This window comes from Rhodococcus sp. SJ-3 (assembly GCF_051918125.1).
Classification (GTDB): Bacteria; Actinomycetota; Actinomycetes; order Mycobacteriales; family Mycobacteriaceae; genus Rhodococcus.
The window spans coordinates 1-57,671 of record NZ_JBQBGR010000002.1; the positions used below are offsets into that span (position 1 = coordinate 1).

Below are 57,671 nucleotides of genomic sequence, written 5' to 3' on the forward strand. Positions count from 1 at the left end.
TCGGCCAACACGCAGGCGCCCACCGCCAACAGCAGTGGCCCGGACGCGGCCGCCTCCTGGAAACTCGCACCGATTCCTTGAGCAAGCATGATCATTGTTCGGCCGCCACTCGTTCGATGACCGGTTGCAGGTCTTCGGTCAGCAGCGCCCGTAGGAACACCGCTGCGACGCGATGCTGCCGGTCGAGAACGAGCGTGGACGGGATGACGCTGGTGGGAAACGTGCCGCCGAGGGCGGTCAAGGTCGCCATCGGCGGGTCGTAGATCGAGGGATAGGAGACGTTGTTGTCGATCACGAAGTCCTGGGCCTTGTCGCGTTGCGGGTCGCGGACGTTGATGCCGAGAAACTGCACCCCCAGATCCCGGGTGGCTTCATAGGCGCGTTCGAGATCGTCGGCTTCGCTGCGGCACGGGGCACACCACTGGCCCCACAGGTTGAGCACGACCACCTCTCCGGCATAGTCGGCCAGATCGACGGTCACGCCGTCGGTCATCAGGTCCGGGCCGGACAGTGAGCCGACAGCGCCGCGTTCTGCCGGTGGATCGTAGAAGATGTCGGTCTGTCCGCCAGGGGCGACGAAATCGAAGGTGCCACCCTGGGCGACGGCGTCGGATCCGGTGCCGCACGCGCTCACCCCCACCAGCACCATCACGGCAAGGACCATTCGACCCAGCAGGCGACACACCTGTCCGCCTGCCGGGGTCGCGCCGGTCATCGCAGCAGCCCGTTCACCGCGGCACGGACCTGCCCGGGGTCGGAGAACACTGCGGGAGAGGCGATCCGGACCACCGAACCGTCCCGCTGCAGAAGGAAGGTCAACGGCAGCACGGGTGGGCCGGCCAGTGCCTGCTGCACCCGGCCGTCAGTGTCGGCGAACGAGGGGTAACCGATGCCCAGGTCGGTCATCAGCGCCGCGGCGGAGGACCCGGTGTCCTGCACGTTGACACCGATCACCCGCACCGCGTCGGGCTCGCGGGCATAGGCGTCGAGCACCGGCATCTCCTCCCGGCACGGCCCGCACCACGACGCCCAGAGGTTGAGCAGAGCCGGTTCCCCGGCCAGAGCGCTCCCGAGATCGACGGATTGGTCCGAGCCCAGACACTGCACCGCGACGTCTGCCAGAGGTCCCTCGGCCTCGGCGGCCGTGCCGGTCGGACAGGGCGGTGTGGCGACCGGGCCGGGCGCGGCGCTGCGGGCCGGAGCGGGCAGCGCGGACACCGCCGTCGGATGTAGCCCGGAATCCGTTGGGGTCACGGCGTGGTCCTCCTGTCGGGGCCACAGCGCCACCATGAGCACGGCGATGGCGAATAGACATGCGATCGACCATGCAGTTCTGGCGGACATGGGCCCTCTTCCGTTGTCGTCCGACCGAAATACTACGTGAGATAGTATTTTGGTCGGACGCCGGTAGGCGGGCAGCGGGACGTGCCGCGCCGGGTTCTCGCGCGCCGAAAACGCAGGTAAAAGCTCGATTGTGCTGAGGCGCCCCTGCGTGCGCCTTCGTTTCGGGGTGGCGCGTCCGAACTGGCAAGGCGGACCCTGAATCGTCGCGGGCCCGTGGGGGCGTCAGCCGTGTGGCGCTACTCCGAGGCACAGCCCCGCGCCGCCTCCGCCCTACTCATATCGATGGAATCCGGTTATTATCGTCATATGACGATCAATGAAGTCGGTTGCCTCGCCGACGACGCAGTGAATCCGGCGGTAGCGTTGTTCCACAGCCTCTCCGACGGCACCCGCCTGGCCATCGTGCGCCGCCTCGCCGCCGGGGAATCCCGAGTAGCGGACCTGGTCGGCGAGCTGGGATTGGCGCAATCGACAGTGTCGGCGCACGTGGCATGCCTGCGGGACTGCGGCCTGGTGCAAGGCCGCCCGCAGGGCCGGCAGGTGTTCTACTCGCTGGCCCGACCGGAACTGCTCGACCTGCTGGCCTCGGCCGAAACCCTCTTGGCCGCCACGGGCAACGCCGTCGCGCTGTGCCCGAACTACGGCACCGACACCGACACGGGAGTGACGGCATGAGCGACGCATGTGGGTGCGGCCCCGACGAACCCCGCGTCGAGGGCGAAGACGACCAGGAGCCCGACAAGTGGTGGGAGGTCACCGAGATCCGGGCCGCTGCCGCCGCGGGTGTCCTGCTCATTGCGGCCCTGATCGTCCGCGTCACCGGTGGGCCCGACGCTCTCGGGACGGGCTTCGAGGCGGTGGCGCTGGTCGTCGCCGGCTACACCTTCGTCCCCTCGACCCTCAAGCGGCTGGCCCGCGGCAAGATCGGGGTCGGAACCCTGATGACGATCGCTGCCGTCGGCGCCGTGCTGCTCGGCGAGGTCGGCGAAGCCGCGATGCTCGCGTTCCTGTTCGCCATCAGTGAGGGCCTCGAAGAGTACGCGGTCACTCGCACCCGACGGGGCCTGCGTGCCCTGCTGAATCTGGTGCCGGACACTGCCACCGTCCTGCGCGGCGGCCGTGAACAGACCGTCGCCCCCGCGGAGTTGGGGCTCGGGGAGATCATGATCGTCAAACCCGGGGAGCGGCTCGCCACCGACGGCACCATCCGCACCGGGCGCACCGCCCTGGATACCTCCGCGATCACGGGGGAATCGGTGCCGGTCGAGGCCGGACCGGGCTCCGAGGTGTTCGCGGGGTCGATCAACGGCACCGGCGTGCTCGAGGTCGAGGTCACCGCCGGCGCGCAGGACAACTCGCTGGCCAAGATCGTGAAGATCGTCGAGGCCGAGCAGTCCCGCAAGGGCGAGGCCCAGCGCCTGGCCGACAAGATTGCCAAGCCCCTGGTGCCGGGGGTGATGGTCGCCGCGGCGTTGATCGCCGCGATCGGCAGCGTATTCGGTGATCCGCTGGTGTGGATCGAACGCGCACTGGTAGTGCTGGTCGCTGCGTCCCCGTGTGCGCTGGCGATTGCGATCCCGGTGACCGTGGTTGCCGCGATCGGCGCCGCCTCCAAGCTCGGTGTCCTGGTCAAGGGCGGTGCCGCCCTCGAAGCGTTGGGCCGGATCCGCACCGTCGCACTGGACAAGACGGGCACCCTGACCCGCAACCGCCCCGAGGTCATCGACGTCGCCACCACCGGCGGCGCCACCCGCGCCGACGTCCTCAATGTCGCCGCTGCGCTCGAGGCCCGCAGTGAACATCCCCTCGCTGCAGCGATCCTCGCCGCCGTCGACGACTACACCCCCGCCGAGGACGTCGACGCGGTCCCCGGTGCCGGACTGACCGGTCACCTCGGCGGCATTCCTGCCCGTCTGGGCCGGCCCGGGTGGATCGACCCGGGCCCTCTGGCTGCCGATATCGAGCGGATGCAGCACGCCGGAGCCACTGCGGTGCTCATCGAACGCGACGGTGCCCTGATCGGGGCGATCGCGGTGCGCGACGAACTGCGTCCCGAAGCCCGCGACGTCGTTGCGGGGCTGCGCCGCGACGGTTACACCGTGGCGATGCTCACCGGCGACAACGAGCGCACCGCACGAGCGTTGGCCGCCGATGTCGGTATCGACGAGGTGCACGCCGATCTGCGTCCGGAGGACAAGGCCCGCATCATCGACAGCCTCCGCGGTACACGGCCGACGGCGATGGTCGGCGACGGCGTCAACGACGCCCCGGCCCTGGCCACCGCCGATCTGGGGATCGCGATGGGCGCGATGGGCACCGACGTGGCGATCGAGACCGCCGACGTCGCGCTGATGGGTGAGGACCTGCGGCATCTACCCCAAGCCCTGCAGCATGCCCGACGATCACGAACGATCATGTTGCAGAACGTCGGCCTCTCGCTCGCGATCATCACCGTCCTGATGCCCCTGGCCCTGTTCGGGGTACTCGGCCTGGCGGCGGTCGTCCTGGTTCACGAGGTCGCCGAGATCGTCGTGATCGCCAACGGGGTCCGCGCCGGACGTGCCCGAACCCTCACCGCCGCCACACAATCGACAAAGATGCCGGAACCGGCCACCGGAGTCAGGTCATGACGTTGGATGACAGCTCTGCCACACCCTCGGGTGCCCCGGCCGGGCAGCGTCGCAGACGCGGCAGTCTCGTAATACTCGCCGGCGCGCTGGCTGCTCTTGCGCTGATCCTCGATCCGGTGGCACGCGACGCGCTAGCCGGTGGGCGGGCACTCGATCTCGGTCTGCTGCAACTGCGCCTGACCTACAACACCGGGGTCGCATTCAGCCTCGGCGATCAGCTCCCCACCGCCGTCGTTCTCACCGTCACCGCGGCCATCACCGCGGCGATCGCTGTGTACGCCTGGCGCACCGCACCCCACAGTCATCCGCTCCAGACCCTCGGTCTCGCCGCGATCGTCGCCGGCGCCACCGCCAACGTCATCGACCGCTTCCTCGACGGCAAAGTCACCGACTATTTCCACACTGGATGGTTTGCCACCTTCAACCTCGCCGACACCTACATCACCTGCGGTGTCGTCCTCGTTTTCGGCGCACTGCTCCTCGACTCCACCAGGAAGGACTCCACGCCATGAGCCGAATGCCCGACTCTCTACGCACGGTCTACATCGCGGAAATGACCGCCGCCCGCCACACCGACGACAACACCGCACGCTGGCACCACCTCGAACGCGCCCACATCCTGTCCCAGCCCTACCCCTGGCCGCACACGCGTAACCACCTCGCCATGCTCGGCCTCGCACTGCGCCAGCGCGATCGCCGCGAGGCCATGGGCCAGGTCATCAGGATCCTGGTCGCCGCCCCCGGCTCAGCGATAGGTCGCTACCCCGAAGGAAACACCGGACGTACTGCAGCGGGGTTGATGACCCCGATGCCGATCCCCGACGATCTGGCCTCACTGCTCACTCGGCCCGCCTGAAACCGACCCGCTCGCAGCGGCTGTGCCACATCGAAACGACGACATCTCCGGCTAGTTGACCGCCTCCAGCGCTTGTTCCTGCACCGTCCGCTTTGCCTCGGCTCGACAGCGCCGGTGCAGAGCGGCTGTGCACATGTGCTGGGCGCCATGGATAACCGCTCGGCGAAAGGAAATGACGCGGCATATCAGAGTCGCAGGGCTCGATCCTCCCTCTCACCGCCGAGTTGAGGCGAACGCGAATCCGGCTACCACCACGGCACGTCAACCAGCGGCGTTCGCTCCCTGATCGTCGGGGGTGACGTGGACATCGCCGGGGCGAAGCAGTTTCAGGATGGGACGGTCGAGGCCCAGTTTGGCCGCGGACTGCGTGATGGACTCACGGAGGTAGGGATAGACGGACATCACCCCGACGCGTTCGACGAATTCGGCGACGACGGTGTCGGGAGCTTCGATCGGCTCGTGCAAAGTGAACACGGCCGACGCGTCGGTCAGGTATTCGCCCCCGGCGCCGGCGACAGTAGCCCGGCAGCGGATCTCGAAGACGAATTCCTCACGGCGTAGCGCGATCTGGATGTCCAGGGGGTTGTCCTCGCCGTCCGGGGTGCGTCGCGCATAGGTTTCGTAGAAGACGATGTCGGTGAGTTCGGCGAGCTCGAGCAGCTCGCGGGCGTCGGTGACCGTGCGAGGTTGCGGGGTCGCGCTCATATGGCGAGGGCGTAGCTCGACTGGAAGCTCTCCCCAGCCCAGTGCTGGTGGGGTGCGCTGACGGAGGGGGCGTACAAGGCAGTGGCCCGTTCGCCGGACAGGGTCACATGCCCAGCGAACGTCGCCGAGCGCGTCGGAGTCTGCAGCAGGGCAGTGTCGATGCGGGCATGCTCGGCGATCGAAGGAAACTTCAGGTCCTCGATGTCATGTCCGTGTCGCCGGAGCCAAGCGACGACATCGCCCCACAACCAGACCCCGCCACCGACCAGGTTGACCGGGGTGGGGAAAGGGTCGGACTGCATACGTTCCCCGCGCACCCAGTTGCCGACCGCCTGGCGTGAGACATCGGCACGGTCAGCGATGTCCTGGCGGGTGACCATGTCCGGGTAGGACCGCACTGGCGAGAGCCCACACGCGGACAGTACAGCTGCCGCGGACAGGGCCGCGGTGACCGCGTCGGCGCCCTCCGCCGTGACGGTCGCGAGGGTGAGACCGCTGTGGGACTCGACCACAACGTCCAGATGCTCCTCGACCATCGCGACACGGTCGTCACCCGGGCCGGTGAGGTCCGGGGTCACGAAAATAAGCTCGAATTCGGTCGGGGACATGCTTCCAGCATGCGCATTTCCGCATCTGTTGTCAATTGGCAACAGGGTTGATCTCACTTCATCAGTTCGTGCCGATCCGGGCAGCGTGATGCGGAGCGCTTCACCCGCTTGGCGGCGTTTCCCGGGTTCCTCGACGTTCCTGGCAGCGTGATGAAGTTGGCCCGACCGTCGATACACGGGCAGTACACCGCGTACTTGTGACCCTGTGCCCGCAGGCGCCACCCTTTGTTCTTCACGAGGTCCTCGACCACGGCGTAGACCTCCTTGTCGAGTGAACCTCGTGCGTCCTTGAGGCTGACCTCGTTCCACGCCTCACCCACGCGTCGGCCTCACTGGTACGACAGGGCGGTGGAGTTCGTGGGTGCGCGTTCCAGGTCTCCAGCACTCACCGAGTTCGGGGTCGATCGGAATGCCACCCTTCATGTCGTCCGGCCGCCGCGGCCAGGGCCGCACGTTCCCGGTCGTCTTGCGCTGCGTGGACAGTGTAGGGTTCGGCGCCGTCATCGAGAGTGCGTCGGTCCGTCACCCATTCGGGGTGTTCTCTTTCTGGGTGCCGCCCAGCAGAGCGTGGACCGTTCGACCCGATGATCTGCGTGCGAGGCGCACCGCACCATGTGAACACCGATTGAAACTTTAGAAGCGTCAATGGATCACACGATTGGTGCGATGAGAACAACAACCCGTATCGCATCGTGGAGCTGTCCAGTGGGTGACCACGGTGAGCGCAAAAAACCATGGACATTGTCGACTCATTCACGACTGAAGGCTGCTCGAGCCCCGTCGACATAGGTTGGCGAAAAACGTCGCGGCGGGCCAAGGCCCGCCGCGACAACAGTCCTACGCGATACGCTGGTCGCCGTCGGGCGGCGTCCACTTCATGTCGACGAACTGCTTGAACTCAGCGATGAGATCGTTGTTGTTCTCATGAGCTCGACGAGTGACATCGAGGTTGGTGACTCGGCCGCGTCCCAGCCCCGGCACGGTCTTCAACTGATCTTTCGGCGTCTTGAGCAGCTTGCCTGTGCTCAGTGGTACCGCCCGCTCGAGCTGGGCGTAACCCAGCACCTTCGTCTCGTAATAGCGAGAGGCAGACATCAGCAGATTCTGACGTGCCCATCCCTGGGGAACGAGAAGAAGAGGTTTGCCAGCTGCAACGGGAAGCTCGAACGCTTTGACAACCCAGCCGCGAGTTGAAGAATCCCACGCTTGGCACCCGAACGTCTCTACTCGATGCTCACCGGCCGTGAACTCCGGGTATTGATCCACCATGTAGGACGTGAACTCGGCCAGCGCGTCGAAAATGATACGTGTCGTGATGTCCGATGTGATGTCCTTGTCGATGCCCTCTATGAAGAGCGGCAACTCCTCGATCTCTTTGAAAAGACCAAGCACGATGAAGGCCTTGAGGTCTTCATTGAGTGACCTCCAGATCCAGGATCCGACTTCGCTAGCGCCGCCATGGCCGCTGAACCCACTCTTTGCAAGACCCAACCGGGTTTCCCATGGCTCGGGAAACTGCTCAAGAAGCCACAGTCCGCGCCGGACGTCTCCTCGGGTGACGCAATCGAGGACTTCCTCGAAGAACGTCTCGGTGCACTCGTTCGCCTTGACCGCGAAGGGATCCGCTCGCTGGTGGAGTCGAATGGCCCGTGGATCAAGGAACCACTTGTTGTCGACAGTGACATCGACATCCAGGAACGGTACGGGACCAGTGATCCCGTACGCGCTGGTGATAGGAGCCATGAGGCCCTCCTCATCAGGTAGTTGGCCCGAGGATGAGGAGTAGAGACACGCGTCCCTAGGGACTCCGCTACGCTGGAGAAGACTTGCACAGTCATCAACCGCGTCCTCGGACCGGTTACTGGTCTGGCCCCGCGCCAACGGGACCAGGCCAGAAGTCTTTTAAGAGTCGTCGCCCTCCGAATGGTTATCCGTAGTGCGTTTCGAGCGGTTCCCCACGATTTCTATGCTCGGACCCTTGAGGTCTATGCAAAGCATTCCGTCTTGCTCGTATGGCTTGTATCGGCGGCTGATGGTCGTGTCAATGTCATAGAACTGCGTAAACGCAGTCGCCGACATGATGACCTGTCCTGTGTCTTTCCGCGCAGACTGAGGCCGAACCGTGTATGCGTGCGGTTGATCGGATTCACGCAACGCAATGACCTGGTTGTCCTTGTCGAACAGGAGCTCCACCGACGAGGGCTCTCCAATGAGCTTGTGTGCGGCCTTGTTGATGGAGAAGATTCCACGCTTCTGGATGGTCACACTGGGAGCTTTCGCCAGTGGGGCCATCCTCTTGTCGAACACTTCGAATCCCATTACTCCTCCTACCTTGAGTTGAGTGTACCAAACGAGGTGCACCAACTACGTTGTTGAACGACCTCTTGAAGTCGTGATGAATTTTTTCATCGCATTTTCAAAAGTTGCGGGACCGTAGGTTTGAGGTTTCAACGGTTAGTCGATTGGGGCGCGACTTCGTGTATCGGCGCCGTCTGTTCGGACGCACGACGGCCGCCGTCGACGGGATGTCCACGGAACGAATCCGGTAGGGCTTCTAAGTCGGCCAGGTCGCCGACCAGAGCATCGGACGCTCGATTCTGGACAGACTCGCATCGGGCCCAGCTCTCTTCCGCCTTCTGTTTGCATTTTCTGATCGCGTTCATGACAACGATTCCTGCGGCGAGAAGGTGTCCTGTAAGACGATCCTCCACCAGCACACCCGAAACGGCCCCGCCCCCGAACGCCATCACAGATCACGGCCTCGAAGGGTGTGCTGGTTAACCGTCCTGCATGTCGGTCCCGGATAGGCGGCCTATGACGGACTATCGTCGCCTGGTGACCGAAATCCTCATCGGGTACGCCCGATGCTCCACTCAAGGCCAAGATCTGCGAGCGCAGCGCACAGCGCTCAAACGCCTCGGCGTCGATCCGGACCGGATCTACACCGACAAGGGCTACACCGGCCGCAACCGCCTACGACCCGGTCTGCGCGAAGCACTGGCCGCGTGTCGCACCGGTGACACGTTGGTCGTGGCGAAACTCGACCGGTTGGGTCGTTCCGCCGTCGATCTGCGCGCCATCGCCGACGAACTCGAGGCGAAAGGCACCCGGTTGAGCATCGGTGGGTCCATCCATGACCCCACGGACCCGACCGGCAAGCTCTTCTTCGGCATGCTCGCATTGATGGCCGAGTTCGAGTCCGACTTGATCAGGGCCAGGACGAAGGAAGGAATGGCCGAGGCCAAGAAGGCCGGCCGACTCAAAGGCAAGCAGCCGAAACTCTCGGCTCTGCAACACAAGCGACTGCTCGACGACTACGAATCCGGTCAGTACAGCGCCGCGCAGCTTTGTGAGATCAGTGGGCTCTCGAGGTCGGCGATGTACGCGGCGCTACGACGCGCAAGAGTGGAAGCCACCGTCTGACGATTAACGCCAGGGCATGGACAAATACCACCCGATAGAAGAGCTGATCGAACCAGCACGATCAGATCCATGCCTGCGATGTACGTAACCCTGCGTACGAGTCAGAAGCGAGCCCTAGTCGCCATTACTCTCTATCTTCACTGTGCGGATTCGGGGTCCGCGATCGATTAGGAGGCTTGCGTTTGAATCAGCTGGATCGGCACCGACGACCTCAACGCACCTGGACAACAGTCCAACACACGTCGCCGTCGGCAATTTTCGGACTTGCTGCCGGAGCCTTCATCGTCGCTGTTTTGCTGGTTCTGCTGGTAGCCGAGTGGTCAACTCCGGATGGAGTTGCAGTGCTCAGTGCGGACCTTGCCGGCATCGGCCGAACCGTCGGATTGATCTGCGCCGCGGCGGTCGCTGTCCCTGGTGTGCTGCTTGCTTACCGTCGACAGAAGTCTCTTGACGACTCGAACAATCTCAAAGCCGAAGCGGACTACCGCGCTGCCGGTAAAGACTACGACGACCGGCGCGACGGCATCATCCGTGATCGCCGGGCGCGCTTCGATTCCATTGCAGAACAACTCGCTGCACCGGCCTTGATCATACGATTGACAGGGGTCTCGGCGATGGAGGCTCTTGCCGACGAGTGGCTTAACGACTTCGATATCGACGAAGATCAGCGACGGCGTGAAGCGCATGCATGCGTGAACGTGCTGTGTAGCTACGTACGTTCTCCCTTCGACTCTGCTGTCGGGATCGACCGGCCAGCGAGCCTTAAGAAAAAGGTGGAGAAGGACAGCAAGACCGGGTCGGAGGAACACCACGAGTACCTGATGAACGACCGTGAAGTGCGCGAGACCATCGTGCGGATACTCGCCTCCCACCTCCGGAATCTCCCGGTGGTGCCTTCGGTGCGACGATATCCCGGTCCGTGGAGCTACATGGACCTCGACCTCGCTGGTGCCTACCTTCATAACGCCGAATTCGCAGGATGCGTGTTCGGTGGGCATGTCACATTTACAGGCGCACGCTTTACCGGAGACTGGGCCTCATTCCGGCTCGCCGAGTTCTCTGGCCGAACGGTAACATTCGCAGACGCTGTCTTCGACTGCTCAAATACCTCATTTGAAGGGGTGCGATTCGCGGGCGGGGATGTATGGTTCTCGAACACTGTATTTAACAATTCAGGAGCTTGCTTCAACGATCTAGAGTCCACCGGCGGGATCGTGAGGTTCGTTCGTACCGGGTTCAACGGGGATACGGTTGAGTTCCGAAATGCCTTGTTTGCAGGCGATGGTGTCATTTTCGGATCAGCACGGTTCCTCGACTGCGTGAATATAGATTTCACCAAAGCGAGGTTCATCGGAAAGCTCGCTCAGCTCAGCCCACAGTTCCGAGATGCGGCTTTAGTTACTTTTAGGGAAGCTCTGTTCACAGCTGACCAAGTACGTTTTACCGGAGTAAGGTTTAAGGATGTAATTGTCGACTTTTGTGGGTGCGATTTTTCGTTGGCCCAAAACCTCCCCGTGGGAGAGCATACTTATGATGACAAGACGGTATTCCCGGCATGCGAAATAGTTCCACCGAAGGGCTGGGTGAAATTGGTGAACAAATAGGGACCGCAGACCAGTCAACCGCGGAACGGAGTCTCACTCGTCTCGACTCGAACATCAGAAAATGACCATTGGCGAAGCATCCTCGCCAACGACTCTGCGCGAAGCTTCTGGTCAGGGCTGGGGCCTACCCAAACCGACTCCACTAGCTTTCCCGAGTACAGGAAATCGTCAGTGGGATCATAGAGGTTGGTGTACGGAGTGCATCGCAGTTGCAGGTAAGGAATCAGCATCCCGTCCGCCGAGATGCGGAAATCACTCTTTGTGTAGTCGTGGCCGGCCGAGTAGATCAGGCGCCACTCGGTCTCCGCTTCGAACGCGGGGTGCTTGAACTGGGCAAGGCACTCTACGATTCGGCGGACAGCCCCGGCGTAATTGCTCGGATTGACGATCTCCTTGGCTGCTGTTTCGATGAAGCTGTGGTCGATCTTGTACCGAACTTTGAAGAGTTGTGAGCCATCAAGAAAGCCAACACCCATTGTCGGAACCTTAAACGACTTGAGGATCTCCGCGGGAAACTCGATGGAGTACCCGTTGCCGCCGTACCCGCGCCACTGACTGAGAAGATCTGGCTCCTCGCAGAAACTGGTTACGTAGGCCGTATGGGGTGAGTTATCGACATTCGGATCGACGAAGTCTCCCTTGCGGACACGATTCGCCAGTTCATGAATGCGCGTTGCGTGGGCTGCTTCGGCGTGATCGACCAACTCAGACATCGCCGTCGCAAGAATTTCGGCGGCGAAGGTCAACTCCTTTGCATCGTTGAGGTAGCGGGCGTCAGTGGCCCACAACGTCAACGAACGGGTCTCCGGAATCTCCCATCCCTCGAATCTACGGGGCGCAAAGATCCCCATCAGGCCCGTGGCCGTGGTGTAGTGATGCAACGTCTCCGGCATGTCGACCATGAATCGAATCCTAAGAGCTGCTTCCGACATCCTGAGATCGAGCCCAACCAGACTCGGCACGCATTCCGAGTCGATGGGAGACACGCTGCGTCACTGAAACCGATGGTTGAGTGCACGCCTCGGGTCTATGGAACTGCGCGGGAGTGGCCGGCGGCCGGGAGGTGGCGAGGGATGCAGCCGAGACGGTAACCACCCCCTCTAGCTGTGTCGACAACCTTCGCTTCGGAACGTCTCAATTTTCGGCCCCCAGAGTGATCATCTAGCGGGCAAGGGTCGAGATCAGTCAGCTCGGTGATCAGGTCCGGCTCCGGGTACCACTCCAGCGGGTCTTCCCGCTGGAGTGGGACCGGGACTACCGTAAAACTGTCTGTAAGGCAAGCAAGGCCGTCAAAAAGGCAATGCAATGACGAAGCTCGCCCTCATCCTCGCACCCGCAACCCTCGTCGCCCTCGTCGCCTGTGGTACCGACAGCACTGAACCTCAGGTGGAGCCGTTCCCACCGCCAGTCGGGACCACTACCTTGACCACCGCGCCGCTCCCACCCCGCGCCACCGACGTCGTAATCGGCCAGGCGAACACCCTGACGCTGGGCAACGGCATCGAGATCGGTGTCACCTTCGACGCACTCACCCCCATGCCCGGATCCCAGTGCACCGGGATCGTGTACGACGGTGGGCCCGACAAACAGTTCCTGAGGGTCGACTACACGGTCCGCTCCGGCGACACCGTGCCGGACGACTACACCAGTATCTTCGGCTCGTTCCTGTGGAAGGTGCGCGGTGACGACGGCATCGTGATCGACGAGGCCGGAATGGATGAGGATGCCGGCTACTGCATCGACAGCGACGAGAAGGGAGCCGACTTCTACACATGGGAGACCAACTCGATCTACACGGCCTCGATCGTCCTGCCCCGCCAGGGGGACAGCGGCACGGTCATCCTGGAACCCTCGGACTACACCACCGAGGACCGGTTCGAGCTGAGGTACGGGGGACCTGCTGCACCGGACGTGATCTACGGCCCGATCGACTGTGAGACGGCGTCGCAAGAGGTGTGGATGGAGCACTGCAGATAACCTCCCGATTGCAGGCGCTACGCTCCTCCGAAACCTTCTCGTCGTCTGGGGCCGAAATCCTCATCGGGTACGCCCGATGCCTTCACCCAAGGGCGAGAAGGAAGGAATGGCCGAGGTCAAGAAGGCCGGCCGACTCAAAGGTAAGCAGCCGAAACTCTCGGCTCTGCAACACAAGCGACTGCTCGACGACTACGAATCCGGTCAGTACAGCGCCGCGCAGCTCTGCGAGGTCAGCGGGCTCTCGAGGTCGGCGATGTACGCGGCCCTGCCGCCGTGCGCGAGAAGAAGCCGTCCTCGCCCGCACCTGACGCGTTCACATCCGCGGCCAGCAGGCGCGGCACCGGCTGCGGTGCGGGGGAGTCCGGCTCGCGAGCCGATGTCACCGATCTCCGTCGACCGTCGGATCTTCTCTCGCCGGGGCACTGAGGATCCGAACCGTTGTCTTGACCGCCCTCCCAAGCCCCGAGAAACCCGACCACGTACTGCACCACATAGATCAACATGCGCCGAAGCATGGACCGCAGGTTCTCCACCCATCCTCAGCGCGAGCATTTCAGAAGCTGGACACCGAGTCATGTCGGCAAGGAAATAACCGGGGGCGATCCGCCCCCCGGACCCCCTTCCGGTCGAGGGCGGCATCAACGCAGACCCCGGTCCGGGGTCTGCTGCACATTCGGATGTGGGCCTCCCTGGCCTCGGGGCCGGCAAACGTATGCTCCCGCGGCCGGCGGACGGTGCCCCCTCGCCCTTGGCCGGTAGCGTGCCCCGGCCCGTCTGCCGACAGCGGCGGTCCACTGATCCCAGGGGCTCCGCCCCCGGACCCCCGACCTCACTCCCAAGGTCCCCGGTTCCCGCGTGCCCCTCGCCCGGACGCCGCACACGGCCCTACCGGACCCGCCGACCACCACGCAAGGGAAAACCCGCCCTTGCCCGGCGGCCACCGCGCCCGGTCCACCAGGCCACGCCGACCGACCGAGGAACCCGCTCCCACCTCAACCCCACACCACCCCCGACACCACAAAATCCCAGGTCAAAGCCCTAAAACGCTGTGACCACCATCACCAAAAAACACCAAAAAAGCACCTATTTAACATCGAAAAAGCACCAAAACAGATGTAAACTTGAGGCATGAACAACGCAGAGAACAACCCCACCACCGTCAACCTCGCCCAGTTCATCGCCAGCGTGCCCGCCATGCTCGGCATGATCCCCAACAACTCACTGGTCATCGCCACACTGACCCTCACCGGACGAGTCGGCGCCATCGCCCGCGTCGACCACGACACCGCCGCCGCCATCCGCGCCGTCGACACGCTCAAGCAAACAGCCCAGGCCGACGCCGTGAGCGTCGCACTGATCAGCGCCCACCCCAACGGCGACACCGCCGAGGACACACTCCTCGCCGCCACCAAGCGCGCCCACGCACTCGGTCTCGAGGTCCCCATCGCGACCGTCCTCAGCGAGTACACCGCCGGAGAATTCTTCTTCGACTTCCCCAGCGGCACCGCCGCCCACCTCGCCGACCCCCACACGAGCGCAGTAGCCACCGCCCGCATCGTCGCCGGAAGCGCACCCATTGCAGAGAGCCGCGACGCTCTCGCCGACGAACTCACCCCCGCAGACGACACCGCTGAATTGCTCGCCCGCCAATTCGACGCCCGCCACACCCGCGCCGAGTCCCCCCAAGCCACCGACACCGAAAACCTCGACACCTACCGCGCCGCCGTCACTGACCACCGCGCACTCACCCCCACCGAGGCCATCGCCCTCGCCGTCACCCTCGCCGACAACCCCCGCGCCCGCGACGTCGCTCTCTACTTCTCCCAGCCCACCGGCGCCGACGCGATCCTCACCGCCGCCGCCCGCCACACCGCCGGATACGCACGATTCGCCGTGCTATCCATCCTCGCCACCGTCGCCTACGCGAACGGAAACGGCGCACGCGCCGCCGTCGCACTCGAAGCGATCGAGGCCGAAGTCGCCCACGAAACCCAAATCCCCAAACTCGCCCTACTCATGCGCGCCGCAGTCGACAACGTCGTGCACCCCGACAAAGTGCAAACAGTCCTCGAAGCAGGCCGCACCGTACTACCCGAATTCGGATTCACCGACGAGAACTAAACCCCCACAGAACACACGAGGCCCCGCACCGATCCGGTGCGGGGCCTCGCCCCATCAACACACCACCACGCCCGGCCACCCGCACGCATGCGCATCGCCGACCTCGGGGCATCGAGCCCCTCGGCCGGCCCCTCCCGTGACACCTGCGCAGAACAGTCCACCCGGTGCCAGGCCGTCGCAACAATGCGCGCCGGTCACTGTCTCCGCGTCACAAGGATCAGGAAAGCCGATCAGATGTCCCAACCCTCCTTGGACTGCGCCACATCGACACCCGAAGACCGCCGGACGTCGAGAATCGGGATGCCCGCCACCGCAGCCTCGAGTGCTACGTCCGACACCGGCATCGCATCGAGCACCGCATCGAGCAATGCCGACTCCACCGCACTTCGCTGCATTCGAACTCCTAACGTCTGCGACCGCAACCGCCGAAACAGGCGCGGTCGACTTTCATCATCTGCGTTCGTCGATCCGGACGACGAGCATCGGGCTCGGCACCCGCCTGCCGACAGCATCGCCGACTACCACAGGGTGCCTTGAGTTCCTTCGTACAACGCCGCTTCGATCGCTTGTTGGCTCCAACCGTGCTTGAGAACGGCCTCCGCACCGCCCTGGAACGTCGAGCACGTTCGGCGCGGTCGGCACCGAACCACCATCGACGTCCACCGCCGCGACCTTTGCGGCCCATGTCCGACATGTTCTCCGAGGAGGTCGCCAGCACCACGTGCGCGAGGAATGGATCGCCGGTTCCTGTGTTGACGCACAGCGGATTGTCGCAACGCCGGTGCATCGCCACCTCATTCTCTTCCAACGCCCGGTCCAGTTCGAGGGCGAGCGCGTACCGGTGCGGGCGAACGACGATCTGTTGCCCGCCGCGAGAAATCCAGAAGCGCCCGTACCCGTCATCGCCCAGAGCGCCTACCCATAGATGGCAAGAATCCGGAGCCGGTCCGTACACGACGCGACGGAAAAATCGGGTCCGCTCGATCACATCACCCGGCTCCCGCCGCACGCCGCTGCTGACCTCTATTCGCTCGCAGCCGTCGAGTCAGGGACTGGGTCCGACGACGCAGGCGCCGCACTCGAGCTCGCCTGAGTGGACGACTCCCGGTCGATACTCTGATCGGGGTCAGTCGTCTTGCCCCGGCTGACAGTCTGCGCCGTCGACGCTCCCGCGCCTTCGCCCAGCTTCACCAAACGCCGAACAGTCGCCGCATCGAGACCCGCCAGATCCGAGATCGAGGTCGACGTCTCACCCCGTTCGGCAACCTTCGCGAGCGACCTTCCTGCCGCCAGCTCCGCGGTGTGCTTGCGCTTCTCGAAATCCTCAGTGACTTTGGCGATCGCGGCATCCCGCCGCTCCTCCGCCTTGTCGATCTTCGCGAGCGCCGCCAGCGCGCGCTCGAGGTCAGTCTGATTGTCGCTGATGCGTTTGAGCATTTCGGCTCGACGCTCCGACAGCTTCGATCGCGCCCGACTCCGAGCCGAAACAACCTTCGATTCGGTGCTCATTGAATCCCCCGACCCACTCACGCGACCTACCTTCCGAAGACAACAATCTCTCAAGATCGTAACCGGGCAGGCCGACATCATCCGGTAGTGACATGCAGCGAGCGCAGCTCGCCGGATTCGCCGTATCGGAATCTCACCCCCGTATGCACTCATGCAGCACAGAAAGGGGACACACCTCTTGCTGTTTTACAGATATTCGGGAGAGTTGCCGCCGACCAGCGTGATTCTGACGCTACGATCTTGATCGTGATGACCCTCCACGTCCTGCATGCAGCGGACGGCTACGAGTACCTGACACGTCAGGTAGCGACAGCCGACCGCGAGCGTGAACGTGGCGGAGAGCTGACCGACTACTACACCGCCCACGGCACCCCGCCCGGAGAATGGTTCGGCTCCGGACTCGACGGATTGAACGACACTCTCGACGATCTGCACGCCGACAGTCTCGGACGAATTAGCGCCGGTGATGAGGTCACCGAAGCCCAAATGAAGGCGCTCTTCGGTGAAGGACTGCACCCCGATGCCGACACCATCATCGAGGAATTGCAGCGTCGCGGAGTGCCATCAGAGGATGCGATCCGCCTCGCCCGCCTGGGTCGCAAGTTCCCCACCTTCAAGAACAATGTCGAGCTCATCACCCGGCACGCTGCCGAACTTGCGGAGTTCGTCGAGGCACACAATCGCGCCGCAACCGCAGAAGAATCGTCCGCGATCCTCGACCGGATCGCCGGAGGAATGTTCCAGGACAAGCACGGCCGCCCGGTCGCCAACGAAGCCGAACTTCGCAACTGGATCGCCCACGAGAAGGGAAAAGTTCGACACCCCGTGGCCGGACAAGATCTTGTATTTACCCCACCGAAGAGCGTATCGAGCCTGTGGGCCATCGCCCCGAACGATCTGCGCGTCGAGATCGAACGCATCGTTGACCAGACCGTAAAAGACACGCTGCTCTGGCTCGAACAGAACGCATGCTTCACCAGAGTGGGGCTCCGTAGTGAGGAGCAGATCGACGCCAACGGTTTCGTGGCCACGCTGTACAAGCACTTCGACTCCCGCGCCGGCGACCCGAACCTGCACACCCACGCGGTCGTCTCCATCAAGACGCAGGCCACCGAGGATGGAAAGTGGCGCGCAGTCGACGGGTCCACGCTCTTTCGCTTCGCCGTCTCCGCCTCACAACGTTTCAACGCCGAAGTCATGCAGCGAATGAACACCGAACTCGGCCTCGACCTCGCCACTCGACAGGTCGAACAAGGCAAGCAACCCATCGTGGAACTGGCCGCCATCCCGGCGGAAGTACTGAACATGTTCAGCTCCCGCCGCACCGCAATCGAGGCTCGCCGCGACGAACTAGTCGCCGACTACCGCGCCAAATATCAGCGAATGCCCACCGCCAAGGTGATGTACCAGCTCTACCAACAGGCCACTCTGGACACCCGAGAAGGCAAGGCCGAGCCGAAATCCCTGGCCGAAATGCGCGCCGAATGGCGCACCCGAGCCGCCGACCTGCTCGGCGGACATGCAGCTCTCGATCAACTTGTTCACGACGCACTCTCCACCGATCACGCCGCACAGCCGGAAGGCCGCAGCCTCGACAACGATGCCCGTGCGGTACTGACCAAACTCGAGTCCAAGCGGTCCCGCTGGCAGCTCCCGCACGTACTTTCCGCCGCCCAAGCGCACCTGGCCGGACAGAAGTTCCCCAGCATCGACACGTACCGCACGGCCATCGACCAGCTCACCGCGCGAGTATTGGAGCTCTCGGTCACCACTCCCCGGACGGAACTTCCCGCCACACCGAGACGACTATGCCGCCGCGACGGCGACTTCGTCCTGTCCCACCACGGCAGCCACAAGCACAGCTCCCAGACCTTGCTCGACGCCGAATCCATGATGATCTCGGCGACCAGCGAGCCCACCGTCTTCACCGCCCGAACCACCACAATCACGTCCGTCTACGAGCAGATGCGCACCGACACTGGACGCGACCTCAACGCTGGACAACGCACCCTGACCGAACACTTCCTACAATCCGGGGCGCTACTTGCCACCGGAATCGGCCCCGCAGGCACCGGAAAAACCACCAGCATGAAGGCTGTTGTCGACGCGTGGAAGGCCGAAGGACACAACGTCATCGCCCTTGCCCCCTCGGCTGTTGCAGCGGACACTCTCGGCGAAGAAGTTGGTGTTCCTGGCCTGACCCTGGCCTCGCTGACCTTCCCCTGGCGCGGACTCATCGGCAATCGTCCCGGCACCATCACCAGCCGAGTCGACATTGCACCGGGCACCATGCTGCTCGTCGACGAAGCCTCCCTCGCCTCCACCCTCGACCTCGCTGCCGTCGTCGACATCGCCAAAGAACGTGGTGCCGTCGTGCGTCTTGTCGGCGATCCCGCGCAGCTCGACGCCGTGGAAACCGGCGGCCTGCTGCGCTACCTGGCCGAGCACACCGACGCACCCCAGCTGACCACCGTCGTCCGGTTCGGCGACGACATCGCCCAGGCCGAGAACTCACTGCTGCTGCGCTCCGGCGACAGCACCGGCCTGGATCTGCTCTACGAACGCGAGCTCGTGCGCGAGGGAACACGCGAAGAAATGATCGGCCACGCAGTGCAGAACTACCTGCACGACCTCGCCGACGGAAAAGACTCCCTCGTCATGCTGCCCACCCGCGAAGACGTGCGAGCAGCGAACCTACAAGTCCAAACCGCCCGCCAGCACGACCGAACCGCCGACACCACCGTGGTGATCGAGCTGTCCGACGAGCTTCGAGCCGGTCGCGGAGACATCGTGCTCACCCGCGAGAACCGCCACGATCTGGTCCCCTCCGGCGGCAAGAAAGCCGGGGCCTTCGTCCGCAACGGCGACTTGTGGGAGGTCGTCGACGTACTACCCGACCGCGGCGCGTTGACCGTGCGCCACCTCGAACACGGCGGCGTGATCACCCTGCCGGCCGACTACATCACCAGCCGGGTCGAGCTCGGCTACGCCTCCACCGTGCACCGCGCCCAGGGCGTCACCGTCGACACCGCACACACAGTCACCACCCCCGGCATGGACTGCTCCGGCCTCTACGTCGCCGTCACCCGAGCCCGCACCGACAACCATCTCTACGTCCCCGTCGACGTCGACGTCGACCAGGACACCGAGCGTCCACACCTGGCAGACAAGAACATCTCGACCGGCCGAATGATCCTCGAGACCATCGTGGCCACCGACAACAGCCACCGCACCGCCACCGAAGAACTCGCCGAACAAGCCGCCCACGCGGCCGACCCGGAACGCCTGCGCGAGGCATACCTCGCCGCACAGCGACGCCTGCGCGACGACGCACTCGACACAGAAATGCGCCGCACTCTGCCCGAGCCGATCGTGCGCATGGTCGACGGAACGGAAGGATGGGCGCGACTACGACAGGTGCTCGCCGACGCCCACGACCACGGATACAGTGCCCGCGCCGTGCTCGGCGAAACCGTCGCCATCGGCCCGCTGCGGGGTGCGAAGGACGTCGGCGCGGTCCTGGCCCACCGTGCCCGCACCATCGTTGGACAGTTCCACGACCATCCGGCGTTGCCGCCGCTGCCGATCCGCAGTCTCCTCGACACCGATACCGAGATGTACGAGTTCGCGGTCGAATGCGCCCGCCGCTACACCGAGGCCACCGACCACGCCGCCGCCGACGACACCGGAATCGGCGAGGTGATCCGCCGCTACCGCGACACCTCCGCGCTACTCGAAACGCAGCGAGTCCGCACCCTCGCCACTGCCGCATTCGGAGAAGAGACCGGCAACCGGATCGCTGCGGAAGCCTCCGCACGCCTGCTTGCCCGCCAGTTCCACCGCGCCGTCCAAGCCGGTATTGACCCGATCAACCTGCTCACCTGGCACCGCGAGCGACTGACCGAACAGGGCATCGACATCACCGCCGCTGCACTGCGCTCCGACATGGCCCGCCCGTTGACCGAGCTGATTGCCCGCCGAAACGGTGAGTGGCTCGAGGCGCACCACGACACCATCGCGGAGCACCTGCCCACCCTCGCCTTGCAGACCGACGACGAGCGGGCACACACCATCGCCGGACGTATCGAACACATCCACCACATCAGCGGTGCCACCGTCGACGAGATCGTCACCGACCTCGCACAACGGGCCGGGGCCACCGCCCCGGCGACCACATTGCTCGCCGAACTCGACCGCATCGCCGCCGACGGCCGCGACTTCACCCACCCCGACGCACCCGAGTGGATCGTCGCGCCCGTCTCCGGCGCCGACACCATCGACGCCGACCTCGCCCAGCAGATCCGCCAGGACTACCAGACCATCACCGACCTGCACCGCGACTACCGCGACCAGCTCACCGACGACACCGCCCCGACCTGGGCACAGTCGAGCCTCGGCCCCTGCCCGAACGATCCAGAAAACGCTGACCTGTGGCGGGCGACCATCGCCGATGCCGCCGCCTACCGCAGCGCCCACCACGTCACCGACGACGCCACCCTCGCCGGTGGCCGGCCGAACGACCGCCGCACTGGACTGGACTGGACTCATATCGAACGCCACCGCAGCCAACTGCTTGAACAGCAGAAGCGTCAGCAGCACAGCGCCCACCCCATACCGCAGCACCAGCCCGACATGGCGCACACCGCGCAGCGCACACGACGAGTGTGACCGTAGAGACAAAGACACGGCTTCGATCTGGACGGGGGGATGCCAGATCGAAGCCGTATCGGTGTTGTGGTGGCCGGTCGCGGCACCTGGGCGGGCACTTCCGCTGCCGCCACCATCCCCGAGAAAAAGACCAGGTGGTGAGCCAGGCCTGTATCCCTCGGCAGTCTTATTTCCTCACGTATGCCTCCCTATCGTCCGACCACTGCCACACGTGACCGTCGTATGACACTGGTCCGAACTCATCATCGGCATCGACCGGATCCGCGTCACCGGAATCGATCAGATCGACCATCTGCGCTGCATCGATCGTCGTAGCCGTCGAGCCCCCCACCGAACCGGTGGCAGCGACCGCTGCCGCAATCGGTGTCGGCCGCGCCGCGACGTCCGCCGCGATCCACTCCTGCACCCCGTCGAACAGCGTGACCTGCACTGTCGGTGGTTCGCAGCTCCCGTCGATGCAGTCCGCGAACTCGTCCGAGTTCGTCGCCAAACGCTGCAACAACGGCATATACACCTGGTAGTGCCAGCTTCCCGGCGACCACGAATGCGTCGCATCCTCGGCAAGCTGCTCGTAGGCCACCTTGTGCGCCGACATCGCCGCAGTGAGCTCCTCGACCATCTTCGGATGCCGGTACCAGCAACTTTTGATCCGATCGGTCAGCCGATAGCAGCCGCGAAACCACTCCACCCAGTCGATCAGCTCGACCCACAACGCCTGCGCTTGCTCCTGGTCAAGATGCCGCCACGACAACCGTCCCGGCTTGTAGCTCACCCGATCACCACCTCACCCCTTGCGCACGACCACGCCCAATCAGGCAGCTCGCCCGTCTCGCAGATCCACTCGTAGACCTCCCGCGACTCGAGCACGCGCTTCTTCCAGTGCTCGATGTTCCACACCAGCGGCAGGTGGAGCAGGATCGGAGCCGATCCGCGATAGATCATCAACGCCTGATCGGCGGGCATCCCCCGAATCTCGGAGTCGGCCATCACCTTCCTCTGGCGGGGAGCCTGCTTCGGTGACCACCACTCCTCGCGCTCGCCCGTCAGCCGGGAAATCTGCTCGAGTTCGTTCACGTCACCGAGGCCGGGCAGAACGATCCGCACCGGCGAGTTCGTCGTGAACATCTTCCCCGCGCTCATACCCCACCGCCGGATGTTCTGTTCCTGACCGTGAGAGAACGCCCAGATCGAGATACCCCGACCCCCAGAGTCGGTGATCTTGTCCGGCAGATCCGGGATCGGAGCGACGTTGTTGACCTCATCGAGCACCAGCCGCACCGGAGGATCGAACCGCTCATCAGGGAATTCCCGCGAAATCTCTTTGGCCAGGTAATACACCTCAGCTGCCAATGCCGAGACGATCGGCGCGCTCGAACCGGACGAGCCCTCCGAAAGCAGATACAGCGTCCCACCGGCACGGATCAACTTCTCGATATCGACCGACTCGACCGCCGTGACATTGACCGCCGCCATCAGCTTCGGCGAGGCCAGCGGGTCGAGCAGCGTCGAGACCGTCGACATCACATCATCGACCGAATCGGAGCCGGACCCGCCGAGCTGGGAGTACTCCACGCTCCACGTCGGCAGATCCCGGTCCAAAATCTCCTTGACCTTCGGCACCTGCCGCTGCATCGCCCACCGGTAGAACACCGTCACATCACCACCGGACACCGCCGCCGCATACAGACAACACCGCAGATACTTCGCCGCGTTCGCCGAGAAATAGCCGCCGTTCTTGGTATCTCCGAGCGGAACAGCTTGCACCAACGCATCCGCACGCCGAATCGCAGTGTCCGGGTCACCGCAGCCAGCCAACAGCGACCACCGCATCGGCGTCGGCCACCGCGTGATGCCCTCCGGGTCGAACACCTCGACCGGCCCGACCGCCAACCGCTGCCCAACCGAGGACCACAACAGATCCGGCTTCGTCGTCGTGGCCAGCACGAACCCGACCGACTCGACGATCCGCTGCCAAGCCAAACGCCAGCTCTTACCCGACCCGGTCGGCCCCTCCACCAGCGCGCCGTCCCGGTACTGGGTGAACACCTCGGCATCGGTGCCGTGCTCGCCGTAGAGTGCGCCGACCCGTGTCGCCACCACGTGCGCGTCGAGCTTGCGGGCCGGTGTATCACTCAGGCTCGGCCGATTCGCCTTGGCCGCCTTGACCGCGCTCTTGCGATCCAAACCCCGCCGCCGCAGCTCTGTCGGGTCCGCGAAACCTTGCTGTCGGCGACGTGTGGCGCGTTGACGTGCGGAGATCTCGCCGACGATCATCACCACCGCGGTCATGTAGAGCAACATCGCCACGACCAGACATACCCATGTCGCGGTCGCCGAGCCCGGCCGATCGCCTTCCGGCCAGCCCACGGTCGGATCCCCCGGGGTGAGGATCAACGCCCGCATCACCGACAGCGACCCGTAGAGCCCCTCCGGCCACACCAGACCCGCGCCGGTGACCACCCCGGCGGCTGCGCCGCCGACGTACACCGTCCACAAAACACCACCTACCAGCGCCACGACCGGGCCGGTCCCGACCGGGATCACCGGCCGCGCCGGCCTCATCTCTGGACGTTCGGTCACTGCGCCGCCCCCACCAGATCAGCGATCGCTTCCGACTCGAGCGTGTCGGGCAGGCGGATCTGCTCAACCAGCATGGTCGACTCGCCGCGAATGACCTCATCGGTGTCGGTCAGCGCAATCTCCAACGGAGACCGTTCGTGCTTCATCAGCACCGGATCGGACTTGCCCATCACCACGAGGCACTGGCCCTTGTGCATCGACATCAGCAGATCAACGCAGTATTCGGGCAGGTGATACATCCGCACCGTCTGCTCGGCATCATCGACGCGATCCTGCCCGTACAAGAACACGATGCCCGCTTCCTGCATCAACGCCCGAGCCGGAGAATCCGGAGGCAGGTCCGCGATGTGGTGGAACGCCGAGACTGTCGAGAGTCCGAGACCGCGCGAGAGCTTCATATTGTCGCGGAAGACCTTGCCGGTCGATCCTTCGGCGATGTGCCAGCCCTCTTCGACAATCAACACCGTCTGCTTACGCTCGGACGACCTCGCGGCCAGCACATTCGACAGCCACGTATTGATGACCGTCATCACCACCCGCAGCGCGGGGCCTTTGTTCGGCAGCTCGGAAACGTCGAAGTGCACAAGCGGATGATCGAGCGCATTGCGAACATCGGCCGAGGTCGGCTGATCGACCAGCCCGCGTAGATCACCGTCGCAGAGCTGCCGCAGCGCCAAACCCGGATCACGCCCCCACCGGCGCGACTCTTCTGCCCACACCTCACCGAACGCCTCGGTCGCCTCGTCGGGAGTGGACAACAACAGGTCGGCGACGTCGCGGAGAATCGGCTCGGTGCCGGTCTGACGCGCCCGTTCGTTGACCAGCCGCAACGCCAGGTTCAGCGCCGCGATCTCCGTTTGCACCAGCGTGCGCTGCATCGTGTCTTCGAGGACAGCGGCGATCAACACCTCCTGACCTGCGGGCACGATGCCGCCCGACGTGGTCACCGACGACGAAATCGCCGGGTCCATCAGATTCAGACGTGCCCCATCGCCGCCGGTCTTGAATTTGATCGACGGCACCCCGAGCGCTTTCGCCAGCTCGGTGTACTCGCCACCTCGATCGCCTTGACGCTTCTTGTCGATCACCACGACCTGCCGGCCCGCCGCGATCTGCCGCAGCCCGAGAGCGGTCTTGATCAGCGAGGACTTCGCCTTACCGATATCGCCGACCACCGCGACGTTGATGTTCTCGATCTCGCTGCCGTACAGGGCGAAAGGATCGGTAATGACCAGCGCATTCGACATCAGGTTCCGGCCGGAGACCAGCCCTTCATGGCGCACGTTCTTGCGGGTGGTCGCCAAATTCAGCGCCTCAGACTGCCGGGTCGTCGACCACACCCCCTCAGGGCGAGGCTCATACCAACCCCACCGATCGAGCCATTTATTGCGCTTCGGTGCCCGCCTCCGCGGAACAACGGCCGAGGCAGTCTCCGCGCTCTCCGGAAATGTCGACGTAGCGGGCTTCCTGCGACTGCGTAGTGACGGCATCAGATCCCCTTGATCCGTGTGAACTTCGTGGCCGCCAACCCGCGGCCGAGTGGCACCGTGAGAAATTGCGCAACATCGTGGCTGTCGTCGTACCAGGTGAATTCCTTGATCGCGGCCTGGTCAGCGGCCTGCTCGAGCCGCGCACACGCCCGCATCACCGCATCCTCATCCGGCGCGGTGACCGCTACAGCCATCGACCAAATCACCCCGTGGTGGCCCGATCCCGGCTTGAGATCTTCCCGGCGCCGCATCGACGCCGACGCCATGACCTCCGAGGCCCCGTCGGTGACCTGCCCCTTCTTGCGTTCTTTGTACTGGCGCGCCGCATCCTCGGTCGCATCCTTGCGCGCTGCCTGCCGAGCCTTGACCGCATCGACGAAATCCATCCGCACCTTGACCGTGCGAATCGTCGGCTGCGCCGGTACCCCGTCCACCGGATCACCGGGGTCCGGATCGACGCCGGTCAACAGCGGCGAGAGCCATTCTGCGTGCAACGGGATCGGCTCGATTGACCCGGGCCGGATCAACCCGACACGGGTGTCCCAACGGTCCGACACCCGCACCGACAGATCCCCACCGACATAGGACGGCCAGCAGTTCTCCCAGCTGGCACCACGATGGGCATCGAGCGCGTAAGACGGATCGAGCATCGCCCGGAACACCGCACAGGCCCGTTGCTGGCCGAGCACCTGCACCTGCCCGAGCCGAGCAGCCTGTAGGGCACCGACCGCCCGCATCGTCTCGTCAACGATGACCTGGCCAATAGCAGCCTTGACGCTCACGTCCTTACGCTTGGACACCGCCCCGGCCGCTGACAACAGCTCGATCGACTTCGGGAAGATCAACGTCGCGTAGCAACGATGCTCCTCCGACTCGGGAGCCAAGTTGTCGATGAGCTGGCCGTAGGACTCGATCGCAGGCAGCACCCGGTCCACGTGCGGGTTCGCTTTGACGACACCTTCCATCCACGCCACATGCGGAGTCAGATCCGCCGGCACCGACCGATGCACCATTTCCAGGCCCCGGATCAGCGAGGACCGGCGAGCGAAGGACGCCGCCGCCCGCGAAAACGCCTGCGAGGTCACCGCCCACTCCGCCGCACCGCGGAGCCCCTCAGCCAGCCCTTGGATCGACAGAACCACCGAGTAGTAGTTGTTGTCGCCAGGGGTCTTGTGCTCGAGGATGAACATGTCATCGAGGCCGGTGTCGGTCAGATCCAGCGGTACGACGTCACCCAGCGGCACCGGAAGCTCCCAGCCCGGATCCGCCCCAGCCACCCCGTACAACTCGTCACCCTGGGTACGGAAGATGTGCTCACCGGCCTTGCGTCGCAGCCGGTCACGCAGTCGGCGCAGCTTCTCTGCGGCCCACGATCGGCGACCGTTGATGTCGGTGGTCGCACCCAACGTGGCGGCCACCACCGCAAGGACACCGCCCAAGGTCCAGATCGTCGATCCGAAATTGAGGAAGAGCAAAATGGAGAGCACCAACGCCGCTGCGTACGCAGCGAGCACCGGCTCGGGAACGGGGATCAATCCCCGACGAGCAATCTCCGAGCCGAGGATCGACGTGCGCTGCTCACTGTCACTCATCACTGACCTCCTGTGTTGTCGGCCTGTTCAGGGGCGTTCTGCGCTGCCTGCGCCGCCTTGTTCAGCGCTGCGCCGCCAACGGTGCCAGCCACCATGACCGCACCGACCCCGGCCGTCGCGAGCGTGCCCGACGCACCCTTGGCCGCGGACATGAGCTTGCGTGAGTGTGCGCCGCCGTGACCGCTGCCGCTATGACCTGCGGCAGCACCCGAGTGGTGGGACGCGGACCCTCCGGAGTGGTGCGTCGACCCGCTCGACGACGAATGCGAGCTCCCCCCACCGCCACCACCGCCGGACGGCGACGGTGCGGCACTTGCCGATCGTGCCGAGGCGATCTCACCGCCACCTCCACCACCGCCATGCCGCCCCATCATCGCCATCTGAGCGGTCTGCAACGTGTTGCCCAACCCCTCACCGGTCGCAGATCCCGTGTCGCCGAACCCTTCCGAATCCTCGCTCGACGGCATGAACGGGGCGTACTTGAGCAGCGACCACGGGGCCAATCCGACCAGGCCGATGCACACTGCTGTCATCGCCAATGCTCCGAGCGAGGCGAGGTCGCCACCGACGTAGGCACCCGAGCTGCTGTCGATCAACACAGCGGTCAAAAACCCGAGGCCGAGAAAGATGACCGGCTTGGAGAACACGATCGAGACGAACACGAAGATCGGCCGCATAGCCTTCTTCCGCTGGACGGGATGAATCCACAGCCCGAAAGCAACTCCAGCCAGACCCGCCAGGATCGGCAATGCCGCGGCATGCATCAACATGCCGAAGAACAAGCTCAGCGCGCCGAGGAACAGCAAACCGAAGAACACGATCGCGGCGATAGGGCCGCCGACCAGGGTGTCCTCGGTGATACCTCCGAGCATTGTCGACACCGACACCACGGCCTGCTCCATGTCCTGCTTCAGCAGACCGGACAGCACTGTGGTGAGACCGTGCGAGAGCTGGACCAGCAGCTCTGCGGCGGCCGGCGCGAACATCATGCACACCAGCCCCATGGGCGCGTATCCGATGAGGCTGTAGGCCAGTTCCATTCGGGTCGACTTCTGCGTGGACGTGCGGTAGATCGTGAAGAACGCGGTGATCGACATAACCAATACGCCTATGCCGCAACTGATCGCGTACCACTTCAGGAAATTCTCATCACGAGGATTGAACTCGCTGATGTTCGACAACCCCTCGAGGACCGAGGTGGTCAGTGACACCGCGCTTTCCTTGGTGCTGTTCGCCCAGTCGTCGATCACACTGCCGGGATCACTGATGAACGCGATCGTCGCGGCCGCGTTGTCAATACCCGCGAGTCCTGCGCTGACGCCGAGCTTGATGTGCAACGGCGTGACCGCCTCGAGGACGACCCCACCGAGGTTTGCCAGGTCCACGAACCTGTCAGCGATGTCCTTGTTCTGTTCCTTCCAGTTCCAGATCCCGCCGAACATCTTGCCTATTTGGATATTCCAACCACGGCACTGGTTCACATTGTTAAGTGCGTTTGCCTTGTCGCAGTCCAGGAAATATGCACGGTTGCAGAGCATCTCGTGATCGCTGCATGGATTTTCGAAGATGTCGTCAGGCAGGTTGTCCACATACTCCTGCTGCTTCATCAAGTCTATGGACGCGGCATCAGGCTGGGTAGCCCAGGTGAAACTCCAGTGGTTTCCGGCCGGTGCGGACCACTTCGCCAGATCACCGGCGCACATGCCCTTCGGCGGCGAGTACCTGTCGTCGCCAGAGGGGTAGGAGTCGGGCCAGTTGGTCGGCTCCTTACCGTCGAGCACGGCTTGGCGGGCTTCGTCCTCCGAGACACCCATCAGCTCCGAGTATTGAGCGGCGCGCTGCGTTACCGGCGCGGCCCAGTACATGATCCGCTGGTCATAGCGGAGGTACTGGCCGAGATACAGACCGTAGTCGCCACCCTTGTCCGCGCACTCCGGATCGGTCGACCACCCGGCCGCGTCGAACTCCGGGTGACCAGGGAAGAACTGCTTCAGCTCTTCGGGCATCCCGGCGGGCCACCCCTCAGCGGCGGCATCGAGCGGCTGCGCCAACGCCGGTGTAGCACTCGATGCCAGCGCCAGCGTCGCCAGCGTCGCCAGCGTCGCCAGCAACGCCGCAAGAAATGTACGGACAAGGGTTCGCATCAGCTACTCCACGAAGAAGGTGTAGAGGCCGTTTGCACCGAACTCGGCCAGCGTGGAATCCCCTTCGGGGAACGACACCTCGGACGGTTCGGGGCCAGTGCGGAATGACCAGTCGACCGCCTTCCAGTCCTCGTTCTCCCACTGCACGGTCACGGTCGTCGTTGCCCAGATCGTGATGACGCTGACGTTGCCGGTGCCGCTCAGGTCGTTTTGACTTGCAGAGACCGCCCATACCGACACCACCGCGCGGTCGTCTGAATAGTCGGTGACGTTCACCAAGGCCGGGAGGACGTTCATCACCGTCTCCTCGGCCTGCGATGCGCTGTCGTCGAGAACAGCGGTCAAGGCATCGGTCGCCTCGCTGCCCACCAGATTGCTCTTCGCATCTTCGGCGGTGATGCGTCCCAGAGACACCTGGTTCGCTACCTGGATGAAGTTCGTGGCGGCGGTCTGTGCGCCGGCCTGCGTGTGGTCGTAGCCGTGCGGGATGCCATTGGTGATCTCGTTCGGGCCGTGACCGGTCCGCACCGTGTCGGAGCTCGTGCTTCCGCCACCGCCCATCGTCGCCGCCACAAGGACCACGACGATCGAGAGAACGAAGAAGGTGAGGAAGCCGTACTTCTTCCAATTGGGAATGCGGTTGTACGCAGCCTTCCAGCTACCCGGTTCTGCGGTGCTCGAGGACGATGTGGCCGCCACCGACGGTGAGGAACCTGGCTTGATCGAACTGAAATCGGGTGCCATGCGAATCTCCTAGAAGTCGAATCGAGTTCGGTGATGCGGCCGGTCAGCTGCCGTTGACGACGAACAAAATGGCGCCCATGATGACGCCTGCCGCGGCGATGGCGCCGAACGCGACTGCGGCGGTCTTGGCGGAATCCATCGAATCGCTCAGCTCGCTCTGGTAGCCCCCTGCTCGGGCCTTGCGGATCTTGTAGAGCGCCGCGATCAAGTTGATCCCGGATGCAGCCAAAAACGCAGCCCAGATACCGGCAACCACGCGTGCCCACACATCATTGAGCGCGCCGCCGAACACATCCAGGTTCGGAGTAATGCCGTCCAACGGGTTTTCGGCTCCCTGTGCAGAAGCGATGCCGGCGGTCAGCAACAGCATGCCGACCGCAACTGCGGACACAGTCGCAGTACGTGCCGCCCTCCGAGGAAGCGAACTAGCAGAATCTTTGCGGGACATGAAAATTCCTTTCACAAACACAGGTCAGGCGTAGGGGTTGAAGCTCAACGGCTGGGGCGGCTGCGGACGACGCGAGTGCACCGGTGGTTGGTGTACCTCGGCATCGGGTGCCGGGTCGTCGGCTGCGGGTTCCGCCGGAGATTCAGTGAGTGCGGCCGGATCGACCGTCACGAGTACGACCGGCTCGGGTGTAGGTGCGGGTGGGGGTGTGGGCTCCGGTTCCTCCGGCGTGAACGTCGGAGTTTCCGGCTCCTCGCTTGCTACCGGGACCGGCTGCGGCCGCTGCCATACTCGCCGTTCACTGATGGCCTCGGCCAGCGCATCGGTCACCATCGCCGCGACATTCGTCCACGCGATGATCGATGTCTGCGACAGCGTCTCGAGCGTGATCCGCTCCCCCGATGCGAACACCGGCTCGAACGGAACCCGCACGTAGGTCTGCACGCCCAGAGCGTCGAACTCGTCGACGATGACTGATTCGAGGCTTGGATCGGACTCCGGTGTCGCGCACAACAGCACGATCGCAGTGCGCACCAGATGGTCGAGACCACGCTTGACCAGGCCGTCGAGCATCGCGTAGGCGTGCTGGGCCATGTCTCGCCGCATCGGCAGCGGAACGACCAGCACATCGGCGTTGTGCACTGCCCACTGCCAGGCTTCTGCCTGAGGAGTTGTGGCCGTGTCGATGATCAGCAGGTCGCGGTGGCGTCGGAGCACCGCGCCCAGAGCTGCGCATTCGTTCTTCTCGAGGATGCCGTCGTAGGAGGCGTCCGTGTCGCCGGCCAAGATCTCGTCGTGTGTGGGCTGCAATCGCAGATACGAGGCCAGTTCACCGGCTTCGGCCTCGGCAGAGACGAGTCGGCTAGCATCGCCCAGTACGTCCCAGGTCGTGCGCTCGATATCTGTGGTGCGTGCAGCACGAATGCCGAGGGTGCCTCCGGATTCGCTCATATCGACCGCGACGACTCCACGTCCGCGATGTTTGCCGAGTGTCGCTCCCAAAGCGATCGCTGTCGACGTCTTCCCAGCACCGCCCTTGGTGTTGACCACTGTCACCACACCCGAGCCCGGCAGGGTGCGCTGGATCGCTTCGATCGCCGCCCGGTATCCGGTTTCGGTCGAGTCCTGCTTGGGTGCCATTTTCGTGCCTAGGGCTGCATTGATTCGTCCGCGCCATCCCCACTGAGCAGGCTGAGTCAATGCCGGGGACGTTGCCTCGTCGAACAGTGATCCGTGTGTAGTTGGGGCCGGAGTACGAACGCCCTGCCCTTCGGCGGCCGCGAGAGCGTCCACCCCGACTCCGTACGGATCGGGGATCTCCTCGGTCACCGGCTCGTGCGCGTCCGGTTCAGCCGGGCGGTTGGTGCGCAACCGCAATCGACGTGGATCGACCGTCGGTTCGTGGTTGTAATCAGCGATGTCAGCCATCACGCTCACCTCACACAGTGGAGACGGACGACACGCGCCATCCGTCGCCGTTGTCGGTCAGCACCACAGCGACGTACTGCACATCACTGCTGATTTCGGTGCCGCTGGAATCGGTGACCGTGCTGGTCACCTCGTACATGCCGTGGTACTTCGTCTTGGTGTTCGCCTGCCCCTGATTGGGGACCTCGACCGCCACAGCTGTGACCGTCGCGCCCTGCGACGCCCACAGCGCCCACTCCCCCGTGGCCTTGACCTGTACCTCGGCGTCGGTGCGGACCTTCGTATCGAGTTCGTCGGTCAGCACACCCAGATCAGCGGCGCGGACCGGGGCGTCGTTGCGATTGGTGTCGGTATTGGTGTCGTACGAGAACCATGTCTGCACGACCGTGCCGCCGAGTTCGCCCGGATCATCGGTGTCTACCGTCGGTGGCTCTGGGGCGGCTGAAGCCTCCGGCGTCTCCGAGGCCGCGGTGTCCTCGGTGGGGGGCCACGCCGCCGTCGAGGTCGACGGCGGAGCCGACGAACTCGAGGATGCTTGATCCTGCTCGGTGTCGGAGCTGCACCCCGCTATAGTCAGTGCCCCGACTGCGACGCCGATCAGCGCGATCCGCCGGATCATGGGGTCACCACCAGATCTGTCAGGCGAATCGCGCGCCACTCGCCGAAGCCGGGCTCGAGGCACCACTGCTCGGCGATATTCCCGGTCGGAACCACGTCCAGATCGAGGATGACCTGCTTCTTCGCCGCCAGATCGGCCAGTTTCACTCCGTTGATGCGTTCGCTACTCACCCGCAGGCGCAGCCGCACCGCGTGCGCGTCGAGATGTTCGCGCACCTTCGAGGCGAGAAACACTGCCTTGCCGGCGCTGGCCTCATCGGCAGAGTCCTGATGGCCCGGGCGGAACACTCGGTCGTCCTTGTGGAACGAGCCGTACCAGGCGACTTCGCTGGTGTCGGCGTCACCGACCACTGCGAACGATCCACGTTCGTCGCCCGCCGAGGACAGCGAGACCACCGGAGCCGTTGCGGCCGCTGCCGCCAGCGACTCGGCCCGTTCGCGCTGCTCGCACTCGCGCAGTGCGTCGTAGTCCACGTCGAATTGCTTGTAGAGTTCGCGCTTGACCTTCGGCCATTGAGTGCGCGTCATGAGCCCCTTCTCCGACGCCCATGCCCTCAGATCCGAGGCCATCATGGACTCGACCTTCCGGGTGGCCGCGAGGCTGCGTACCGCTGCTTCGGCCTTGTCCCATTCGTCGCTCACGCTGTAGTGTCCTCTCTCTGGTGTCTCATCGTTTCCGATGTTCTGGTGTATGAAAACCGTTGTTGCTCAAGCAAATCGCATAGCTCTAACACTTTCCGGTGGTGTCCATTCGGCGACTTGGACCTTTCCCCCTGATTGGGGTGCTTCGACAACTTCGTTGTCCCCCATCCAGATCCACACATGACCGGGACGCGGCTGCACGATGTCTCCAGGCCGCAATTCCGAGGACTTGGTGATCGGTGTGCCGCGAGGATCGCTGACCTGCGCCGAATCCTGGTGTGGCAGAACGATTCGACCGTCTGTTGCCTGTGCGACTGCATAGAGGATCAGGCCCGAGCAGTCGAACCCGAGCTTGTTGTGGTCACCGTGCGCGTCGGCCACCCCGCCATCACTGATACCGCGAGTCGGTCCGCTGGCATCACCACCGCCCCAGGCGTAATCGGTGCCCAACCACCCGAGGGCTGCATCGACCACCCGTGAGTCGGTAGCCGGTGGGCGCGGAGCCTGCTCGACCCCCGTGAAGTCGGGGCGGCGGGCAATGATGCTGCGCACGTAGTTCGTCGTCTCGGAGTTGCCGCAGACGCCGCTGGAGGCGAGGGTGCCGCCGGGGCCGCAGTTGTAGGCCGAGAGCATCAGCGCGGTGCCGCCACCGTGGACTTTTCCGTCGCGGAGCCACTGTTGCGTCAGATCCCACATCTGGCAGTCGTAGTCGGCCATCGCCATGACCGAGTCGCCGATCGAGTTCACATCCGCCACGCCGTCACCGTCGTAGTCCTTGCCGAGCGCGGCCCAGGTGTCGGGCATGAACTGGCCCGGTCCGCGTGCCCCGGCCGGTGAGACCGGCGAGCTCGGTCCGTAGCGAAACTGGTTTTCTGCATACAGCTGGGAGGCGAGCAACGGAGCATCGACCGCATCGCAGGTGTCCGCCGCCTCGAGGATCCACTCGCGGAACTCCTCAGGCACCGAACCGTCTTCGAGCGCGCTCCCACCGGGGCGAGTCAAACCGGTGCAGCCCGCTCCGAGTGGAGTCTCTGCCGCCACCAGCTGCACGTTCGGCGAAGCCGGAGCCTGTTCGGGGGAGTCCAGTTCGCCTGCATCAGCGAGCCAGGGCTTCGGGTCGATCGGCGACCCGCCGTCGAGCCGGCCACCGGGCCAGACCTCGAAGTGCAGGTGCGGGCCCGTCGAACCACCGGCATTGCCGACCTGCCCGAGCAGGCCCCCGGAGCGCACCTCATCGCCGACGCCCACCAGCACGCCGTCCGAGTGCATATGGCCGTAGACCGTCGAGAGTGTCGTCCCATCCGAGGTAATCGAGTCGACGATGATCCAGTTGTCGAAGCCGCCCTCATCGCCGGGACCGGAGTCACCAGCAGCGACGACGATCCCATCCATCGGTGCATAGAAGGGTGTCCCGATCGGGGCTGCGAGATCGATGCCGTTGTGCGGGGCACCCCACCGCGGGCCGAAGCCGGAGGTGAACGTGTAGGTGCCGGTCACCATCGGCTGCACTTTCTTGCCGGAGGCAGCCCGCAGACTGTTCGGCGACCTGGACGATCCCTGCGTCGGCAGGCAGTTGTCCGGTTCGGGATTGTCGCTGCCACACATGACCAGCGAACCCATCAGCACGACGACGCCCGCCGCCAGCGCGAATTTTGCAGTCGAAGAAGCCACGTTTCTCACCCCCTTTGCATGAGTGCTTCACAGCCCGCCCAGGCCATGCACCGTGTGACTTCGCATCCGCCCGCCCGAGGTCGGATGCCGATTCGTGAAGGGCTCGGCCCTGGCGGCGGCACCACCCGCCGCCAGGACCAGCGGAGCTATCCGCCGATCGCCCGCGCGAAAATGTTCACCATCGTGTCGATCGCGTTGTCCTCTCCGTTCGGGGACCAGCTCGGATACGCGATATGCGAATTCGAGGCGTAGAAACTTGCGGCGGTGAAGCCCTCGGAGACGAGCTGACCGAGCTCGGCTGCGTCATCACTGCTGGCCAGCGCCATCACCGACGAGCTCAGGCCGGCCAGGTCGCTGTTCTGCGCCTGCACGGACATCAGCGATCCGATCGGATCGTCGGGGTCGTGCAGCTGATCGGGGCTCATCTTCTGCCCCGGTGTGAGCACCCCCAGGGCCACCTGCGCCAGTTCCACCGCGACCGGCATCAGCCGCGACAGCTCGAGCACGTTCCCGGTCTCAGCGATGGACCAGGCGATTTCCTGAATCTCACCGACATTGCGGGCCAACCGAATGACATCGACATTGCCGAGAAGATCGAGCACCAGCGTCGCGATCGCCGCCGTGCCGGATGGGTCCGGCACCATCGCCACCAGACGAGAGAGTGTCTTGAAGTCCACCCCGGCGGCCATTTTCACCAGCGGGGAGAGCTGATTGTTCAGATCCCCCGCAATAGCGTGCGCGCCCCGCACATCGCCGGTGGCAACCTTGCCGGGCAGCGCTTGCAATCCAGCTGCGACCGCCTGGTAGTCGACCGATGTCACTCCGGACACGACGTTGAGCAGCTGATTGATGATCGTCGTCGGCTTGGCGACCGAGAGCACCTGCGTGGCCGTACGAAGCTCCGGTGGACCGGCGGCCGCCAAGGGCGAGAGGCCCGTCACCAAGGTGTCTGCCGAACTCGCCAGCGTGGAGACACTGACCGGCTCACCCGATGTCCGCGCCTTGAGCAACGCGGTGCTTGTACTGGTCACCGCCTCCGCGGCCGAGAGCACCGCAGGAACATCGACCTGCTCGAGCGTGTCGAGAACACTCGCGGTCGTCGCCTCCGGTGAGCCTTCGGGAGCCGCGGTGAAGGTCTCACGTGCACCGGGGTTGCTGTCGATCCACGCGCTGGCCTGGCTGACCGGCGTCAGGGTCTCCGACACCAGCCTGGCCTGCTGTGTGATCCGGGCGATGTTCGCCGCCGAGGTGGTCGACGTCGGACCGCCCGCATCGAGCGTGGCCACGGACTCGGCCAGCCGGGTTGCTGCACCGACCACTGCCGACAGATCGGCATTGCGCCACTGTCCCGGTGAGGACAGCGCCTCGAGCAGCGATGACGACTGCGTCGCCGTCGATTGATCGGCCACAGTCGACGCACCGGCCAGCGTCGGCGTTTCCGGCGCAGCGGTCGAGGCAAGCTGTGCCGAGACATCCACCGCACCAGGAGGATTAGCGATGATCCGACCCAGCGAAGCCAAGAACGGAGTCGCCTCACCATCGGTATTGCAGTACGCATCATCCGGGTGACAGATGTCGAACACCTTGCCCGCGAGCTGACCGAACCCTTCCGGGGCCGGCCCCGCAATTCCTTGCCCGGGCAGCGGCGGACCGATCAACTTCGCACCCTCGGTGCCGCGTTTCGGGTTGGCGAGCAGAATCACCGCTTTGACCTGCTGCGCGGCAACCGGGCCGAGGCCGTGCCCGATATTGACGGCCAGGTCGTTGCCGATCTGCGCGCCCTGGCTGTACCCGGCGATGACGTACTTCGATGACGGGCACCGCTCCATCAGCTCCGCTGCTGCCTTGTCACCCCTCGACTTGGACTCTGCATACGAGGTGCCATTGAAGAACGCCTCCCCTGGATACGGCACGTACACCGCGTCGAAGTTGTTGCCGAACCGCTGTTCGAGCGCATCACCGACCGCAGCGAGCATCCCCGTCGGCACGTTCGGATCGGCATGCGCCGAGGTCTCCGTCGTGCCCGGAATCATCATCGCGATCGTGCGAGCACACCCATTCAGCTCGGCAGCATGGGCAACAGCCGGAACGGTCATCCCGGCCGCAGTTGTCATCACCGCAGCCGCCAGGGCGATTCCTGCTTTCCTCATTCCGGACTACCCCCCGACCTCTTCGATGGAGCGGATCAACACACGGCCGTCCTCGGCCGTGGTCGTAGTGATGCGCTGCTTGAACTCGTTGCGGCGATCCGGACGGACCTCGGTGATCTGCGCGCTGTAGGTATCCGGGCCGATCGCAGTCACCTCGAGGCAATGCGTTGTCCCGAGGGGAACGGAGTCGATCCCCTGCTGGATCACCGCAGCACTGGGCAACGATGCATCGGATGCCATCAGCTCCCGTGCTGCGCCGCCGTCCCGCAGCAAGTAGTACCTGTGCTCGAGTGCGGTAATCACGCCCTCGCCGGAGAGCTGGTCGCCTTCCCCCGGCGCGCAGGGATCATCCGCCACAGCAGCAGCAGCAGGCGGCGCAGTCACCGGAGCCGGGCCGACGACATCCGCACCATCGGCGCCGATCAGCGCCGATGCGCCCCAGCCGACCATGCCCACCACCGCCACAGCAGCGATACCGACCCCGCCGTACAGCAGTCCGCGACCGACGGGCGTCCGTGTCCCGGCCTTGGCCGACGGAGCCGATGCAGTCTGGCGAGCAGGGCGGCGGCCACCCTCGACCGCCGGCACCACCCGAGACTCCGATTTACGTGCGCTCGCTCCCCCCGCGGAGGAGAAGCGCTCCCTGGTCGCCGGTGCCGACACCGACGGCCGGACCGTGCGGGTTCGCGGTGCCGTCGCGTCGAGGACACGTGAACCCGGTCGGTTGTTCCGTTTCATCGGTGTGTCTCCCCCTCGACCGTCACTCAGGCGTCGAGCGTCGGTTCGTCGGTGCCCATGCCCAGACCCACGGCCTCGCTGATCAGACGCGATGCCCGGCCCGCCGTTGCGTCGTTGAAGAACGTGTCGAGGCCCTGGTCGACCTGCTCGACGATCTGTTCACCACCCGGTTGTGCCTGCACGAAGTCGCGAACCTGCGAATCGAGTGCCGGAGCGGTCTCGTCAGTGAAGGTCTGCACCGCCTCGACCGCAGCTGCGCCGACGGGGTTTTCCGACCACTGGACCAGCGTGGTGTCGACCTGCTCGGTGATCTGCTCGGACTCGACCTCGGGTACTTCGACCTCGATCGGTGTGGCATCCTCGCCTGCGCCGTAGGCGGTACCGAGGCCGTATCCGGCCAGGCCACCACCGACCGCGCCGAGACCGCCACCGACGGCGCAACCCACACCGAAGCCGATACCCGTCCCGAGGGCGGTTCCCGCCACACCCGAGGTGATCGGCGCAACCCCGGGGACCGGGAGCGGGACCATCGTGCCCAACCCGGCACCGCCGATACCGCCGACCGTGCCCAACGCCAGAGCCGTGGGTACGCCCGCCGCCGCGCATCCGGTCGCGAAACCGAGGCCCGTGCCGACCGCCGTTCCGGCGACCTGCGCGGATGCGAGCTTTTCGGCTTCCTCGGAGTCCATGTTGCCGGTCGACTTGTGGATGTCGGTCACCATCGCCTCGACCACCGCCGTGGTGCGGTTGGTGCGTTCGGCGTCGGGGTCGGAGACCCAGTCCGGCTGATCGAAGATCACGCGGCCGAAACGCATCTTGTTGGCCGGAGCTTGGATAGGCAGCGTTGGCCCGGCGAACACGGCTGGGGCCTGCGGAGTCGGATCTGCGTTCCAGGTGCCACCGCCGGAATCGTCGTCCGAATAGTCGCTGTACTGCGTCATCGAGACGCCGCCGCCGGTCTGCGGGTCGTAGGCGCGGGTACCGCGGTTGTACTCGGCAGGCGGCGCGACCCAGAAGTCCTCGGTCGGCTGCGGCTGCGGTGAGGACGGCGCGGGTGTGGGCTCAGGTGCCGACTGAGGCGGCGTCGAGGTGATACCGGCCTGACCACCGCCGGATTCCGGTGTGGACGTGATTCCGGCTTGTCCCCCGCCGGAGTTGTCGACCGGGGCCGCTGATGCTGTCGGCGCCAGGGCGATCATCAACCCGGCAGCAGCTGGAGCCAGCGTTGCGGTGCTCAAGACCGCGCTCGTTGCCCTCCGGCGGCGATGTGTGCTCACGAAATAGCCCCTCCCGTTTACGCATGGCGCATCGCAAAGCAGCGACGCGCCACGTCCTGTGTCGTGACGCGCCGGGAGAGATGAAGTGGGTCCCCCGACCTTGCCCTTGATGGGCGAGTTGAGCGTACTGATCAACTGCACGTCTGCATTTGTATCATAATACCACCGTACTTTGACATCAAACCTCAAATCCGCATGTCAGGAGGGGTGCAAAGATGGGTGAGTTCCTAGCCCAGAATCAGCCTCACCAGGGAGGGCGATTGTCGAGAAGTACCGTGCGCGGCTTCAGCGGAGCCCGGCTTCGTCGCCTACGTGAAGCACGCGGACTGACCGGTGATGACCTGGCCGACGCCGCCGGGATCTCCGAGGCGACGTTGCGTTCCTGGGAGATCGGGCGCGCCACCCCTACCCCCGCCCTGCTCGGCGCCGTCGCCAAGAAACTGCGTGTGACTATTGGTGACATGCTTGTTCTTCGGTCCGACGAGCTCACTCTCGCTGACCTGCGCACTCTTGCCGGCCTCAATCAGGCCGACGTCGCGGAAAAGCTCGGTGTCGGCACCACCACGCTCACACGCATAGAGAAGGGGCGGCGCGACTACGACCCCGACGTCGCCCGTGAGCTTGCGCGCATCTACAAGGTCAAGGCAGGTGAGCTTCGTGCGGTATGGGATCGCACCCGGCAAATTCGTCTCGACATGCTCGACAAGATCTGAGTCGATGTCACTGTATTGAAGTTAAAACCGTAGAATAGATCCGCGCCACGCCGATGGCGACGGTAACTGACATGAGGGGCTCGGGCCGCTAATCTGATTCAGATTGATTGGACGATCTTGAAGAACGGGGTTCGCGCAATGGCACAGCCACACAAGGGCGACCGCGCCGCGATGACTCTACGTATCCCCGCTGAGCTGCATCAACAGCTCAGCAAGGACGCCGAAAATGCCAAGGTCGCGCTGTCTCAGTACATCGCCGACCTACTCGCACTTCAAGCCGGCAGACCGGACCTCGCTCGCGAAGTCGGGAAGGTGTCTGCCATGTAGGCGCCGCGCCGGGGATGTCCAGACCATTGGAAAAATCCCGTAAAAGCAGAAGGCCCCCTGCCTGCCAGCAGAGGGCCTTCAAAAGAAACCATTGCCCGACCAGTCGCCAAACCACTCGGGCTTTCGTACTTCCTCACCAGAGAAAGCCGTCGTTATGCATATTAGCGAGCTTGGCTCGTGTACTTCAACTTTCGCTTCAGCTACATCCAGCGTGTCGTCCTGTGCGCAACGAGGGGATCTCTCACCTCAACCCGTCGACGAATGGGTCCCAATTCTGCTGTACGACGTCGCAGGAGCTGCGGTAGGACAGGCCTGTGCGTCGCCTTCCACGCACTTGGCAAGGTCGCGGGACGTCGGCGTGTTGCCTACACGTCCGCGAGCTTCGTCGCGCAAGATGGGACCGCATTCATATCTGGTGCTGATACGAGGAGGTCGAATGGGACGCCCAAGCAAAGGCGAGCGTGACTATGTGACGATCCGCGTGCCAAAGGAAATCACACCCGCGCTCGATGCCGCACTCAACGCGCGAGGAGTGACCTCCCGCAGCCAATACCTGGCAGACCTCGTCTGCCATCACCTGGGGCGTGCCGACCTTGCTGTCGAATTGGACCCCAACGACCTCTCCAGCACCTCGCAGGAGGTGATCGACGCGGCATAGAGGCACACTGCCAGAGGGACTAACCAGCCCAACAAAATCCAGTGCCTACTGCCGACATGAGAAAACCCCCGCAGCGACCGGGCTGACGAGGGCTCTCAAGGCGTAGAGGCGGAGTTACCAGCTCCTCCTCAGGTACTGCTATATCCCCGAAGGGACTGTCGTGCCAGACAGGTCTCAGGGTAGCGCATTCCCTGAAACAGCTTCAATCAATGCGCTCCGTGTCGTTGCTAACGACCCGATAAACGAGCCTCATTCAACGCATCTCCTCAGGCACCTGTTCGACATGTGCACACGAGGATGGTCGCCGCGGCCCCGTGTACGCCTCGATGCACAGTGCACTCACGACTACTTGGCGACGGCATCGATGCCTCCAGCAGCACCGAAAGTCCCGTGGGCGATCCATCTGACCGCCGCGGACCTCCGATTCCGCCTACTCGCATTCGACTTCGACAGCGGCCCACATGGTGCCGACGTCGCCGCCATCGACGCACACCGGCTCTGCACGGTGCTCGACGAGCTCGGTGTCGCGCACCTGCACACAGCCTCCGGCCCGGCAGGCGGCCAGCACGTGTGGATCCGACTCTCCGACCCAGGGGCGAGCGCGGACAGCGTACGCACGCTCGCACATGCACTGCGCCAGCACTATCCCAGTCTGGATACCTCCCCGCTGGCCAACCCCGTGACCGGCGCCGTCCGACCCCCCGGCGCTCCCCACCGCAATGGCGGATATTCACTCCCCTACCTGCATGGACCCGCTCTAAGCAACACCCTGAAGCGCATGTCGTCGGGTGCTCCCCACGATGTCGTGGAGTGGCTACTTGCCCGTCACCCCCACACAGAGCTCCCCAAACACCACGATCGCACCCGCACGGTCCGCATCCTCGAGGATCAGGCCGGACCGCACCTGGACCGGCCCCGACGCCCGCTGAGCATCCGCACCCAGGCACTGCTGGGCACAACGCCAACACCCGGCACCGACCGATCGGCTCTCGCACACAGCATCCTGCTCGGCATGGCCAAAGCCGGCCACAGCCTCCTCGACGTCGAAACTGCCGTGGCATCAGCCCCCGGACTTGTTCGGCTCCGCGACGATCACGACCGCGGCTGCGACGACACGGCCCGGCAATGGCAGCGAGCCCTCGACGTCGCGGCCAGGTTCGCACCTTCCCTTGCGGACGAGCGCGCACCGGTAGACGACGAACTCGACCAAGTCGAAGCCGCCGTAATGGCAGATCCGACACGCTGGGCACGCCCAGGAGGTGCCAGCGACGAACGAATCCTCCACGCTTTGATCGTCCTCGCCCGCACCGCCCGTACCCGCACCCTCGACGTCGACGTCCGCAGACTCGCCGAAGCAGCTGCCGTCGCCGCATGCACCGTCTCCCGTCGCCTCCGCATCCTTGCGGGGGAACAGTGGGTCACCAGAATTCACGCAGGATCGGGTACCCGCGCATCGACCTGGGAGCTGAATCTCCCCTCTATAGGTGCAACACAAGGGGAACCCGCCCCCGCCCCTCGACCCGGAACATCGCATGCACTACTGGCCCATCACACCCATGATGTCTGGACGCACAGAATAGGTCTTGGTGGTGTCGTTGCACGCATTCACTGGGCAACTCTCCAATTCGGAAAACCAATCATTTCCGTCCACCGCAGAACAACACTGGCTTTCTTTGTATCAGCAGCCACTGGATACACCAGCGAAACCGTCATCCGAACCCTCTACAAGCTGCGCGACCTACAACTTCTACCCACATCGGCAATGACGTCGACCGAGCAAATGGACCGCACTGCTCACTCACGTGGCGTGATAGGTACAGCAGCCACCAGAACCCACCGACACCTAATCGACCGGGAACTACACCGCTGGTGGACTGAAGAACTTGAATGGCGCAGCCGACGCGGAAAGAAGCGCGGCGTCCGAGCCACTCCCTCCGGCACCCTCGCTCTTCCCATCGCGGCCCCCGCGCGAGCACGTTACGGACGATTCCCCACAGGTGGCGACGGCCGCGCCGACTATCGAACTGCGCGCGATGCCGTGGTCACGTCGTTGGCCTACCTCCCTTACCCGCATTCAGCAGCAGCGTGAGTCGCATCAGGATGCGGCGAACTGAGCGTCACCGCTGGACCAGGGGGTGCCGTAGTAATTGAGAAGGATCGGCCGGAATGCACGCAAGGAGCAGATATCACCATGCGACACCGCAACCGCCGCCATCGAACTCATCGAACAGACCTATCCATCCGGGCCGCCGCCGAACGACTCGGCGTATTCAAAGACAAGGTGCACCGCTGGACCATGCCCTACCGTGGCACCCTCTCCTCATTCCTGAACCCCGAACAACACCACGCCCCAACCCCCGAATCCGAACACCAGTGGATATGCTGCGCACTTCAACCGGCGAACACGACAAATCGCCAACACCCAACACCGAAGGATCCACTGACATGCGCAAGCTACTGGTGGTCGCCGCCGCGACCGCGACACTCGGCCTCGGCATCCCCGCAACCGCTGCTGCCGCACCGCCCGAGGGTCCGTGGCCCATCCCCTCGGGACCCTGCGATTACATCGGCCCCAATTCCTGGGAATGCCTCCTGGTAACCCTGCTCAGCACCGGGTCCGCTGGCAGCGGTTCGGCAAGCTAAACCCTCTAGCGCACAGCAATGGCGCCCCAGCTCAGGGGGAGAAGCATGGGGCGCCATTGCTGTTGGAGCTACGAACCGATAACCATCTGAACTGCGGGTTCTGAGTCACCTCGAACCCTGCACTGAACGCCGATCCGTCATGACCCGATGCTTCATCACGGGCGCGAACATCGGCAAGAACGTTGGCACTCGAGGCGTACGTGTACGGCGGTACACCCACCACCAGGTCCTTGGTGATACCGACTCACTTTGCCGTATCCGCCCGATCTTTCTCGAATAGCGGTCTCTGCCAGTCCGGTCGCGCTCGTGCGTGCCGGCGCGATGTTCCACCAGGGCAAGCTCCTCGAACGACCCGGCGACATCACCCCGCACAACCGCCACCGGACACGCCGACGTCCGAGATCGCCTGACGGACCCCACTCCTGGATCGCTTACCCTATTTGGGGTAGCCGTAGCATCCGCCGGAAATCGGGCGGATTTGGCGTATCCGACTGGTGGGCACGGGGTTTCGAGTTCGGCATGCGCTGTCGACTGGTTGGTGCTTGACTGCCGATGATGATGTTGGTCGGTGCTGGTGGAGGCTGGGGTCGTGGCGACGCGGATGTTCGCGGACGAGGAGTTGGAACGACTGCGGGGATTCCCGGAGATCAGCCGCGAGGAGCTGTTCCGGTACTTCACGCTGACGCCTGCGGATCTGGCGTTCGTGGATCCGGGCCGGGGCCGGGGCCCAGCCGAGCGGCTGGGCTTGGCGATCGCGTTGTGTACGCTGCCGTGGCTGGGATTCGTGCCGGATCGGCTGGTCACGGCTCCGCCGGTGGCGGTGGCTCGTGTCGCCGAGCAGTTGCGGTTGGATCCGGTGGTGATCGGTGCCTACGGCAGGCGAGCCAAGACCCGCACCGAGCATGTGCGCCTGGCCGCGCGGTACCTGGGATGGCGTGCGGTCGGTGCGCTCGAGTTCAAGGAGCTCGATGAGTTCCTGCTCGCGCGGGCGATGGAGCACGATTCCCCGACTCTGCTGTTCCGGCTGGCGTGTGAGTATCTGATCTCGGCGAAGGTGATCCGGCCAGGCCCGGTCACCGTGGTCGAGCGGGTCGCCCACGCCCGCCACCAGGCCCAGACCGAAACCTATGACCGGCTCGCTCACGAGTTCACTGCGGCGCGGTGCGCGGAGTTGGACGGCTTGCTTGTCACCGACGCTTCGCTGGGGATCTCGCGGTTGCGGTGGCTGTCGACCGGGCCGGTGGAGGCCTCGGCGGCCGCGGTCCGCGCCGAGGTCGACAAGCTGGGTTTCCTGCGCGGGTTGGGCGCTGATCGGCTGGATATGTCGGTGCTGCCCGCCGAGCGGCGCCGGTTTTTGGCCACGATGGGCCGGCGCCTGAGTCCGCAAGCGCTGCAACGTCGGGATCCGCAACGCCGGTATCCGATCCTGCTCACGGTGCTGGCCCAGTCCGGCACCGATGTCCTCGATGAGGTCGTGGCGTTGTTCGATCAGGCGATCTCGGTGAAATTCGGTGCTGCCGAACGGAAGATGCAGCAGCGGCTGGCCGAACGAGGGAAGACTGGAGAGGACCGTCAGGCGCTGCTGGACGATCTGTTGGAAATCGTCACCGACCCCGGCGTTCCGGATGAGGAGATCGGTGCGCTGATCCGCGGCGAGAAGATCGGGTGGGAGCGCCTGCGCGCGGCGATCGCCCAGGCCAAGCCCAGGTTGCCGCGTGATCACGGGCATCTGGCGGCGTTGGATTCCTCCTACAACTACCTGCGTCAGTTCACCCCCGCGGTGCTCGAAGCGGTGCGCTTCTGCGGCGGTACCGCCGCGACCGAGTTGCTGATCGCGGTGAACATGCTGCGCGAGTTGAACGCGACCGGGCGGCGCAAGGTCTTCGATGACGCCCCGACCGGGTTCGTGCCGATGAAGTGGCGCGGCTACCTCGACGAGGCCCGCAAATCCGGCAGCGCGACCGCGTATCGGCACTACTGGGAGTTGTGTGTGCTGCTCGGATTGCGTGACGGGTTGCGCAGCGGGGATGTGTTCGTGCCGGGCTCGCGCCGTTACGCCGACCCGGCCGCCTACCTGCTCACCACCGGGCAGTGGGAACCGCAACGCGTTGAGTTCTGCGGCCTGGTCGGGCGATCCGCCGATCCTGGCGTCGCGCTGGCCACCGTGGTCGCCGAACTGCACGACGCTCTCGGTGAGCTGGAGGAGGTGCTGGCCGGCGGGGACGGCCCGGTCCGGCTGGACGAGGGCGGGGATCTGGTGATCTCGCCGCTGAGCGCGGAAGATGTTCCCGCCGAGGCGATCACGCTCAAGGCCGAGCTGACCGAAATGCTGCCGTTCGCGCCGATCGTGTCGCTGCTGATCGAGCTGGACAAACGCACCGGCTACCTGGACTGCTTCACCCACGCCGGCGGTCAGGCCACCCGGACGCCGGAGCTCAAACGCAACCTGATCGCGGTACTGCTGGCGCACTCGACGAACCTGGGGTTGACCCGGATGGCCGAGGCGTGCGGAATCACCTACGACATCCTGGCCTGGACCGACGAGTGGTATGTGCGCGAGGAGACCCTGCGCGCGGCCAACCTGGTACTGGTCGGCTACCACCAGCGGCTGCCGCTGACCGCGGTGTTCGGCGCCGGAACACTGTCGTCGAGCGACGGGCAGCGTTTCCCGACGCGCGGTAAGTCGACCACGGCGCGGCCGTTGAGCCGCTATTTCGCCAGCGAGGGCCTGTCGACCTACACCCATGTCAGCGACACCCACGCCACCTACGGCACCAAGGTCATCGTGGCGACCAAACGCGAAGCCCACTACGTGCTCGATGAGATCCTGGGCAACGCCACCGATCTGCCGATCACCGAGCACGCCACCGACACCCACGGGGTCACCCTGGTCAACTTCGGGTTGTTCGACCTGCTCGGGATGCAGCTCTCGCCACGGATCCGGGATCTGGGGCGGATCACCCTGTACCGGCCGGGCCCGCGCGCCGAGGCCGAGGCCCGGTTCCCGCACGCGGGCCCGCTGATGACCCGCAAGGCCAACCTGGGTTTGATCGCCGAGCACTGGGACGATCTGCTGCGGTTGGCCGGATCGCTGAAGTTCGGGCACGCCACCGCGTCGCTGTTGGTCGGCAAGCTGTCGGCGTCGGGGCGGCAGAACACCCTGGCCGCGGCGCTCAAGGAGTACGGGGCGCTGCGGCGCACCATTTACGCCGCGAGATACCTCTCCGATCCGGACTACCGGCGCAAGATCTCGCGGCAGCTCAACAAGGGCGAGTCGCTGCACGCGCTGCGCCGCGACCTGCTCTATGCCCATGAGGGGATGATCCGGGCGCGCCACCTCGAGGACCAGACCGAGCAGGCCTGGTGCCTGACCTTGACGACCAACGCTGTGATCGCCTGGACCACAGAGTATTACGGGTTCGCTGTCGAGCAGATGCGCCGGACCGGGCAGCGTATCGATGACGAGGTCCTGGCCCACATCAGCCCGGCCCACAGTGCCAACATCAACTTCTTCGGCGCGATCGAGGTCGACATCGACGCCGAGCTGGCCCAGCTGGGCCCGACCGGGTACCGGCCGCTGCGGGTGCGCGACACCTTGTTCTGACCGCGCGGAACCGGGGCCCGTGGTTACGGCGTGGCGATGTCGATAGCGGTGTCTGCTGGCGTGGGTGTTCGGTGGGCGGTGAGGAAGTTGTCGACGAGCCGGGTGCAGTCGTCGTGGTCGATGCTGCGTAATCCGGTGAGACGGGCGAACACGATCGGGCCGAGGAGTTCGATGATGGCGAAGGTGGTGTCGAGCTCGCCGAGCATCGCGCGGGCCTCGGGACTGGTGAGGATCTGGTCGAACGGGTGGCGGTACTGCTCGATGACGCGCGCGCGCAGCGAGGTGACCGCGGCCGGGTCGGGGTGGTCCTCGCCGATGGAACCCATCGCCAGCCAGGCCAGGGTGGTCATCTGCACCGGAGCCTGTTCGATGAGGTCGGCCTGGCTGGCGAGCAGCGCCAGGAGCCGCTCACGCACGGGCCCGGTGCCGGTCGGTGTGTCGACCTGGGGAAGTAGTCGTTCGAAAGTCGCCGCGAGCAGCTGGGTGGTGCTGCCGAAGTGCCGGTAGAGGGTGGCGCGGGCGACCTTCGACACGCGGGTGACCGCCTCGACGGTGACCGCCTCGACACCGCCGGTGGACAGCAGATGGGTGGCCGCGTCGAGCAACCGGTTGCGTGAGCGCGCCAGTCGCGGATCGGCCTGCTCGTCGTCCGCGGCGAGCGGGTCGGTCGCCGCCGGGCCTGGGTCGGTCATGGACGCGCCTTCCTCCGAATTCGTGTCGTTGAACTCTTGATATGGGTGAACTCTATCCCACCCCCCAACCACTATGATACGAATGGTCTCGTACAGATACCGTTGGTCTTCAAAGTCGGGGAGGTGCCGGTGGCCACACCCGGAACGGACACTGTCGAGATCGCCCGCTGGACCAGGGCCCAGTGGTGGATGCTGGCGGTGTCGTGCCTGGCGGTGGCGCTGGTGGTCGCGGCGATGGCGGCGTTGTATTCGGCGTTGCCGCAGATCGCGCTTGCGACCGGGGCCACCCAAGCCCAGCTGACCTGGATCGTCGACGGCTACACGCTGGTGCTGGCGTGTCTGGTGCTGCCCGCCGGCGCCGTCGGTGACCGTTACGGGCGCCGCGTGGTGCTGGTGGTGGGGTTGGTGGTGTTCGCCGCCGCCTCGGCGCTGCCGCTGCTGCTGTCCGACCCGGCCTGGTTGATCGCGACGCGCGCGCTGGCCGGGGCAGGCGCCGCGCTGGTGATGCCCTCGACGCTGTCGATCCTCACTGCAGGGTTCGCCCCCGCTCATCGCGGCCGGGCGGTGGGGATATGGGCCGGGGTCGCCGGATCCGGGGCGATACTGGGGATTCTCGGTGCCGGGGTGCTGCTCGAACGATGGTCGTGGCTATCGGTGTTCGTAGGGTTGACCGTGGCCGGGGCGGTGCTGGCGGGGTTGGCGTGCACCATCGCCGAGTCCCGCCAGCGCGAGCATCCGCAGGTGGACTGGGTGGGCGCGGTGGCGGTGGCGGTCGCTGTCGCGGCGATCGTGTTCGCCGTGATCGAGTTCCCCGCGCGCGGCTGGGCCGACCCGCTCGTCGCCGCCGCCGCCGGGGTCGGCGTGGCCGCGACGGCGGCCTTCGTGGTCGTCGAGCTGCGCTCGGCGGCGCCGCTGCTGGATGTGCGGTTGTTCGCCCGCCGTGGTTTCGGTGCCGGGTCGCTGTCGGTGACCATCCAGTTCCTGGTCACCTTCGGGGTATTCCTGCTGCTTGTGCAGTACCTGCAGCTGGTCTTCGGTTACGGGCCGCTGGCCTCGGCGCTGGCGTTGGCGCCGATGGTGGTGCCGCTGGTCGTGATCTCGGTGATCGCGCCGTGGCTGTCGAGCCTGGTCGGGTTACGGGTGATGACCGTGGCCGGCCTGCTCACCATCGCCGCCGGGCTGGTGCTGGTGAGCCGGCTGACACTCGCCGCGCACTACCTCGACCTGCTGTGGCCGCTGCTGATCATGAGCGCGGGCCTGGGATTGTGCACCGCGCCGGCGACCTATGCCATCGTCGCCGACACCCCCGAGGCCAAACACGGGGTCGCCGCCGCGGTCAACGACGCCGCCCGCGAGATCGGCGCCGCGATCGGGATCGCCGTGGCCGGCAGCGTGCTGGCCGCCGGCTACACCCACCGCATCCAGCCCGCCCTGCCCCAGTTGCCCGAGCCCGCCCGCGGCCCGGTCGCCGATTCCCTGGCCGCGGCGCTGCAGGTCGCCGACCAGGCCGGACCGGTGGCCGCACCGCTGGCCGAGTTCGCCAAGGCCGCGTTCGTGCACGGCAGCGGCCAGGCCGCGCTCGCCCTGGCCGCCCTCACCACCGTCGGGGCGATCGTGCTGGCAGTACTGGCCCCCGGCCGCGCACCACGCCGCCGATACATCTCGACCATTTCCCCCGCAAAACACGCTCCCTTCTCGTGAAAGACGCCCGTCATGACGGCCTATCGCACGATCATCGTCGACACCGACGGATCCGACCGCTCCTACCGTGTGGTCGACCACGCCGCCGAACTCGCCCACGCCACCCACGCCCGGCTCCTGATCATCTGCGCCCGCCACCACATCGACGCACGTGAGCTCGGGGCGGACCTCGACCGGCTCGGACCCGACGCCTACCAGCTACGCGGCACCACTCCCACCGAGGCCATCCTGCGGACCGCCCACCAGCACGCCCTCGCCCACGGCGCCACCGACATCGAAACCCACATCCTGTCCGAACCCGCCCCGCACGCGCTGCTGCACCTGGCCGCCGCCACCGGCGCCGACCTCATTGTCACCGCCGATCCCCACCGGCCACCGCTGCTGGCCCGGCTGCTGACTACCCCACCGATCGAGCTCGCCCGCAAAGCCCACTGCGACATCCTCTTCACCACCGCACGGTAGACACACCCCACAGAAAGCGCCCATGACCGAGAACACACCCAGCACCCATACACCCGAGCCCCGACAGGTCCCGGACTGGATTCCCGCCTTCCCTGTGCTCGCACCCGACTCCGCCGACCTGCCACCCCACCACGACCACTGCCTCGGCTGCGGACCGGCCAACCCCCACGGCCACCAGCTACGCGCCCGCCGCGACGCACACGGCGTCCACGCCCACCACCGCTTCGACTCTCGCCACGTCGGCGCCCCCGCGATCGCCCACGGCGGCGCGGTCGCCACCGTCCTCGACGAACTGTTCGGACTCTTGCTCTACACCGTCGGGGAACCCGCGGTCACCCGCCACCTTGCCATCGACTACCTCGCCCCGATCCTGCTCGACACCCCTTACACCCTCCGCGCCCACATCCACGCCCGCGACGGCCGCAAACTCCACCTGCAAGCCACCATCGAAAACGACCACGCCCACGTGATCACCACCGCCACCGCCCTGTTCCTCACCGTCGACGTCAACCACTTCCTCACCCACAACACACCCCCACACACCGATAACACCCCCTGACCTGTTCCGTAACCGGATCGGCCACCGGAACACCACGCAGAGCCAACGTCGGCCCAGCTCACCGGTGTTCCGTAGAGGTGTTCCGCTGACTGTGCCGGTCAACCCCCGCTATCTGGAACACTTTCGGCATGGGTGAGCCGTTCCGCGTCGGATACTGCCGCTGCTCCACCGACGAACAAGACGTCGAGATCCAAACCGAGCAGCTATTGGCGCTCGGAGTGCCGCGTGAGCGGATCTTCATCGACAAAGGGTTCTCCGGGACCACCCGCAAGAACCGGGCCGGGCTCGACAACGCACTCGCCGCCGTCACCTCCGCCGCGGCGGCCATCGACGGGCGACAGGTAGTGCTGACCACGCCGAAGTTCGACCGATTCGCACGCAACATGGCCGAAGCAGGCCAGACCCTGACCGAACTGCGCGAGCGCGAGGTGCTGTTCGGACTCGGGAGCTCGATCTACGACTGGAACGACCCGTTCGGCAAGCTCTTCCTGCAAACCTTGGCCATGGTCGCCGAATTCGAGGCCAACCTCAACCACCTACGCACCCGCGAGGGCATGGCCAAGGCCCGCGCGAAAGGCAGGCTCAAGGGCAAGCAGCCGAAACTTCCTCTCACGGCACGGAAAACAATCCACCGCCGCTACCACGACCCCGCCGACGACGCGAGCCTGGCGGACCTGGCCGAGGAATACAGCGTCGGCCGCTCCACCATCCACCGCATCGTCAGCAGTGCTGCACCACGAGCCTGAGAATTCACCAGCCTGTCGTCAGGATCCCGCTACTTTGCACTTCCTGACAACCTTGGGTTGCGGGCCCTTACGTCCCACACGAGTTCTGGCCCGAATCGGATCGTCGGCGAGCTGGGCGGATACGCCGCGCCCGCCAGGAGCCGGTGGCGAGACAGACGATCGTTTCGACCCAACAGGCCGAGCGGATCACCGACCGGGCACTACGCCATATCCGCCCGATTTTCGGCAAATGCTACGGCTACCCCTATTTGAGCCTCGTCACCAGTTGGTCCGAGCGTCCAATGAGCCTCCAGCGCGTCGATGAGTTCGGGCGCCCGCTCGTCCGGGAAGAACAACCGGGCCCCCGGAACCTCGACGACACCGGTGGCGCCAGGAATGAGATCGACGAGCCAGTCGGCCCAAGAGCGGCGGAAGAAGATGTCGCCAGTGCCCCACACAATGGCAGTGGGCACCTCACACGCGCTGAGGAGAGGACGGATCGACGCGAGCTCTTCAGGTTTCATCGACGACAGCAGAGCCGTCATGAAGCGGCGCCCCTCGCGGCTGCCCAAGGTCGGTGCCAGGTAGCCGATGATGACGTCGTCGGGGACAGCAGAGACGTTTTGATAGCCGGTGCGGTAGATCTGCTTGGCGAGCGTGGGCATCCTGGCCAGCGGGGCGCCCGCGCGCAACAAGTGAGCCTTGGCTGCCCAGACGGCAGGCCGCAGTGCGAGGGGCGGGAAGTTGCCTTCGGTGTCGCAGTTGGTGAGGGCGAACGAGGCGAACCGCTCGGGGTTGCGGGTCAGCACGACCTGAGCGACGGCGCCGCCGGTGTCGTTGCCCACCAGGTGAATGTCGTGCAAGTCCAGCTCGCGGATGACCGTGTCGACAGCGTCGGCAAGCCCCCACACCGACGGCTCCCCCACAGGGGGTGTGTGCCCGTGGCCGGGCAGATCGATACTGATGCAACGACGGCGGTCGGACAGCAGTTGCACGCAGTTGCGCCAGAGCCTGCCGTTGGTGAGCACCCCGTGCACGAACAGCGTGACCGGGCCCTCTCCCACGTCGGTGAAGCTGATGCCCCCGGCGGTGCGGCGATGGGCTGCGAACTCGTCGGTCACGAACTACTCCTCGTCTGTCTGTCCAGGCCATGGCGGGAGTGCCAGCGGCGCGCGCGGACCGACAGTCGCCATCCGCTCGAAGACACTGTGTGCGAATACGACCGGTTGCCCGTCCTCGTCGTGTTGCCGCGTCGGCATGCTCGACTGGGCCATTTCCTTCGTCGTTCCCATAGCTCAGCCCCTCCGCTCACAGAGTATGACTCTGTAACCGATCCATGGTCCGCGAGTATTCTCGGCTCCATGAGCTCCGTCAAGCCCCGCCGCCGTGACATCAGTGCTGCGCTCACCAAGAAGGCTGTGCTCGATGCCGCACGGCACCTGTTTGTCACCAAAGGATTTGACGACACCTCCATTGACGAAATCGCCCGTGCTTCGGAATCGAGTAACGGCGCGGTCTACCACCACTTTCGCGACAAACAGGAGATCTTCGCCGAGTTGTTCCGAGTCAGTCAGACAGCGATCCTGGAAGCCACCATCGCTGCGATGCCGCCAGAGAGCGGCGGCTGGGAGCGCGTCGAGCAGGCCACCCGCGCGTTCTTCGAGAGCTACGTTGTCGATGACGAAGCCCGAGCGCTACTCGCCCAGGCCATCAACGTCCTCGGCTGGAGCCGCGTCCGCGAGTTCGACGAGGGCATGGCGATACCTCTGATTCGGGCCATGCTCGACGAGGCCATCCAGACGGGCGAGGCGAAGCCTGTCCCGGCTGCAGCCGCCTCGTTCATTCTGTTCAGCGTCTACTGCAACGCGGTGCTATTCGTCACGACCGACCAAGAACCCGAACGTGCAGCCCAGGAGGCCTCGACAGTCCTCACCGCACTTCTGTCGGGTATGCGCGTCAGCCACAGCGGATGAGCTGACACCGGGGTGTAGCCGTCCCCAGCACGCCGGCGTCCATGGTCGCCGGACGGACCGATCCACAGGATTTGACTACTTCTCCATGGCCGGTGACGAACCGCCCTCAACCCAACCGAATACCGACTACTCGAACAACGGTCTCTACCCAGTCGGCCACCCCACCTGGGCAGGATCCGAATACGCTTGAAGGGGTTTTGGTAGCAGCGGCGACAAATCGGCGGATTACAAGATCGGATCTCCCACAGCCACCGCCGGCCGAGATCAACACTGGCCGCTCGATCTGTGCGTATTCGCTCTTGTTCCGCCGTTCCTACCGGTGCCCCAGGAACCCCAGCGGTCCGTAAACTCGCTGGCAACCCAGCTCCGCTGTAGGCCTGTTTCAGATGCGGTCTGCTACGGCTGATTCGGGACCTTTGCACCGGTCAGTCCACTTCCGTGAAACTCGCCGACGCCACGAGCAGGAGCTTTTGTCTCCTTGAGCTTGCGGGCATCATGCAGAATCCGGCCCACCGCGCCGGTCGAAATACCCATCTCCTCGGCGATCTCGCGGTACTTCATCCCCTGCTCACGCAGGCCCACCACCCGCTTGCGACGGACTTCCGCGCGCTCGAGAAATTCGTCCCGAGGCTCAGCGATCAGACGGCGTGCAGTGCGCTCCGAAGAGCCAAGCCGCTGCGCCAGCTCCTTCGCTGTGATCGATCGACGTTGTTTTGCCTGCGCACCGCCGCTCATCGCGCGTACTCCAATGCTGTAGCCAAATCGAACTTGGTGGCCCGCTTCCTATTCGCTTCTCGCTTCGCGGAGCTCATAACCTTGCCACCCTTGCTGCCACGCGCAGCCTGACGAGCTCGGAACGTTCCCTCATCGAAATTACGCCAGATCCACTTACCGATGGAGTACGCAGTGGCACGGACCTCGACGAACGGCAGCGGGTCGGCGAACTCGCTGTTGATGCCGTGACAGCGCTGAAGCACCAGCTGGAGCCACTGGTCAACGGAGCCATGACGGTGGTTCCACCACTGGGGGTACGCCCACTTACGTGCCGTGTCGAACATCGTCACATTGCGACCCAGACCCACCGATCGGTCCGGCCGCCGCGGCGCCTGACGAGGTGTGTAGATAGTCGCCAAATCCCGCAATGAGTACGGGTCCGAGGGGCCGTAGATGGTCTCCCACCCGGGGTGGATCGGATTTTTGGTCAGCTGCCCGCCATAGGAAAAATCCCCATCGACGGAGATGCACAGACCTCGCTCGATGCGATGCGCATAGCGCAGCGGAGTCAAACGCGCCGAATCAGTGCGACAGACCCTATGGTCGCCGAGCCACCAACCCAAGTGCGCCCGCCCGGAAGGCGACTGGGCTACCCAGCTCGGCGCCGGATGATCCGAAGGCTTCTCGAACGCGCGCATAGCCGCATCCGGATGGTCGCAGTCGATGACGATCGATCCGAGCAACGCGTGAGGAGAATGCTGGATATAGCGCATCATCAGCGCCTGGTCGCGGCTCATCCGGTACTGACCGTGCTCGAGTTCATTCGTCGCGAACGGCCGGTGCGGCAGTAGCACCTCGTTTCCCCACTGCTCGTCACTGAGAAGCGACGCCCCCACGGTTTCCATGCTGAGTACTGTGCACTATCAAGATCTACTGTTCGGGTAGGACACGCCGAGCCATATACGGAACTTATTCGGGTAGGTCATGCCAAGCCATATCAGGTATCCGCCCAGACCTCCTTCCCTGAGCCGTGGAACGTGCCCCTCGCAACAAGGTCTTCTCGCTCAGTCGGTGCGCGTCACCAGGCACTGACTGAGCGAGACAAGAACACCGCGTGCCGAAGTTACGATGGGCACTGTGACCATGAAAAAGCGCATGGCCTTCGACATCACCGAAGACGATGCTGATCGGGTACGCGCCGCATACGTCGGCACCCGCGGCACCCTGCCACCAGCCACACTCAGCGAGTTCATCACCGAACTACTACTCGAAGGCGCCTACCGCCTCGAACAAGCCCACAACGACGGCCGGCCCTGGCGCACCCCCACCCGAGGCGAGCTCAAATCCCTCTCCCAGACCGGCGTCGGCCGCAACGCGCCGACATCTCGGCACCGAGCCTCCGAATGACCCAGGATCCCTCTGGACCCAAGAATCCGCGCACCCCACGGCCCAAACTCGGCTTCCACACCGACCAGGCCGAACGCATCCGCGCCGCCTACCTCGGCACCCGCCCACACCTTCCAGCGAGCACCTTCGGAGAATTCCTCGAAGCAGCAGTCCTCGAGAAGATCGAACGCCTCGAAGCCGAGCACCACGACGGCAAGTCATGGGAAACCCCCGCCGAAGGCGAGATCAAGTCCACGTCCCAAACCGGAGTCGGCCGCTGGCACCGAGAGTGACCACTCTCGTCATCACTGCTGCAGCGAGAATCCCGTGCTGTGTCCCGAGACCTCTGGCCTCTCACACTTCACTACGATCAGGGGCCTATGAATGAGAACGACTCGCAAGAATCCGGAGACCAGCACGAGACCCACTCCGGACCACCTGCGAGAACGGCGAGAACCGCAGTGCGACCCCATCGATACGCACCCCAGCAATCCTGCGCGGCGTACTCATCGCTGCTGCCGGCTTCCTATTCCCGCAAGATCTAACTGTCCAGGCCGGCGTCCCACTCCCCCTCACAATCACATTTCCGAGCGTCGTGAATGCGACCGCGATTCTCGGTGACACAGTCGCGCTCACGCACCGACGCCGGCGCCCGTCCACACCCTCGGACGGCTCGCCGTGATACTCACCGCCGTGAGCTGAACTTCGGAACCTGAGAACGACAATCGCTTTTTCGGCTGGGAAGCGAATACGTCAGCCGACCTACACTCGCATGCGGACGCGGACACTCGCTCGCGCTGCCACGGACGTCACAGGAGGTCGCTGCATGAGCCACCGCGTACGCCCCACCGTGCCTTCAGATCTGGATTCCGCAGCGAGGGTCCTCGCTGCAGCGTTCGACAGGTACCCGTGGACGCGATGGGCTCTGCCCGAGGACCGATACGCAGAGCGTCTCGAAGAGATTCAGCGTCTCTACCTCGGCCACGCGCTCGACCACGGCATCGTGCTCGTGGACGACCAGGTGCGCGCGGTAGCGGCATTCCTTCCCCCGGACACTCCCGCACCCGCCGAGCAGATCCAACAGCGGATAGTCGAGCTGCACGGATCACGCCTCGCTGCGCTCTCAGCCCTGCCCCGACCCGATCCGCCTGCAGGATGCTGGACGCTCGAGACAGTCGGGGTCGATCCAGCCCATCAAGGATCGGGGCTGGGGACAGCGGTGACGGCGGAAGGTCTCGCGATACTGGACCAACAGGGAGCCCCCGCCGCTCTCGAAACCTCGGACAAGCGAAATGTCCGCCTGTACCAACGGCTCGGATTCGCCACCGCCGCGACGACGACGATCCCGGACGGCCCCATCGTGTACTCAATGACCCGCAACCCGCAGTCCCGGTAGGCGCTCCTCACCAAACACCCAGAGGGATTGCCAGCGGGGTCACGTAGCGTCCTCCGGTGTCGACGTCGCATCCGCGCCTGGGACCGGTCGAGTGGGGTGACCCTGGCCACCGACATAGGCCAACGGAGCCTCCTGAGTTGTCGGGATTCTCACCGGTCGCAGCATCCTGACAATCGGCATCCCAGCACGTTGCGGACTTCTCACAGCCGCCCCGACAGCCTTGCCACCCGTGAGACTGTCGTAGACCCGCCATGTCGAGCACTGCCGGAATGGGTCTCACGCTCGGAACGTGAGAGCACCACCCGTCGCAGTGAAAACATCCGACTGACCAGGTCGCATCACGCACCGGCCAGGGGCTCAGCTGCATCATCCGTCACTCTCGCGGAACGTCGCACCGACCAGACGACGAATCCCGCGTGAGAATCGCGCCGCGACCAGCGACTCTCATCCGAGACAAGAAAACTTCGCGTTTCATAGTTCCCATTGTTATTATGGGAACTATGAAACCGATGCGACGCATGAGACCCCTCAAAGCGGTGCGGCAACGGCGCCACGAATCGCGCGCCGAGAAAACCTCCCTCGCTGCGAGCCCAGCAACATCGAGCGTGAGCACCCCCATGTGGATCGGCTCGGTCGCCATCACCGTGGGAATCGCCGCAGCATCATTCATTCTCAGCTTCATCGCGCTACGAGACCTGTCGATCCAGGCCGGCCAACCGCGAGAAATCGCCTTCCTGTTCCCCGTCATCATCGACGGGACGATCCTGCAAGCGACGATGGGAGTGGTCACCCGCCGCCACGACCGCCAAGCCCGCCGATTCTTCTGGAAGATCCTGATCGGAGCCGCCGCCGTGTCGATCGCAGGCAACGCCATCCACGCCGTTCTCACCCACGCACCCGGATTCAATGTCGTCCTCGCCGCCGTGATCGCAGCCCTCCCACCGATCTCCCTTCTCGCGTCCACCCACGCTCTGACCAAGCTCGGCCGCCACGCCACTCTCGAAACCGAGACCAAGGCAGAGGCCACCAAGGAGTCGAAGAGCGCCGCGGACAACCTCACACCGCCACCAAGCTCCGCTCCGCACCCCGTCACTGAGCCCGGCGCCCGCACCATCGCGCACCAGCTCGAAGTCCCCCTCACCCACCTGGCA

At 64.9% G+C, this 57,671-nt stretch carries 52 protein-coding genes and 1 pseudogene (1 of these 53 running past the window's edge); 23 read left to right on the forward strand and 30 right to left on the reverse strand.

The window, feature by feature from the left end:
• The 3 genes and pseudogenes from ACTDXD_RS27135 to ACTDXD_RS27145 form a co-directional block, all read right to left on the reverse strand.
• Window positions 1-95 (reverse strand): annotated as a pseudogene (locus ACTDXD_RS27135) (cytochrome c biogenesis protein CcdA); the annotation flags it as partial.
• On the reverse strand, window positions 92-664 hold the full coding sequence (locus ACTDXD_RS27140; RefSeq protein ID WP_440127918.1) for a TlpA disulfide reductase family protein: 573 nt from the start codon (window positions 662-664) through the stop codon (window positions 92-94). The pseudogene ACTDXD_RS27135 and the gene ACTDXD_RS27140, both read right to left, overlap by 4 nt.
• A 47-nt stretch (window positions 665-711) precedes the next feature.
• Window positions 712-1,344 carry a TlpA family protein disulfide reductase gene (locus ACTDXD_RS27145; protein ID WP_440127835.1) on the reverse strand — a complete coding sequence of 211 codons (633 nt, stop codon included), beginning with the start codon at window positions 1,342-1,344 and terminating at the stop codon, window positions 712-714.
• A 306-nt stretch (window positions 1,345-1,650) separates the two neighbouring features.
• Between ACTDXD_RS27145 and ACTDXD_RS27150 the strand changes: the two genes are divergently transcribed.
• From ACTDXD_RS27150 to ACTDXD_RS27165, 4 genes are read left to right on the forward strand one after another with little or no spacing between them, the layout of a single operon-like run.
• Window positions 1,651-2,019, forward strand: a complete 369-nt coding sequence (locus tag ACTDXD_RS27150; RefSeq protein ID WP_440127836.1) for an ArsR/SmtB family transcription factor — start codon at window positions 1,651-1,653, stop codon at window positions 2,017-2,019.
• Window positions 2,016-3,974: a heavy metal translocating P-type ATPase gene (locus ACTDXD_RS27155; protein ID WP_440127837.1), complete on the forward strand. Its 1,959-nt coding sequence runs from the start codon at window positions 2,016-2,018 to the stop codon at window positions 3,972-3,974. The genes ACTDXD_RS27150 and ACTDXD_RS27155 overlap by 4 nt, the downstream gene beginning before the upstream one ends.
• Window positions 3,971-4,486 carry a signal peptidase II gene (gene lspA / locus ACTDXD_RS27160; protein ID WP_440127838.1) on the forward strand — a complete coding sequence of 172 codons (516 nt, stop codon included), beginning with the start codon at window positions 3,971-3,973 and terminating at the stop codon, window positions 4,484-4,486. Before ACTDXD_RS27155 ends, lspA begins: the two co-directional genes overlap by 4 nt.
• Complete coding sequence (locus ACTDXD_RS27165; protein WP_440127839.1) at window positions 4,483-4,830, forward strand: DUF3703 domain-containing protein; 348 nt, start codon at window positions 4,483-4,485, stop codon at window positions 4,828-4,830. The genes lspA and ACTDXD_RS27165 overlap by 4 nt, the downstream gene beginning before the upstream one ends.
• Before the next feature lie 261 nt (window positions 4,831-5,091).
• Here the strand turns inward: ACTDXD_RS27165 and ACTDXD_RS27170 are convergent, their stop codons facing one another.
• The 5 genes from ACTDXD_RS27170 to ACTDXD_RS27190 all read right to left on the reverse strand — a co-directional run bounded on the left by ACTDXD_RS27170 (window position 5,092) and on the right by ACTDXD_RS27190 (window position 8,462).
• Window positions 5,092-5,535 carry a hypothetical protein gene (locus ACTDXD_RS27170; RefSeq protein WP_440127840.1) on the reverse strand — a complete coding sequence of 148 codons (444 nt, stop codon included), beginning with the start codon at window positions 5,533-5,535 and terminating at the stop codon, window positions 5,092-5,094.
• A complete protein-coding gene (locus ACTDXD_RS27175) occupies window positions 5,532-6,143 on the reverse strand; it encodes a helix-turn-helix transcriptional regulator (RefSeq protein WP_440127841.1) in 612 nt (203 codons plus the stop codon). The genes ACTDXD_RS27170 and ACTDXD_RS27175 overlap by 4 nt, the downstream gene beginning before the upstream one ends.
• 53 nt (window positions 6,144-6,196) lie before the next feature.
• Window positions 6,197-6,463: a hypothetical protein gene (locus ACTDXD_RS27180; protein ID WP_440127842.1), complete on the reverse strand. Its 267-nt coding sequence runs from the start codon at window positions 6,461-6,463 to the stop codon at window positions 6,197-6,199.
• Window positions 6,464-6,980: 517 nt separating this feature from the next.
• Window positions 6,981-7,886, reverse strand: coding sequence for a hypothetical protein (locus tag ACTDXD_RS27185; RefSeq protein ID WP_440127843.1), 906 nt, complete (start codon window positions 7,884-7,886; stop codon window positions 6,981-6,983).
• Window positions 7,887-8,045: 159 nt separating this feature from the next.
• Window positions 8,046-8,462, reverse strand: coding sequence for a hypothetical protein (locus ACTDXD_RS27190; RefSeq protein ID WP_422626344.1), 417 nt, complete (start codon window positions 8,460-8,462; stop codon window positions 8,046-8,048).
• Between the two features lie 516 nt (window positions 8,463-8,978).
• Between ACTDXD_RS27190 and ACTDXD_RS27195 the strand changes: the two genes are divergently transcribed.
• A complete protein-coding gene (locus ACTDXD_RS27195) occupies window positions 8,979-9,566 on the forward strand; it encodes a recombinase family protein (RefSeq protein ID WP_440127844.1) in 588 nt (195 codons plus the stop codon).
• 293 nt (window positions 9,567-9,859) lie between these two features.
• Window positions 9,860-11,170 (forward strand): pentapeptide repeat-containing protein, encoded by a 1,311-nt coding sequence (locus tag ACTDXD_RS27200; protein ID WP_440127845.1) that lies wholly within the window; start codon window positions 9,860-9,862, stop codon window positions 11,168-11,170.
• Window positions 11,171-11,184: 14 nt separating this feature from the next.
• Here the strand turns inward: ACTDXD_RS27200 and ACTDXD_RS27205 are convergent, their stop codons facing one another.
• Entirely contained in the window at window positions 11,185-12,072 is an 888-nt protein-coding gene (locus ACTDXD_RS27205; RefSeq protein WP_440127846.1) for a DUF2971 domain-containing protein, read from the reverse strand.
• Between the two features lie 403 nt (window positions 12,073-12,475).
• Between ACTDXD_RS27205 and ACTDXD_RS27210 the strand changes: the two genes are divergently transcribed.
• Both ACTDXD_RS27210 and ACTDXD_RS27215 read left to right on the forward strand, forming a co-directional pair.
• Window positions 12,476-13,147 (forward strand): hypothetical protein, encoded by a 672-nt coding sequence (locus ACTDXD_RS27210; protein ID WP_440127847.1) that lies wholly within the window; start codon window positions 12,476-12,478, stop codon window positions 13,145-13,147.
• A 1,128-nt stretch (window positions 13,148-14,275) separates the two neighbouring features.
• On the forward strand, window positions 14,276-15,268 hold the full coding sequence (locus tag ACTDXD_RS27215; protein ID WP_440127848.1) for a DUF4192 domain-containing protein: 993 nt from the start codon (window positions 14,276-14,278) through the stop codon (window positions 15,266-15,268).
• 230 nt (window positions 15,269-15,498) lie between these two features.
• Here ACTDXD_RS27215 and ACTDXD_RS27220 read toward each other — a convergent pair whose 3' ends face one another.
• On the reverse strand, window positions 15,499-15,663 hold the full coding sequence (locus ACTDXD_RS27220; RefSeq protein WP_378563707.1) for a hypothetical protein: 165 nt from the start codon (window positions 15,661-15,663) through the stop codon (window positions 15,499-15,501).
• A 628-nt stretch (window positions 15,664-16,291) separates the two neighbouring features.
• The gene (locus tag ACTDXD_RS27225) at window positions 16,292-16,777 is read right to left on the reverse strand and encodes a hypothetical protein (RefSeq protein ID WP_440127849.1); all 486 of its coding nucleotides are present in this window, start codon (window positions 16,775-16,777) and stop codon (window positions 16,292-16,294) included.
• A gap of 249 nt (window positions 16,778-17,026) precedes the next feature.
• Between ACTDXD_RS27225 and mobF the strand changes: the two genes are divergently transcribed.
• Complete coding sequence (gene mobF, locus ACTDXD_RS27230; protein WP_440127919.1) at window positions 17,027-21,445, forward strand: MobF family relaxase; 4,419 nt, start codon at window positions 17,027-17,029, stop codon at window positions 21,443-21,445.
• A gap of 166 nt (window positions 21,446-21,611) precedes the next feature.
• Here mobF and ACTDXD_RS27235 read toward each other — a convergent pair whose 3' ends face one another.
• The 14 genes from ACTDXD_RS27235 to ACTDXD_RS27300 form a co-directional block, all read right to left on the reverse strand.
• The gene (locus tag ACTDXD_RS27235; protein WP_440127850.1) at window positions 21,612-22,217 is read right to left on the reverse strand and encodes a hypothetical protein; all 606 of its coding nucleotides are present in this window, start codon (window positions 22,215-22,217) and stop codon (window positions 21,612-21,614) included.
• The gene (locus ACTDXD_RS27240) at window positions 22,214-24,025 is read right to left on the reverse strand and encodes a type IV secretory system conjugative DNA transfer family protein (RefSeq protein WP_440127851.1); all 1,812 of its coding nucleotides are present in this window, start codon (window positions 24,023-24,025) and stop codon (window positions 22,214-22,216) included. Before ACTDXD_RS27240 ends, ACTDXD_RS27235 begins: the two co-directional genes overlap by 4 nt.
• Window positions 24,022-25,515, reverse strand: a complete 1,494-nt coding sequence (locus tag ACTDXD_RS27245) for an ATP/GTP-binding protein (RefSeq protein WP_440127852.1) — start codon at window positions 25,513-25,515, stop codon at window positions 24,022-24,024. The genes ACTDXD_RS27240 and ACTDXD_RS27245 overlap by 4 nt, the downstream gene beginning before the upstream one ends.
• Window positions 25,515-27,107 (reverse strand): hypothetical protein, encoded by a 1,593-nt coding sequence (locus ACTDXD_RS27250; protein WP_440127853.1) that lies wholly within the window; start codon window positions 27,105-27,107, stop codon window positions 25,515-25,517. The genes ACTDXD_RS27245 and ACTDXD_RS27250 overlap by 1 nt, the downstream gene beginning before the upstream one ends.
• A complete protein-coding gene (locus ACTDXD_RS27255; RefSeq protein ID WP_440127854.1) occupies window positions 27,107-29,251 on the reverse strand; it encodes a hypothetical protein in 2,145 nt (714 codons plus the stop codon). The genes ACTDXD_RS27250 and ACTDXD_RS27255 overlap by 1 nt, the downstream gene beginning before the upstream one ends.
• A gap of 3 nt (window positions 29,252-29,254) precedes the next feature.
• The gene (locus ACTDXD_RS27260; RefSeq protein ID WP_440127855.1) at window positions 29,255-29,995 is read right to left on the reverse strand and encodes a hypothetical protein; all 741 of its coding nucleotides are present in this window, start codon (window positions 29,993-29,995) and stop codon (window positions 29,255-29,257) included.
• A gap of 43 nt (window positions 29,996-30,038) precedes the next feature.
• Entirely contained in the window at window positions 30,039-30,386 is a 348-nt protein-coding gene (locus ACTDXD_RS27265) for a hypothetical protein (protein WP_440127856.1), read from the reverse strand.
• Window positions 30,387-30,467: 81 nt separating this feature from the next.
• The gene (locus ACTDXD_RS27270) at window positions 30,468-31,871 is read right to left on the reverse strand and encodes a MinD/ParA family ATP-binding protein (protein WP_440127857.1); all 1,404 of its coding nucleotides are present in this window, start codon (window positions 31,869-31,871) and stop codon (window positions 30,468-30,470) included.
• Between the two features lie 10 nt (window positions 31,872-31,881).
• A complete protein-coding gene (locus ACTDXD_RS27275) occupies window positions 31,882-32,490 on the reverse strand; it encodes a hypothetical protein (RefSeq protein WP_440127858.1) in 609 nt (202 codons plus the stop codon).
• Window positions 32,487-33,131, reverse strand: coding sequence for a hypothetical protein (locus ACTDXD_RS27280; RefSeq protein ID WP_440127859.1), 645 nt, complete (start codon window positions 33,129-33,131; stop codon window positions 32,487-32,489). The genes ACTDXD_RS27275 and ACTDXD_RS27280 overlap by 4 nt, the downstream gene beginning before the upstream one ends.
• A gap of 66 nt (window positions 33,132-33,197) precedes the next feature.
• Window positions 33,198-34,802, reverse strand: a complete 1,605-nt coding sequence (locus ACTDXD_RS27285; RefSeq protein ID WP_440127860.1) for a peptidoglycan DD-metalloendopeptidase family protein — start codon at window positions 34,800-34,802, stop codon at window positions 33,198-33,200.
• 146 nt (window positions 34,803-34,948) lie between these two features.
• Window positions 34,949-36,952 (reverse strand): cutinase family protein, encoded by a 2,004-nt coding sequence (locus ACTDXD_RS27290; RefSeq protein WP_440127861.1) that lies wholly within the window; start codon window positions 36,950-36,952, stop codon window positions 34,949-34,951.
• Window positions 36,953-36,958: 6 nt separating this feature from the next.
• Window positions 36,959-37,690, reverse strand: a complete 732-nt coding sequence (locus ACTDXD_RS27295; protein ID WP_440127862.1) for a hypothetical protein — start codon at window positions 37,688-37,690, stop codon at window positions 36,959-36,961.
• A 26-nt stretch (window positions 37,691-37,716) separates the two neighbouring features.
• Window positions 37,717-38,928, reverse strand: coding sequence for an insoluble domain protein (locus ACTDXD_RS27300; RefSeq protein WP_440127863.1), 1,212 nt, complete (start codon window positions 38,926-38,928; stop codon window positions 37,717-37,719).
• 299 nt (window positions 38,929-39,227) lie between these two features.
• Here ACTDXD_RS27300 and ACTDXD_RS27305 point away from each other — a divergent pair, with 299 nt between their 5' ends.
• The 3 genes from ACTDXD_RS27305 (at window position 39,228) to ACTDXD_RS27315 (ending at window position 40,665) form a co-directional block, all read left to right on the forward strand.
• The gene (locus ACTDXD_RS27305) at window positions 39,228-39,680 is read left to right on the forward strand and encodes a helix-turn-helix domain-containing protein (RefSeq protein WP_440127864.1); all 453 of its coding nucleotides are present in this window, start codon (window positions 39,228-39,230) and stop codon (window positions 39,678-39,680) included.
• 138 nt (window positions 39,681-39,818) lie between these two features.
• Window positions 39,819-40,007: a toxin-antitoxin system HicB family antitoxin gene (locus ACTDXD_RS27310; RefSeq protein ID WP_378563764.1), complete on the forward strand. Its 189-nt coding sequence runs from the start codon at window positions 39,819-39,821 to the stop codon at window positions 40,005-40,007.
• Window positions 40,008-40,443: 436 nt separating this feature from the next.
• Window positions 40,444-40,665 (forward strand): hypothetical protein, encoded by a 222-nt coding sequence (locus tag ACTDXD_RS27315; protein WP_330136906.1) that lies wholly within the window; start codon window positions 40,444-40,446, stop codon window positions 40,663-40,665.
• Between the two features lie 1,060 nt (window positions 40,666-41,725).
• Here the strand turns inward: ACTDXD_RS27315 and ACTDXD_RS27320 are convergent.
• Complete coding sequence (locus ACTDXD_RS27320; protein ID WP_440127865.1) at window positions 41,726-42,097, reverse strand: hypothetical protein; 372 nt, start codon at window positions 42,095-42,097, stop codon at window positions 41,726-41,728.
• Window positions 42,098-43,110: 1,013 nt separating this feature from the next.
• Here ACTDXD_RS27320 and ACTDXD_RS27325 point away from each other — a divergent pair.
• Both ACTDXD_RS27325 and ACTDXD_RS27330 read left to right on the forward strand, forming a co-directional pair.
• Window positions 43,111-43,308 carry a hypothetical protein gene (locus ACTDXD_RS27325; protein ID WP_440127866.1) on the forward strand — a complete coding sequence of 66 codons (198 nt, stop codon included), beginning with the start codon at window positions 43,111-43,113 and terminating at the stop codon, window positions 43,306-43,308.
• A 589-nt stretch (window positions 43,309-43,897) separates the two neighbouring features.
• Entirely contained in the window at window positions 43,898-46,912 is a 3,015-nt protein-coding gene (locus ACTDXD_RS27330) for a Tn3 family transposase (protein WP_039583599.1), read from the forward strand.
• 23 nt (window positions 46,913-46,935) lie between these two features.
• On the opposite strand, the gene ACTDXD_RS27335 is transcribed toward ACTDXD_RS27330, so the two are convergent.
• The gene (locus ACTDXD_RS27335; protein WP_006554624.1) at window positions 46,936-47,604 is read right to left on the reverse strand and encodes a TetR/AcrR family transcriptional regulator; all 669 of its coding nucleotides are present in this window, start codon (window positions 47,602-47,604) and stop codon (window positions 46,936-46,938) included.
• Window positions 47,605-47,733: 129 nt separating this feature from the next.
• Here ACTDXD_RS27335 and ACTDXD_RS27340 point away from each other — a divergent pair, with 129 nt between their 5' ends.
• The 4 genes from ACTDXD_RS27340 (at window position 47,734) to ACTDXD_RS27355 (ending at window position 51,072) form a co-directional block, all read left to right on the forward strand.
• Window positions 47,734-49,305, forward strand: coding sequence for an MFS transporter (locus ACTDXD_RS27340; RefSeq protein WP_039583601.1), 1,572 nt, complete (start codon window positions 47,734-47,736; stop codon window positions 49,303-49,305).
• Between the two features lie 12 nt (window positions 49,306-49,317).
• Window positions 49,318-49,767 (forward strand): universal stress protein, encoded by a 450-nt coding sequence (locus ACTDXD_RS27345; RefSeq protein WP_006553198.1) that lies wholly within the window; start codon window positions 49,318-49,320, stop codon window positions 49,765-49,767.
• A gap of 22 nt (window positions 49,768-49,789) precedes the next feature.
• A complete protein-coding gene (locus ACTDXD_RS27350; protein ID WP_006553199.1) occupies window positions 49,790-50,326 on the forward strand; it encodes a PaaI family thioesterase in 537 nt (178 codons plus the stop codon).
• A 128-nt stretch (window positions 50,327-50,454) separates the two neighbouring features.
• Entirely contained in the window at window positions 50,455-51,072 is a 618-nt protein-coding gene (locus tag ACTDXD_RS27355) for a recombinase family protein (RefSeq protein WP_006553200.1), read from the forward strand.
• Window positions 51,073-51,272: 200 nt separating this feature from the next.
• On the opposite strand, the gene ACTDXD_RS27360 is transcribed toward ACTDXD_RS27355, so the two are convergent.
• Window positions 51,273-52,172 carry an alpha/beta fold hydrolase gene (locus ACTDXD_RS27360; protein ID WP_440127867.1) on the reverse strand — a complete coding sequence of 300 codons (900 nt, stop codon included), beginning with the start codon at window positions 52,170-52,172 and terminating at the stop codon, window positions 51,273-51,275.
• A 240-nt stretch (window positions 52,173-52,412) separates the two neighbouring features.
• Between ACTDXD_RS27360 and ACTDXD_RS27365 the strand changes: the two genes are divergently transcribed.
• A complete protein-coding gene (locus ACTDXD_RS27365) occupies window positions 52,413-53,024 on the forward strand; it encodes a TetR/AcrR family transcriptional regulator (protein WP_440127868.1) in 612 nt (203 codons plus the stop codon).
• A gap of 396 nt (window positions 53,025-53,420) precedes the next feature.
• Here ACTDXD_RS27365 and ACTDXD_RS27370 read toward each other — a convergent pair whose 3' ends face one another.
• Together ACTDXD_RS27370 and ACTDXD_RS27375 are read right to left on the reverse strand one after the other, a co-directional pair.
• Window positions 53,421-53,759 (reverse strand): RNA polymerase sigma factor, encoded by a 339-nt coding sequence (locus ACTDXD_RS27370; RefSeq protein WP_440127869.1) that lies wholly within the window; start codon window positions 53,757-53,759, stop codon window positions 53,421-53,423.
• Window positions 53,756-54,643: a replication initiation protein gene (locus ACTDXD_RS27375; protein WP_440127870.1), complete on the reverse strand. Its 888-nt coding sequence runs from the start codon at window positions 54,641-54,643 to the stop codon at window positions 53,756-53,758. Before ACTDXD_RS27375 ends, ACTDXD_RS27370 begins: the two co-directional genes overlap by 4 nt.
• A 238-nt stretch (window positions 54,644-54,881) precedes the next feature.
• On the opposite strand from ACTDXD_RS27375, the gene ACTDXD_RS27380 reads away from it, so the two are divergent.
• The 4 genes from ACTDXD_RS27380 to ACTDXD_RS27395 form a co-directional block, all read left to right on the forward strand.
• A complete protein-coding gene (locus tag ACTDXD_RS27380; RefSeq protein WP_440127920.1) occupies window positions 54,882-55,145 on the forward strand; it encodes a ParB family protein in 264 nt (87 codons plus the stop codon).
• The gene (locus ACTDXD_RS27385; protein ID WP_440127871.1) at window positions 55,142-55,417 is read left to right on the forward strand and encodes a ParB family protein; all 276 of its coding nucleotides are present in this window, start codon (window positions 55,142-55,144) and stop codon (window positions 55,415-55,417) included. The genes ACTDXD_RS27380 and ACTDXD_RS27385 overlap by 4 nt, the downstream gene beginning before the upstream one ends.
• A gap of 533 nt (window positions 55,418-55,950) precedes the next feature.
• Window positions 55,951-56,520 (forward strand): GNAT family N-acetyltransferase, encoded by a 570-nt coding sequence (locus tag ACTDXD_RS27390; RefSeq protein WP_440127872.1) that lies wholly within the window; start codon window positions 55,951-55,953, stop codon window positions 56,518-56,520.
• A 605-nt stretch (window positions 56,521-57,125) separates the two neighbouring features.
• Window positions 57,126-57,671 carry the 5' portion of a DUF2637 domain-containing protein gene (locus tag ACTDXD_RS27395; RefSeq protein WP_440127873.1) on the forward strand. Its footprint extends 198 nt past the window's final position, so 546 of the gene's 744 nt are visible here — the first part of the coding sequence; it begins with the start codon at window positions 57,126-57,128; its stop codon lies beyond the right edge, outside the window.

Bases quoted from the DNA above. Each gene is read 5' to 3' on its own strand.
- ACTDXD_RS27190 (WP_422626344.1), bottom strand. From the start codon at position 8,462: ATGGGATTCGAAGTGTTCGACAAGAGGATGGCCCCACTGGCGAAAGCT.
- ACTDXD_RS27270 (WP_440127857.1), bottom strand. From the start codon at position 31,871: ATGGCTGACATCGCTGATTACAACCACGAACCGACGGTCGATCCACGT.
- ACTDXD_RS27295 (WP_440127862.1), bottom strand. From the start codon at position 37,690: ATGAAACGGAACAACCGACCGGGTTCACGTGTCCTCGACGCGACGGCA.
- ACTDXD_RS27175 (WP_440127841.1), bottom strand. From the start codon at position 6,143: ATGTCCCCGACCGAATTCGAGCTTATTTTCGTGACCCCGGACCTCACC.
- ACTDXD_RS27255 (WP_440127854.1), bottom strand. From the start codon at position 29,251: ATGCGAACCCTTGTCCGTACATTTCTTGCGGCGTTGCTGGCGACGCTG.
- ACTDXD_RS27140 (WP_440127918.1), bottom strand. From the start codon at position 664: ATGGTCCTTGCCGTGATGGTGCTGGTGGGGGTGAGCGCGTGCGGCACC.
- ACTDXD_RS27145 (WP_440127835.1), bottom strand. From the start codon at position 1,344: ATGTCCGCCAGAACTGCATGGTCGATCGCATGTCTATTCGCCATCGCC.
- ACTDXD_RS27335 (WP_006554624.1), bottom strand. From the start codon at position 47,604: ATGACCGACCCAGGCCCGGCGGCGACCGACCCGCTCGCCGCGGACGAC.
- ACTDXD_RS27310 (WP_378563764.1), top strand. From the start codon at position 39,819: ATGGCACAGCCACACAAGGGCGACCGCGCCGCGATGACTCTACGTATC.
- ACTDXD_RS27210 (WP_440127847.1), top strand. From the start codon at position 12,476: ATGACGAAGCTCGCCCTCATCCTCGCACCCGCAACCCTCGTCGCCCTC.
- ACTDXD_RS27165 (WP_440127839.1), top strand. From the start codon at position 4,483: ATGAGCCGAATGCCCGACTCTCTACGCACGGTCTACATCGCGGAAATG.
- ACTDXD_RS27315 (WP_330136906.1), top strand. From the start codon at position 40,444: ATGGGACGCCCAAGCAAAGGCGAGCGTGACTATGTGACGATCCGCGTG.
- ACTDXD_RS27370 (WP_440127869.1), bottom strand. From the start codon at position 53,759: ATGAGCGGCGGTGCGCAGGCAAAACAACGTCGATCGATCACAGCGAAG.
- ACTDXD_RS27250 (WP_440127853.1), bottom strand. From the start codon at position 27,107: ATGAGTGACAGTGAGCAGCGCACGTCGATCCTCGGCTCGGAGATTGCT.
- ACTDXD_RS27350 (WP_006553199.1), top strand. From the start codon at position 49,790: ATGACCGAGAACACACCCAGCACCCATACACCCGAGCCCCGACAGGTC.
- ACTDXD_RS27375 (WP_440127870.1), bottom strand. From the start codon at position 54,643: ATGGAAACCGTGGGGGCGTCGCTTCTCAGTGACGAGCAGTGGGGAAAC.
- ACTDXD_RS27260 (WP_440127855.1), bottom strand. From the start codon at position 29,995: ATGGCACCCGATTTCAGTTCGATCAAGCCAGGTTCCTCACCGTCGGTG.
- ACTDXD_RS27225 (WP_440127849.1), bottom strand. From the start codon at position 16,777: ATGAGCACCGAATCGAAGGTTGTTTCGGCTCGGAGTCGGGCGCGATCG.
- mobF (WP_440127919.1), top strand. From the start codon at position 17,027: ATGACCCTCCACGTCCTGCATGCAGCGGACGGCTACGAGTACCTGACA.
- lspA (WP_440127838.1), top strand. From the start codon at position 3,971: ATGACGTTGGATGACAGCTCTGCCACACCCTCGGGTGCCCCGGCCGGG.
- ACTDXD_RS27245 (WP_440127852.1), bottom strand. From the start codon at position 25,515: ATGCCGTCACTACGCAGTCGCAGGAAGCCCGCTACGTCGACATTTCCG.
- ACTDXD_RS27215 (WP_440127848.1), top strand. From the start codon at position 14,276: ATGAACAACGCAGAGAACAACCCCACCACCGTCAACCTCGCCCAGTTC.
- ACTDXD_RS27380 (WP_440127920.1), top strand. From the start codon at position 54,882: ATGAAAAAGCGCATGGCCTTCGACATCACCGAAGACGATGCTGATCGG.
- ACTDXD_RS27290 (WP_440127861.1), bottom strand. From the start codon at position 36,952: ATGAGGAAAGCAGGAATCGCCCTGGCGGCTGCGGTGATGACAACTGCG.
- ACTDXD_RS27205 (WP_440127846.1), bottom strand. From the start codon at position 12,072: ATGGTCGACATGCCGGAGACGTTGCATCACTACACCACGGCCACGGGC.
- ACTDXD_RS27170 (WP_440127840.1), bottom strand. From the start codon at position 5,535: ATGAGCGCGACCCCGCAACCTCGCACGGTCACCGACGCCCGCGAGCTG.
- ACTDXD_RS27385 (WP_440127871.1), top strand. From the start codon at position 55,142: ATGACCCAGGATCCCTCTGGACCCAAGAATCCGCGCACCCCACGGCCC.
- ACTDXD_RS27220 (WP_378563707.1), bottom strand. From the start codon at position 15,663: ATGCAGCGAAGTGCGGTGGAGTCGGCATTGCTCGATGCGGTGCTCGAT.
- ACTDXD_RS27275 (WP_440127858.1), bottom strand. From the start codon at position 32,490: ATGATCCGGCGGATCGCGCTGATCGGCGTCGCAGTCGGGGCACTGACT.
- ACTDXD_RS27185 (WP_440127843.1), bottom strand. From the start codon at position 7,886: ATGGCTCCTATCACCAGCGCGTACGGGATCACTGGTCCCGTACCGTTC.
- ACTDXD_RS27390 (WP_440127872.1), top strand. From the start codon at position 55,951: ATGAGCCACCGCGTACGCCCCACCGTGCCTTCAGATCTGGATTCCGCA.
- ACTDXD_RS27355 (WP_006553200.1), top strand. From the start codon at position 50,455: ATGGGTGAGCCGTTCCGCGTCGGATACTGCCGCTGCTCCACCGACGAA.
- ACTDXD_RS27365 (WP_440127868.1), top strand. From the start codon at position 52,413: ATGAGCTCCGTCAAGCCCCGCCGCCGTGACATCAGTGCTGCGCTCACC.
- ACTDXD_RS27325 (WP_440127866.1), top strand. From the start codon at position 43,111: ATGCGCAAGCTACTGGTGGTCGCCGCCGCGACCGCGACACTCGGCCTC.
- ACTDXD_RS27150 (WP_440127836.1), top strand. From the start codon at position 1,651: ATGACGATCAATGAAGTCGGTTGCCTCGCCGACGACGCAGTGAATCCG.
- ACTDXD_RS27345 (WP_006553198.1), top strand. From the start codon at position 49,318: ATGACGGCCTATCGCACGATCATCGTCGACACCGACGGATCCGACCGC.
- ACTDXD_RS27155 (WP_440127837.1), top strand. From the start codon at position 2,016: ATGAGCGACGCATGTGGGTGCGGCCCCGACGAACCCCGCGTCGAGGGC.